Source organism: Actinomyces sp. ph3, from assembly GCF_000308055.1.
In the GTDB taxonomy this organism is placed as follows: domain Bacteria; phylum Actinomycetota; class Actinomycetes; order Actinomycetales; family Actinomycetaceae; genus Pauljensenia.
The window spans coordinates 115,343-172,555 of sequence record NZ_CAGY01000007.1 but is presented as its reverse complement, the minus strand read 5'-3'; the positions used below and the strand labels follow the sequence as shown (position 1 = coordinate 172,555).

The window sequence follows — 57,213 nt, the reverse complement described above, 5'->3', positions numbered from 1 at the left end:
TGAATAAGGGAGTGCTCTACCCGCGTGCGGGTGCACGCCATCAGAACCTGTGCGCGATCGGTCAGTACAAGACCAAAGACGGAATCCTGGGCCTGTGCTGCTACGGCGTTCCTCAGAACAAGTACCTGCTCGAGGTCATTGGTCTGGGGGATCTGTGGGGAACAGAAGAATACCCCGAGGACACCTCAGCGCTGTGGCTTGACGGCCCCAAGGCCTCGTTGATTGAGCAAAAACTGGAAGAGTACCTGCTCACCCAGAACGTCGACGATGTTGAGGCAGATTTTGTTGCCCACAAGATCGCTGCTCAGAAATGCTTGGATTTCGACGACCTCATGGCCGAAGAACACACCAAGCTGCGCGGAAACTTCATGGAGTGGGAGAACCGCGAAGGGGAGACGATCAAGGGCCTGAATACGGTTCCTCGTTTTGCGCATCGCCCCGGTGGTTTCTGGCGTCCGATGCCCGCATTGGGTGAAGACACTCGAGATGTCCTTCACCGCAGCGGTTTCTCAGACGAGGATATCGAGCGTTTCAAGGCCTCCGGTTCCATCAAGTTCGCCGAAGAGGACTGATTCGTGACCATTCGGGATGAGATTCACTCGCGCACTAATCTGCGCGACATCTGGGAGGATGCGGTTAATGCAGCCCCAGAACGCAGCTTCCTCATTTTTGAGGATGTGTGCGCTGGTGTGCGCGTTGAACGCTCCTACCGTCAGACAGATGAGCAAGTGAATCGATATGCGAATGCCCTTCTCAAACTGGGCTATCGCAGCGGTGACCGCATTGCACTTTACCTGCCCAATAGCATCGAGTTCATCGAGTGCTTCTTGGCGATCGCGAAGATCGGTGCGGTCATCGTTCCCCTGGACACGAAGGGAACTTCTTTCGAACTTGCGGGGCTGATCGATGCCAGTGGCGCTCGCGCGGTGATTTGTACCCGAGGCTGTTCGCTGACCCTTGACGAGGCCGTGCTGGCCTCGGGGGTTCAGGTGCTCTTGGTGGGAAGTGATGCCGGTGAGGAGGAGTCTTCTCTACTTGCTCTCAGCCGGACGTGCTCACCGCAGCTGGATTACGATCCGCAGCTTGAAGCGCTGAGTCTTCTGGAAATTATGTTCACCTCTGGGACGACCGCCTCTCCTAAAGGTGTCATGATCACCCATGCCAATGCCGTATTTTCAGGAAAATACGTCAACTGGGAACTGGCGATGACCAGTGATGATCGCTACGCGACTTCTATGGTTGCCAGTCACGTGAACTTCCAGCTCTCAGCCTTCATTCCGGTCATCACCGCTGGAGCGACGCTGATTCTTCTTAGCCGTTACAGCGCGCATCGTTTCTGGAAATCGGTGTGTCAGACCCGAGCGACTCTAGTCCAGGGAATGGCACTGATTGTCATGACGATGCTTGCTCAACCCGTGGATCCAGAAGAACAGAAGCACTGTGTGCGTCAGATGCACTATTTCCTGATGCTGTCCGATGAAGACAAAGAACGCTTTGAAAAGCGTTTTGCTGTTCCACTACTCAATAACTATGGCTCGACCGAGACCCTGGTTGGAGTTGTTACCGATCCGCCCGTGGGGGAGCGGCGGTGGCCTTCTGTGGGACAGGTTGGTCCGGACTATGAACTCAAGATTTGTGATGAATCTGGAGTAGAAGTAGCGCAGGGACACAACGGCGAAATCTGCATTCGTGGCGAGATGGGAATCTCGCTCATGCAAGGGTACTGGCAGCGCCCCGATGCGACTGATGAGGCTGTCATCGATGGGTGGTATCACACCGGTGACTGGGGATACGTTGACCCCGATGGATGGCTCTTCTTCGTTGATCGGCGACACGATCTCATCAAGCGCAACGGTGAGTCGGTGGCCTCGGGAGAAATTGAAAACCTTCTACGCCAAATCCCGCAAGTGAGCGATGCGGCAGTCGTCGGAGTTCGCAACCCCATTCGCGGGCAAGATATTCATGCCTTCCTTACCCTCCACCCGGGTAAGGACCTGAGCCCTGACAGTGTGTTGGAGTTTTGCCGCCAACGACTGTCCTCCTTCAAAGTTCCCAACGAGGTACGAATCATTGATGAGCTGCCTCGCGGTGAATACGGCAAAGTCAATAAAGAATTACTCAAAACCCTGTGAAAGGAACAGGCATGGCAATCAATACGGATATGGTCGGACAGACCTTCGGTCCTTTCGTCCGTGACTACACTTTCCGTGATCTTGAGCTGTTTGCTCTTGGCTGCGGTGCAGGTATCGATGGCAAGGACGGCCTCGAATACCTCAACGAGCACGATGAACGTAATCCTCAGCTCAAGGTTCTGCCCATGTTTGGTGCGATGCTCATCGTGGATTCTGAGGTCACTCGTACCATCGACTACGGCTACAACTACGCGGGCTCCCTGCACTGGGGCTTCGATATTCGCTTCCACCAGCCGATCACCAAGATGAGCGATCACCTGGAGACCATGGTTCGCCTTGAAGGCCTCTATGACCGTGGTGAGGGCCGTGGCCTGCTCGCTCAGCATATTGGCGACACCTACGATTCGGACGGCAATCTGCTTTTCACGAACGAATCTTGGGACTGCCTGATTTACGACGGTGGCTGGGGAGGCCCCAAGCCTCCCAAGGACATCGTCGAGATGCCAGAGCGTGAGGTTGACGTCGAGGTTGTTGAGCGTATTCCTGAGAACCAGGCCTTGATCTACCGCCTGTCGGGTGACTACCACCCGCAGCACATCGACTGGGATTACGCAGCTGAGAACGGTGAGCCTCGTCCCATTCTTCACGCAATCTCTTATGCGGGTGTTGTTATGCGTCATGCAATCAACGCTTTCGTTCCCGGAGAACCCGAGCGCATCAGCCGTTTCAAGACCCGCATTACTTCGCCGGTTCTGCCCGGTAGCACTCTGAAGACGAAGCTGTGGAAGGTTGGAGAAGGCGAGCTCCGTTTCCAACTGGTGGACGAAGATGCTGATGTCACCGGCGCGAAGCCGCACCTGAACTGGGGGATTATCGAATACCGCTGAAGTAACCTTGAAAGCATAGATGCGTGATCACACGATGATCCGCAGCTCTGCTACCGAGGTGTTAGAGGGGATACACGCAGTGAAAAAGGAAGTAACAGATCTCGAAGATCTGGATATGTCAGGTGTGCTCTGGCGCATCATCGCATTTTCCAGTGGCGGTCCGTTCCTTGAGGGTTATGTTCTAGGAATTATCGGCGTAGCGCTTTCACGCCTGGGTACCGATATCGAGATCAGTAATTCCATGTCGGGCTTGCTGGGAATCGCCGCATTGGTCGGTCTTTTCTTGGGAGCTGCAGTCGGAGGATGGCTGACGGACCTCATTGGTCGTCACAAGATGTTCATTCTCGACCTGATCGTCATTGTCGTTTTGTCGGCACTGTGTGCCGTCGTTACGTCTCCTCTGCAATTAGTGGCTCTGCGCTTCCTCATCGGTGTGGCAATCGGCGCCGATTATCCGATTGCCACATCGATGATCGCGGAGTTTTCACCCCGCAAACATCGTGCAATGTCGATGGGCATGATCGCTGCCGCATGGTACCTTGGCGCCAATGTCGCGGCTCTTGTGGGCTACGCTCTTTACGAGACTCCTCACGGCTGGCGCTGGATGCTGGCATCGTCTGCGATTCCGGCAGTGCTGATTCTTATCGGACGTTGGGATATCCCCGAATCTCCTAGGTGGTTGGCATCGAAGGGCCGTCAAGAAGAGGCCGATCGCGTTGTCATGAAACTCTTCGGTGAAAATGTCCGCCTTCCTGCGCAAGAGGTTGCAGAAAAAACTGAGTTTAAGAAGATCTTCAGCGGAGTTTATCTTCGTCGCGTGATCTTCGTTGGTGTGATTTGGCTCTGCCAGGCAATTCCGATGTTTGCCCTCTACACCTATGGCCCCACAATCGTTGGCTCAATTGGCCTCGGAGAGGGACGCAATTCGCTGATTGGTGAGCTTGTTATCGGCACCTTCTTCATGCTCGGTACATTCCCCGCAATGTACTTGGCTGAACGCGTGGGGCGTCGTCCGCTCATCATCTGGTGTTTCTTCGGCATGACGATTGCACTTGGCCTGATTGGTTTCTTCCCGCAGGGCGGAATCGTTCTGATTTCCATCTGCTTCATCGCCTACGCACTTCTTGCCGGCGGTCCGGGCAACCTCGAGTGGCTCTACCCCAACGAGCTCTTCCCAACCTCCATTCGCGCCTCGGCAATGGGCGTTGCTATGGCTCTGAGCCGAATTGGCACCGTCTACTCAATGTTCGTCCTTCCGGCATTTATCGCCGATTACGGGATCTCTGCGACCATGCTTGCCGGTGCCCTCATTTCAGCTCTTGGATTTGGTGTTTCCTTCGTTTGGGCCCCCGAAACCAAGGGCCTGAGCTTGGACGTTACAGGATCAGCGGACTTCAAGGGGCGCTAAACGATGTATCGCATTGATTCAGTGGTTGTGAGCGCGTACCGCACGAATTGTTACGCGCTAACGAATGAAGGCGGGACGATTATTGTCGACCCGGGCGACCAGGCGAGCTTCCTCCAGCAATGGACGCAGGACCTGGACGTCATCGGTATCGTGCTCACCCACTGTCATTGCGACCACATCGGGGCTGTCAATGAACTTGTCGCTCAACACGGGTGCTGGGTTGCCTGTGGAGCTGCAGATGTTGCTGGAACGCGGGACTTGCATCTGTCTGGATTCGATGCCGAAGGTATCGACTACGTCGTGGATCACGTTGATCGGTCTTTGAAGGAAGGCGATGTCATTGAGTGGGGTATCGATCGCCTTGAGGTGATCGATACCCCGGGACACACTCAGGGACATATCTGTTTGATCGATCGTGCCAACTCGATCCTGTTCAGCGGCGACATGCTATTTGCCGGAACGATTGGACGGACTGATTTCCCCGGGGGAGACCGGGCGCTTATGGCCTCTTCCTGCGCGAAACTCGCAGAGCTTACTCAGGATTTTCGCGTACTTCCCGGGCACGGTCCAGCCACCACTTTGGCAGCAGAAAAGTCGCAGCTCAGGCACTGGGCACGCGTTCTTTGCCCGCGGGAAGTGACTCAGGATACTGCGCGTAATGACGAATTGAGACTGCCATGAAGCTGATCGTCAATCAAAGCTTCAAGGTAGCGCGGAACCTTCAGCATGAAGCAGTCGATGTAGTCATCGGGCAGGCAGAAGGTGCGCATCAGAACCGAGCCTTCAACCGCGTCAAGCAGGCGGGTCACCGACAGGGTGTCCTTAATTTGCCCCGCGCTCTTGAACTCCCACAAGCGTGTGCGAATCGCACCCAAGGGGGTAACGAAAATCTGGTTGTGAATCAGCGCGATCGTCGGATCGTTTGTTTCACCGGCCTCGACGAACAGGCGACGAACTGCCCGGCGATTTGGGCCAAGGTACTCGCGAAGGCGGAATTCGGCCTCGTTCATCAAAACTTCCCGCGCGCTATTCCCGCGTGGGCCAGGGCAACGAACCAATCGCGCGAAGGCGTCCTTCAAGAGGTCATCGCGGGTTTCCCAGCGTGTGTAAATGCTGGATTTGCCCACTCCGGCAGCGCTGGCGACCTTGGTCAGGTTGAAAGCGGCCCAGCCGACCTCTCCGTAGAGTGTCAGGGCACTTTCGATGATTTTGGTTTCGACCACTTCATCGCGCGGTCGACCAACTTTGGGCGCGTCTTGTCGAGGATTCGGCACGACTTGCACCTTTCTTTCATAGCTGCTGGTAAGCGCCATATTACTCGCACTTTGCGGGTTAATGCGTGCGCTTTTCGGGAGCTGGGAAAACTTGGGGAGTCTTCCCTGTATCTATCCGAAAACAACACTCAAGAGAGAAGGACACGATGAGTATCGTTGTCGCGTATAAGTACGCTGCAAACCCGCAGGATACAACCGTGGGTTCTGATGGTGTCGTTGACTGGTCGCGTGCGAAGGCCGCGGTGAGTGAATACGACCCCGTTGCCATTCAGGTGGCACGCACTGTCGCAGATGCTAAGGGCGAAGAGCTCGTTGGCATTTCCGTGGGAGACGCACAGGTGTCCTCCTCAATGGCAAAAAAGGCTGCTCTTTCGCGCGGACTCGACCGTGCGTTGGTCGTCGCCGATGATGCCGTTCGTGATCTGAACGCCACTGCGGTCGCAGCCGCGCTTGCTGCTCTGGTTCGCAAGGTTGAAGGCGCGAATATCCTCCTGACGGGTGATTCTTCGATTGATGAGTCCGCCAAGATGATGTCTGCTCTGGTCGCCGGTTACCTGGGATGGCCCTGCTTCCAGGAGGTTTCCGCGGTCGAGGCCAACGGAGATGGGTGGACCATCACGCAGGCTACCGCCTCTGGCACCCGAACGATTTCTATCGAGGGCCCTGTCGTCGTTGCCGTGACGACAGATGCTGCGACCGTCAAGGTTCCCGGCATGAAGGATGTTCTGCAGGCTGGAAAGAAGCCGATGGACACCGTTGCTCTTGCAGATCTGGGTGTCGAGCCGATTTCCGTTGAGGTCACCGGCCGCCTGCGCCCGGTCGCTCAGGAACGTAAGAAGGAAATTCTCAGTGGTGACGACGCCGCTGTGAAGCTGGTTGAGGCGCTTCGTAGCGCTGGTGTGCTCTGAGAAAGGACTTGGACAATGACTAACGCATGGATCATTACGACATCGAATCAGATTGCATCCCTCGTAGAGGCCGCGCGTGCGATCGGTTCCGTTACCGTCATCGCTCTTGGCAATGAGGCCACCGGCATCGCTGGTGTTGACCGCGTTGTGACCATCGGTCGTGGAAGCGATGCGCCTCTTGAGGCTTTTGCTCCCGCGGTGAACGCCGTGTTGGAAGGCGCAGGCGCAGATATCGTCTTTGCCGCGAACCGTCCCGTTGAGCGCGTCCTTGCCGGCGCTGTTGCAGCGCGCCTGGGCCTTCCCCTCATCAACGGTGCGCTCCGCGTTTCCGCTGGCGAGGCCGAAGTTTCGCGCTTTGGTGGCCTGACTCAGGAGACCATTTCCTTCCCCGGCGGCGCTGTTGTCGTCCTCGAAGGTGGAGCCCCCGTCGAAGGTGCAGAAGTTGCGCCCGAGGCCGGTTCGGAAGAACACTACGAAGCCAGCGTGAGCGCTGTGGAGCCCGCTGGTTCAGGTCCCGCCAATCTTGCTGCAGCGCGTCGTATCGTCGCAGCCGGTCGTGGCTTCAAGGCCGAGGAAGATCTGCAGATTGCCCGCGACCTGGCCGCAGCGCTGGGCGCCGAGCTCGCATGCTCCCGTCCCCTGGCTGAAGGTACCGCTTGGCTGTCCAAGGATCGCTATGTTGGTGTTTCCGGCATGCACGTTGCTCCGGATCTGTACCTTGCTGCCGGTATTTCCGGTCAGGTTCAGCACACCTCGGGCATGTCCGATTCGAAGGTCGTCGTTGCTGTCAATAGTGATGCCAATGCCCCGATCTTTGAGGTTGCTGACTACGGAATCGTGGGCGACCTCTACGATGTCCTGCCTGCGATTACCGCAGCACTTTCCTGAGGAAGAGTATGTCTGAAGAAGTAGAGGTTGATTTCGAGGTCATCGTCATCGGTGGAGGTGTAGCCGGTTGCGTTGCCGCCTACACTCTTGCCGGACAAGGACACGAGGTCCTTCTCATCGAGCGTGCGATGGAACCCGGTTCCAAGAATCTCTCGGGTGGTGTTTTCTACTGCCGAGTAATGGAACAGGTCTTCCCGGACTTCGTCAATGAAGCTCCTGTAGAACGCCGAATCACGCGTAACATCGTCAGCCTGCTCAATGAAAAGTCAGCGGTCAACATTGACTACTGGGATCAGCGTCTTGCTGAGCCCGCCAATGCAGTCACAGTGTTGCGTGCAAAGCTTGATTTGTGGCTGAGCGAGAAGTGCGAGGAAGCCGGTGTCACCGTGATGCCGGGTGTGAAGGTTGACTCCCTCATCATCGAAAACGGACAGGTTGTTGGTGTTCGTGCCGGAGAAGATGAGCTGCGCTCCCACGTTGTGGTTGCCGCAGATGGGGTGAACTCTTTCATTGCCCAGCAGGCGGGAATCCGCGCTAAAGAGCCGAAGAAACACCTTGCAGTGGGTGTGAAGTCGGTGATCGCTCTTCCCGAGAAGGTCCTTGAAGATCGCTTCAATGTGCGCGATAACTGCGGTGCAGCCTACGCCATGGTTGGGGATGCGACGCAGGGCGTCGCAGGTGGAGCTTTCATGTACACCAATAAAGATTCCGTCTCTATTGGTGTTGTCATGCGTCTTGATGATTTGGAAGCATCGGGCTTGTCCTCTTCGGATGTCCATGATCACCTGCTCGCTCACCCGGCAATCGCTCCTCTTCTTGAAGACGGCGAATTGCTTGAGTACGGGTGCCACCTGACCATTGAAGATGGGCCTCAGATGGTGACCCACGATCTCACCCGTCCAGGGTTGGTGATTATTGGTGATGCAGCTGGATTCACTCTTAACACTGGTTTGACCATTCGAGGGATGGATCTTGCTGCGGGTTCTGCGCTCGCGGCTTCAACGGCGGTTCATGCTGCCCTTGAATCCGGCGATTTCTCTCAGGCAACGATGGATCGCTACCTCAGCGAGTTGAAATCTTCCTTCGTCGGGCAGGACATGCAGACCTACGCGAAAGCCCCCGCTTTCCTTGAGCGTCCTCGTATGTACAAGGACTATGGACGCCTTGCTGCAGAGGTTTTCTATGGAGTCTTCAACCATGATCTGCGCCCGCGTCGCCACATCATGAAGGTCGCGATGGATGCGTTCAAGGCTTCTGGCCTGCGTTTGCGGGATCTCATCAGTGACGGCTTGGCCGGTATCAAGGCACTGTGAGGCAGGAGGAACAATGAGCACATTGAAAATTGAGAGTGTTCCCGCGCGTCTTTCGCGTAACACTTACAACCTTGACGAGGAAGAATCTCATATCGAGGTCGACCAGGAGCGGGCTCGTGCCACCGGCGCTGGCAAGCTCTTGGAGCGAATCTGCCCGGCACATGTCTACTCGGTAGAAGAGGACGGGACCGTTGGAGTGGAATATGCCGCATGCCTAGAATGCGGTACCTGCTTGGCCATTGCCCCTGAAGGTGTCCTGAAGTGGCACTATCCCAGGAGCGGTTTCGGGATCATGTTCCGAGAAGGCTAAGAGCATCTCCGTTTGAAATGGTGGGTTGAAAGCGTCTGCTTTCAACCCACCATTCTTGTTGCGTCCCTTGAATCCATAACTGCCGCAATGCAGTCAGCGATATTTCCTCGGGTCAGGCAATGCCCCTCTGCAGAATCAGTTCCTACGCGGAGCGGACGCCATTCAAGTGATGCAGTCTTCCCTTCTCCATGGGGTTTTCGGGTACCAAGAGCATTTAAGCGAACCTCGAATATGGGAAGAGCCCGAGTCGCTGAGATGCTTTGAGCTATCGGAAACAGTCGGTGCTTATCCGTATCCGCCTCCGCCACGTATGCTTCAGCGTTGATAGATGTACACGAGGAAAATTCAGTGCTGAGACATATGAGGAGCGAATGCAAGTGCCATCGTTTCGCGCGCATGACAAGCTCTGTGAAATCTTCCAAGCACAAGTCTTTGACGGGAGAATGAGCGGGGGAGAGGACCAATGCTTCCATACCGTATTGGCGGAGTTCCCGGGCAAAAGGAAGAAGAAAAGCGCAAGCGGCTTGTTCCACTTCTTTGCGTGCACCTAAAAGCCCGACACCAACGATATTTTGATAGCCCAAGCGGAGTGCTTGAGCAGAAGGGTCGATAGCATATCCCAATGCCGCAGCTGCCTCGTGAACTCGCTGGCTTAAGTTCTCGCTGACTCGTACCTTTCCTCTGAGGACGTGTGAAACGGTTCCAACAGATACTCCAGCTAAACGCGCGACGTCGGAAATCGTCGGTGTCGTGGCCATAAAAGCCTCCTCTCCTGTGGCCTTTACTGTGCCGCAACCGCACTTCTTTCCAGCCCAAGAAGCAGAATCTGTGGAAACACGCCGGTTATCGTGCATCCTGTGGATCAATCACACTGCGGGTGCAAAGTTCACATATTAAGCTGTGAATACTTCGAGCGAGGAGGAATAATGCTTCGACGTTTGACAGACGCAATTGTCTGCGCAGTACTTTTGGTTTCGGATATTCTGGCGTGGCTGATCGTCAGCACATTCTCAAGTCTTGATCGTTCGGAACCAGGTCGAATTGCCTCGGTCTCTCTCAGCGCCTTGATCATCGTTGCTGCTCCAGCACTTGCGACCTGTATGGTTGCTGCGATCGCGCGAATGGTGACCCGCACTTCGGCTCGCGTTTTCTATTCGTGGAGCCTTTTCGTCAGTGCTGTGGCTGGAGCGTTCAGCTATCTGACGGCTATGGTCTCCTCGTTCCAAGGAATGGAAGTTGGCCTGCGCTGGATGGCTTGTTTCTTCGCAGTTCAAGCGATCGTCAGCCTTATTCTCCTCATCGTTGGATTGACTGGTGGAATTCCTCGAACGGCTGAGGAATCACGCGCTCTGCATCAGGCGACGCACCCAAATGCTTCGTCTTCGACTCAGAAGAAGTCTTCTTCGGCAAGCTCCACTTCTTCTCACGAGGCCGCAACTTCTGCCTCAGCAAAGACTCCAGCCTCCGCTGGTATGGCTTCCTCCGCTGCAGGCAAGACTGCCACCACCGCTGAGGGCACAGAAGGACATCAGGCAAGCGCGTCCTCGGCAACGGAAAAAGAGACACATTAATGGCAACTGAGGGTTTCCGTCAGCTTTCACTGGAAACAACGCATGGGGTTGAAGAATGGGAGGACTCGGGGGCGCTTGTTCAACGAAGCGTTCTGCCTAATGGCCTTCGGATCATTACTCAAAAGGTGCCGGCAACACGTTCACTGGCACTGAGCTGGTGGGTTGGGGCTGGTTCGCGAGACGAGGATGAGGTGAGTGCCGGATCGACCCACTTCCTTGAACACCTCCTCTTCAAAGGAACCGCGCGCAGAAGTGCCTTTGACATCGCCGAAGCATTTGATGCGGTTGGCGGTGAGTCCAATGCGGAAACCGGAAAAGAACACACAAACTATTGGGCACGCGTACTGAGCGAAGACGCGCCAATGGCCGTTGAAGTATTGGGAGACATGATTTCTGCCTCCCTGATCGATCCAGAAGAGTTTGAGATCGAACGCGGGGTCATCCTCGATGAGCTCGCAATGTCAGAAGACAATCCTCTCGAGGTTGTCCACGAGGCTTTCCAATTGGCAGTGTTTGGCGATAACTCTTTGGGACGTCCGGTTGGCGGAAGCGCCCAAACGATTCGAGCCGTTGAACGCGACCACGTCTGGGACTACTATCGCCGGGTTTACGCGCCCTCCTCGCTGATTATTGTCGCAGCAGGGGACGTCAACCACGATGAACTTGTCGAGCAAGTGCAGCGTTCCTTGTATCCTACGTGGGCAAAAGAATTAGAGGAGAAGCGAGTTCCGCATCCGAGGCGTTCGACGCAGGGATCGTGGTCGTCAGCTGGTGAACCGGTGCGTTCAACGCGCCACCGTCATATTGAACAATCACATGTCATTGTTGGTGGCCCGTCGATGCGTGCCGGTGACGATCGGCGTCCCGTGATGTCGGTTTTGCTTTCTATTCTGGGCGGCTCAATGTCTTCGCGACTCTTCCAAGAGATTCGAGAGAAGCGTGGCTTGGCCTATACGACATATGCCTTTGATTCCCCCTATTCGGATACGGGAGCCTGGGGAATGTATGCCGGGACAGCACCGGAACGCGCTTCCGAGGTTGAAAAGCTCATGCAGGCGGAGCTTGAAAAACTTGCCGCAACTGGACCGCGCGAAGACGAGCTTGCTCGCGTTCGTGGGCAGCTGCGCGGCGGTATGGCACTGGGGTTGGAAGATACGCTTTCTCGCATGTCCCGCTTGGGGCGCGCTGAGCTGAGTGGTCGTTACTTTACTGTTGATGCCGCGCTTGCTCGAATTGAAGCGGTCCAAGCTGAAGACGTTCGCGGTCTTGCGCAGGAGCTTGCAGGACGATGCGTCTTCACTGCTGAAGTGGTTCCGGAGGATCGTGCGTGACTAAACGAAGCGTTCGTCCAGCAACTTCCAGTGATGCCGCAGCCATTGCTGCAATGGCCCAAGAATTTTTCACTGAAGTCTTCAATGCTTGTGCGCTGCCTGCCGCGCATCCGCTTCGTGCTCAGGTTCTGACGCAGACACGTCAGATGTGGGAAGAAACTCTTGCTGGAAACAGGCCAACGCAGGGGCAGACCTTGGTTGCTCTTGAAGAACAGACTCCCGTTGGTTTCATCGCATATTCGCATGCCCCCGCTCTGGAACTTGAGCAGCCTTCAGGACGCGTCATTCCAGAGGGACAAGAAATCAGCAGTCTCTACGTGCACCGTAGTTTTAGGCGTATCGGACATGCATCGCGTCTGCTGGCAGCTCTTGTGGATACCCTCCACCCGGAGTCAATGCGGTTGTGGGTTGCGCCAGAAGATACGCTGACTATTCGCTTCATCCAAGGATGCGGGTTTTCTCCCGCGGGGATGCGCCGTAGCTTTGTTTTCGACTCGGAAATCCCTGCGGCTCGGGATGAACACCTGTGGTGGGCCTTGCGTTCTTAAAGCGGTCACATCAGGCCTCTCAAGGCTAGACGTGGCACACTTATTGCATGATGCCTCTTTACGACAACCTGCCTGAACCTGCGCCTCTGAAGAAGGGGAATCTCAGGATTGTCCCGCTGGGTGGCCTGGGCGAGGTCGGCCGCAATATGAATGTTTTGGAATTTGGTGACAAACTCCTGGTTGTCGACTGCGGCGTTCTTTTCCCTGAAGAATCTCAGCCTGGAGTCGACCTGATTCTGCCCGATTTTTCCTGGATTGAAGACCGTCTTGACGACATTGTCGGCATGGTTTTGACTCATGGGCATGAAGACCACATCGGCGCGGTCCCGTATCTGCTTAAACTCCGCGAAGATATTCCGATTTATGGTTCCGACCTGACTTTAGCTTTTGTTGAGCCCAAGCTCCGTGAACACCGACTTTCTGCTGAAAACCTTCATGTCGTCGAAGAAGGAGACCGCCAAGCAATTGGTCCCTTCGATTGTGAGTTCGTTGCGGTTACCCACTCGATTCCAGACGCCCTCGCTGTTTTCGTTCGCACCCCCGCGGGTAAAGTCCTGATCACTGGCGACTTCAAGATGGACCAGCTGCCTCTCGACCACCGCTTGACAGACCTTCGCTCCTTCGCGCGTTTTGGTGAAGAAGGCGTGGACTTGTTCATGGTGGACTCAACGAATGCGGAAGTGCCCGGATTCGTTACTCCAGAACGCGAAATTGGCCCGGTCTTGGATCAAGTTTTTGCCGAGGCAACAGGTCAGATCATCGTCGCTTCTTTTGCTTCGCATGTTCACCGCGTCCAGCAGGTCATCAATGCGGCTGCACATCATGGCCGCAGTGTTGCCTTGGTTGGCCGTTCCATGGAACGGAATATGCGTATCGCTCAGGAAAAGGGTTACCTCACAATTCCTGAGGGGCTCATTGTCGATTCCAATGAGATTTCCCTGCTTCCTCCCAATCAGAGGGTATACATGGCAACTGGGTCTCAAGGAGAGCCAATGGCCGCCCTTTCTCGAATTTCGCAGGGATCGCATCGCTTTGTCAGCATTGAACCCGGCGATACGGTGATTTTCGCGTCTTCCTTGATTCCGGGTAATGAGAACTCGGTGTACCGCGTCATTAACGACCTCACACGTTTGGGCGCAAAGGTTGTTCACCAAGCGAATGCTAAGGTCCACGTTTCCGGCCACGCGGCCTCGGGAGAACTGATCTACTGCTACAATATCGTTCAGCCGAAGAACGTCATGCCGATCCACGGGGAGATTCGCCACTTGGTTGCCAATGGTCAATTGGCAGTACTGACCGGCGTCAAGCCGGAAGACGTTGTTCTTGCTGAAGATGGCGTGGTCGTTGATCTCGAAGACGGACATGCCAGAGTCGTCGGTGCGGTTCCCTGTGAGTACATCTACGTTGACGGTTCCTCTATCGGAGAGATCTCCGAAGATGAATTGGCCACTCGACGCACCCTCGGATCTGAAGGCTTTGTGAGCGTTTACGCGGTTGTTGAGGGCGAGTCGGGGATGGTTCTTGCACCACCGACAATTCGCGCAATTGGGATGGCTGAAGACTCCTCAGTTTTCGACGAGATTCTTCCCGACGTCACCGCAGCACTCGAAGAGGCCGCTTCCGGAGGAAATGTGGATGCACACGTCCTTCAGCAGGCGATGCGTCGCGTGATCGGTCGCTGGGTTGGTCGTCATTTGCGTCGACGCCCCATGATTGTTCCGGTTGTCGTCCTGCAGTAGCGGGCGGGACTTGAGTACGCCGATAGAGGCATGAGCGTAAGGTACGGTAGAAGCATGACCGGGCGTTTTATCTCGACCTATTCGATTGTCCTCTCTCTTCCCATGCGTATTTATCAGCTGCCAGAACGGGGAGGCTCCGTTCACGCAGCTGCAGCAACCTCGCTTCCAGCGGGTGGTTTCACTGCTTTGTCTGCTGTGTCAAAGCTTGGTGTCTATACCGCGACCGCTTCGCCTCTGGGGACCGGTCCCAATTCGTATATGGTTCGTCAGCTTCTTCATGAAGCAGGAGTGAAGGTTCTTCTTCCCGAACTCGTTGGCGATATCGGCGTTGCGATTCAGCTGGTCGAAGCGAATGGTTCGATGACCTCGATCGTGACGACGGGGGTGGAATCAGAACCTTCGCGTGAAGCCTTGGATGCCTTGGAGATCCACGAAGGGGATCTGGTCCATGTATCGGGCTCGGATCTTGCGAATCCAGCAAGTGCGGAAATCCTCACTGGATGGGCCGAGAATCTTCCCGAAGGTGTCACCCTAGTTGTTTCCGTTTCTCCTGCCGTCGCTCAGGTCCCGGTGTCCGTGTGGCCACGTTTGCTGGGGCGTGCGGACGTTGTCTCAATGAATATTCGCGAGGCCGCGACCCTGTCTGACATTCTTGCTTCCTATGAGCACGGAACTGGAGTTCGCGGAGTCATGCGTCCTGACGCGGTCTTCGTTCGCCGCCTGGGAGTCATGGGCTGTGAACTGCAGCTTCATGCCGACGAACCCAGAATTTCGATCCCCGCGTACGAATCCACGACGGTTGATACCGCCGGGGTGGGGGATACCCACATCGCCACTATGTGTGCGGCGCTTCTTCTGGGACACGACTTTGTTGAAGCAGCGCGAATGGCGAATGCAGCTGCTGCGATCACGATTTCTCACGAATCGGCTCTTCCCGTTCCAAGTTGGGAGCAGATCCGAGAAGTTATAAAGAACGGGCGTGTGTGACGCAGTCGGAAGGGACTTTCGCGGCGTGCCTAAGCCTTTTCATGGACATGCAGCGGTAGCGTTTTTCCTACCATGGCACGAAAATCCCCATCTTCAGCATCTTCGAAATCTTCTTCACGAGCCGGGAAGTCCACTGCGACCCCGGGGCTTCTCGCGCGCGTATTTTCCGGGATCGGACGCGGCATTCTTGCGATGATTCGAGCATGGCGCGCAACCGATGCTCAGGTGAAGCGCGATGCGCTGGCTTTCATTGTTATGGCGATTGCCGTTCTGGTTGCCCTGCGTGAGTGGTTTGGTATTTCGGGACAAGCGGGGGATTTCATTCACCTGTGCGCAGCGGGCTTCGTTGGGATTTTTTCCGTCGTTTTGCCCATTATTCTGGTCGCCTTCTCTGTTGAGTTAGTTCGCGTCCGCTCAGGAAATTCAGCTTTGCCTCACCGCGTCGCAGGTAGCCTTGGTGTTGTCCTTTCTTTGACCGGTCTTGTTCATGTCAGCAAAGGTAACCCCGCTTTTGACTCTGCCGCCTCGATCGAGAATGCGGGTGGAATCCTCGGTTGGTTTATTGCTCGCCCTCTGGTTCTTATGCTGTCGTCGTGGGGCGCGGCGGCACTCTTGATTCTTCTTCTCCTCTACTCGATCCTTTTGGGGACGCGTACGCAGGTTGCGCAGGTCCCGACCTTGGTCCGTGAATGTGTCGACCGTCTTGCTAAGCGGACGAGGCCAGAGGAAAGCGACCCAGCAGCGCGAGCGCGTGAAGAGGCACGTCGCTCCCTTGCTGCTGGCGATGATCCTTTCTTGGATTCCTATGACGGCGATGAACACTTCCGCCGCGCAGTGGAATCTGAGCCCCAAGAAGACGTTCCTACCCAGGTCGATACGCAGCGTACTCGGGTGATGCCGGCCTCGGCACCGCACGTCCCCGAGGCACAGCCCGCTTCCTCGGCGATGGATGCGCCAACGGAGGCAATGCAGGTCCCTGCTCTTTCGGTCAGCGAAATTATCGAGGATCAGGTCGACCCCGAACCTCCTGCGCATACTGAAGAGCCTGCAGGCGGATTCCAAGCGGAACTGGATGAGAACCTGTCCTACACGCTTCCTTCAAGCGAACTTCTTGTGCGCGGTGCGCCCCATAAGACTCGCTCGGCAGTTAATGATCAAGTCGTGCAGGCACTGCGTCAGGTGTTTGCAGAATTCAATGTCGATGCCCAAGTGACCGGATTCTCCCGCGGCCCAACAGTGACGCGTTACGAAGTAACCTTGGGACCAGGCGTGAAGGTTGACCGCCTGACAAACCTTTCGAAGAACATCGCCTACGCTGTGGCCTCGGCAGACGTGCGAATTCTTGCGCCGATTCCCGGAAAATCGGCAATCGGTATTGAGATTCCAAACTCTGACCGAGAAACTGTCGCGCTGGGAGATGTTCTTCGCTCTGGCGCAGCTCAGCGTAACCAGCATCCCTTGGTTGTCGGTGTTGGTAAGGATGTTGAAGGTGGCTACGTCGTTACCAACCTGGCGAAGACTCCGCACCTTCTGGTTGCTGGCCAGACTGGTTCCGGTAAATCGTCATTCGTGAATTCGATGATTACCTCGATCATGATGCGCGCGACACCCTCTCAGGTTCGCATGATCCTGGTCGATCCCAAGCGAGTCGAATTGACGATCTACGAAGGTATCCCGCACCTGATTTCCCCGATCATCACCGATCCAAAGAAGGCTGCTGAAGCGCTTGAGTGGGTCGTTAAGGAAATGGATGCGCGTTACGACGATCTTGCGACATACGGATTTAAGCATGTTGATGATTTCAACAAGGCTGTGTCTGCAGGCCAAGTGAAGGCTCTTCCGGGTCTTAATCGTGAATTGCGACCCTATCCCTACTTGCTGGTCGTTGTCGATGAGCTCGCGGACCTGATGATGGTTGCCCCGCGCGATGTTGAAGCTTCGGTTCAGCGTATTACCCAGCTTGCGCGCGCAGCTGGTATTCACCTCGTCCTCGCAACCCAGCGTCCTTCGGTTGATGTTGTCACCGGCTTGATCAAAGCGAATATTCCTTCGCGTTTGGCGTTCGCGACATCATCATTGGCCGACTCCCGAGTGATCTTGGATCAGCCCGGTGCTGAGAAGCTCATTGGTCAAGGTGACGCCTTGTACCTTCCTTCTGGCGCAAGTAAGCCGATGCGCGTCCAAGGCGCATGGGTTACTGAATCCGAAATTCATTCGATCGTTTCTCACGTCAAAGAACAGATGCAGGCACAGTACCGTCCTGATGTTCTTGCCCCCGCGAAGACTGCGAAGGTTGCCGAGGATATCGGTGACGATCTTGATGATCTCTTGGCAGCAGCTGAGCTGGTTATTTCAACTCAGTTGGGTTCGACCTCGATGCTGCAGCGAAAGCTTCGCGTTGGTTTTGCGCGGGCAGGTCGCCTGATGGACCTTCTGGAATCGCGTGAGATTGTTGGTCCTTCTGAGGGTTCGAAAGCGCGCCAGGTATTGGTGACTCCCGAACAGCTCCCCGAAATTTTGGCCATGCTTAGGGGAGAGAGTGCGCCTGAACCCGCAGCTGCACCTACTCAGCAACAGGAAGTTTCTTCGCCGAATTTTGCTGACCAGTCGTCTAAGGCTCCTTCAAACGGGTACGATGGAGATACCGCTTCCTCGGATCCTTACTCCGGACATGATTTTGGTGGTCGGACCGACTGGGTCGATGAAGAGCCTGAAGAGAATGAAGACGCTTGGCAGCTGACCGGGCGCTAAGAAGCAAAGGGGCAAGGCGTGGCTACTCACGTGTCGCGTGTTGAACGCTATACGAAGGTCTCTACGATCAATGTGCCCAATGCGCTGACGGTTTTTCGCCTGCTGCTAGTCCCCGTATTCATCTACTTGAAGTTTGTGGACACCTGGAGCGCGCAGTGGTGGGCTTTGCTGGTGTTTTGTGTTGCTGCTGCAACCGATCAGCTCGATGGAAAAATTGCGCGCGCCTACGGTTTGGTCACTGATTTCGGTCGTGTCGTCGATCCTATTGCAGATAAGGCTCTCACACTCAGCGCGTTCATTATTTTGAGTATTCAGGGAGTTCTTCCGTGGTGGTTCACGATCCTTGTGGCAATCCGCGAATTGGGAATCACTGTCATGCGTGCATTCTTCCTGCGGCGGGGGATCGTGGTTTCAGCCTCGCAGTCCGGAAAAATTAAGACCGTTCTTCAGGTCTTGGCTATTTTCCTTCTCTTGATCCCCTGGGATTATTTCTACTTCCTCAATCCCGCCAATCGCGGGTGGGCGTCAGTTGCCTTAATGTCGGCTTTGTGTGTTGCGGGTACTGCGCTTGCTGCGACTCTCTGGTCGGGCATTGCGTATGTGCGTGAGGGCCTCATTCTTGCCCGCGAGGTTCGTGATCCTGAGCCTCAAAACGAGGCGTAATTACAGTTGCGCCTTGAGCGCAAAGTTGAGCGACTTAGACGCAACTTTTAAATCCCTCGTGTATTGTGGGAATAGGCAGGGTCGTTCAGACGTTAGGAAGAACATGATAAAGAAGCAGAAGAACAATATCCCGAGTTCTGTGCGTCCACTGAATGAACTGGCCATGCAGAAGGCGTTGGCGGCAGGTTATCGTCAAGCTATGAATCGCCCCGCCCATGATCGTGCAGCCGCTCCCTTGCTGCGCACTGAAATTGGCGATGTTTTGCGTGAGATTCGCCGTAAGCAGGGGCGTACTTTGCGAGAAGTTTCTTCCGAGGCTCAGGTCTCCTTGGGTTATCTTTCCGAGGTTGAGCGTGGACAGAAGGAAGCGTCGTCTGAACTTCTTGACGCGATTAGTGAGGCCCTTGGAGTGCCGCTGTGGTACATCCTGCGCGAGGTTTCTGAGCGTATGGCTGTCTTGGATGGAACTGTCGTTCCGGACACTGTTCCTGAGAATCTGGTCCCGGTGACACTGATCTCGTGACTCTTTCTGAATTTTGGGATGCCGTCGATGACGTCTTTGGGGCCACCCTTGGGCGCTCATTGACGGCTGACCTGTATTTACCTTCGCTAAGGGGAACCTGCGCGGAGGCTCTTGATAGGGGAGTTTCGCCGGATATGGTCTGGTCTGAGTTACTTCGTGAAAGTGATGCAGACGAGGCTGTGCGCTGGGTTCATCGTCTTGATGCGAAAGAGCGTGAGAAGATTCGTCGTTTGAAGCGTTCCTAATGGCGTGTCGACATGCGTCGAACATTTGTTCCATTTATTCTGTGGAAGAAGTGAAGTGTGATCAGTTTTTCCACAGATACGGAAAAGTGGTCGCAAATGCCTGTGGTCGAGCATATCTTCACTGAGTAGTCCCCGGAGAGGGGATCTGCTGCATAGACCAGATGAACAGTGGCCGGAGAGGCTTCGACGAAAGGTATCACCATGGCAGTAGCTCGTAAGGGTTCCTCTTCCTCAGCGAATGGGGACCGAAATAAGGCTTTGGAGCTCGCGCTCTCACAGATCGATAAGCAGTTCGGTAAGGGCTCTGTCATGCGACTGGGAGATGATTCGCGTCCCCCGGTGCAGGTGATCCCCACTGGTTCTCTGGCTCTTGATGTCGCTCTTGGAATTGGCGGTCTGCCTCGTGGGCGCGTCATCGAAATCTACGGCCCTGAGTCCTCCGGTAAGACGACCGTTGCGCTTCACGCAGTTGCCAGCGCGCAAAAAGCAGGCGGAAACGCCGCATTTATCGACGCTGAACACGCACTTGACCCCGTCTATGCGCGCGCTCTGGGCGTTGATACGGATAACCTCCTGGTCTCCCAACCTGATACCGGTGAGCAGGCACTGGAAATTGCCGACATGCTGATTCGTTCGGGCGGCATTGACATCATCGTCATTGACTCCGTCGCTGCGCTTGTGCCTAAGGCTGAAATCGAAGGCGAGATGGGCGACTCTCATGTCGGCCTGCAGGCCCGACTGATGAGCCAGGCCCTGCGTAAAATTACCGGCGCTCTGTCGGCGACCGGAACAACCGCAATCTTCATTAACCAGCTTCGTGAAAAGATTGGTGTTTTCTTCGGTAATCCCGAAACTACAACCGGCGGTAAGGCTCTGAAGTTCTACGCCTCCGTCCGTATTGATGTTCGCCGAATTGAAACCCTGAAGGAAGCTGGAGCTCCCGTCGGTAACCGTACCCGCGCAAAGATCGTCAAGAACAAGATGGCTCCGCCTTTCAAGCAGGCTGAGTTCGATATCGTCTACGGTAAGGGCATCTCCCGCGAAGGCTCGATTATCGACATGGGTGTGGAAACTGGCATCATCCGTAAGTCTGGCTCTTGGTTTACCTATGGTGATGATCAGCTTGGGCAAGGCAAGGAAAATGTTCGCCAGTTCCTCTCGGATAATCCCGAATTGGCTAATGAAATTGAACAGAAGATCTTGGTCTCTTTGGGAATCGGCGTGCAAGATGGCGAACTGACAGAGCCGGCTACGTCAGATATCGATGACTCACTCGAGGATGCTGGCTTCTAGTTAATGGTCCGTTATTACGACCCAGAGACCACATCAGAAGAGGATGTTCGTCCGCGCACGCGCACTAAGAGCCCGGCGGAACGCCAGGCTCTTATGCGCCAGCGCAATGCTGCTCTAGAAGGGCAAGCTGCATTCGAGGCTGCGCGTGAAGTAGCACTTCGTCAGCTCGATGTTCGTGCCCGTTCACGAAGCGAATTAGAAACCGCAATAACCAGTCGCGGCTTCTCTTCTGAAGTGGCTGCCTCTGTTATCGAACGCCTCATTCAATTGGGGTTGGTAGATGATCTTGCCTTTGCGCGTGCCTTCTCTCGGGGACGTTTCGAGGCAGGCGGGAAAACAGGTTCTGCACTTCGCGTCGATCTTCATCGGAAAGGGATCTCCCCGGAGATCATCGATACCGTGCTCTCAGAAATCGGAGTCGATGAACAGTTTGAGCGTGCTTTAAACCTTGCTCAGAAGAAGATGCGATCGATGCCAAATTGCGATGATCAAGTTGCGCGTCGACGTATTTTCTCGATGCTTGGACGCAAGGGATATTCTCCGCAGGTTTGTATACGTGTGCTTGATGCAATCGTCGAAGGCAGGGATGATGAGTACTGAAGATGCTATCTGTCAGGAACTGATTACTGATTTAAGCAATGCAGGCCTCACTGTTGCTGTTGCAGAGTCCTTAACCGGTGGTCTTTTGTGCGCGGCCTTCGTTCACGTACCGGGTGCCTCAAACGCTGTGCGTGGGGGAGTCTGTACCTACGCGACAGATACGAAGCATTCGGTTTTGAAGGTGAGCGATCAACGCCTTGCGCAGACGGGTCCCGTTGATGATGAAGTTGCTCGACAAATGGCACAGGGAGTTCGCACACTTATGGGTGCGGATTTTGGTTTGTCAACGACTGGAGTCGCGGGTCCGGGCTCTGCTGATGGACATCCTGCTGGAACGGTCTATGTGGGTTGCGCGTGGGAAGGTGGCTCGCGTGTAGAGCGACTTGATCTGAGTGGAGACCGCGACCAGGTCCGGCAGGGTGCAGTGATCGGCGCACTTTTACTATTCAGGGAAGTGCTGAAAGCGACACCAAATATCCATACGCGCTAGAATTCAACGACGATGAGTGTTGAAATGATGGACTTCCCGCGAACCTACGCGGTACGCACCCTTGGGTGCCAGATGAATGAGCATGACTCCGAACGTATTTCGGGCCTCTTAGAGAAGGCGGGCTTGGTCCCAGTCGATCGCGTTCCTGCCGCAGCAGCGCGCGCAACCGACGCCGGTGACATGGGTGCAGACGTCATTGTTATCAACACCTGCTCTGTTCGTGAGAATGCCGCAACGCGTTTATTTGGAAACCTTGGGCAGCTCGCAGCAGTGAAACGTGAACGTCCGGGAATGCAAATTGCAGTAGGCGGTTGCCTTGCTCAACAGATGCGTGACGGGATCATTGAAAAAGCTCCCTGGGTCGATGCAGTTTTCGGTACTCACAATATTGATGTCCTTCCTGCGCTTCTTCGCCGTGCAGAGCACAATCGCGAAGCGGCTGTTGAAATCGAAGAATCTCTGAAGGTTTTTCCTTCAACGCTTCCCACTCACCGTGAAAGTGCATACGCAGCGTGGGTCTCAATCTCAGTTGGCTGTAATAACACCTGCACCTTCTGCATCGTTCCCCACCTTCGCGGAAAAGAACGTGATCGCCGTCCCGGTGAAATTCTTGAAGAAGTGCAAGCTGTCGTGGATGAAGGTGCAATTGAAGTTACCCTTCTGGGACAAAACGTTAACTCTTACGGAGTAAGTTTTGGTCAGCGTGGAGCTTTCGCTGATCTTTTGCGAGCCGTAGGCAAGATTGACGGTTTGGAGCGCGTTCGTTTTACAAGCCCACACCCGGCGGCCTTCACCGATGACGTGATTGAGGCGATGGCCGAGACTCCAACTGTCATGCCCTCTTTGCACATGCCGCTTCAGTCGGGTTCGGACGCGGTCCTGCGTCAAATGCGCCGCTCCTACCGCCGTGAGCGTTTCATGGGAATTCTTTCGCGTGTTCGTGCTGCAATTCCCGACGCAGCAATTACCACGGACATCATTGTCGGATTCCCGGGAGAGACCGAAGAAGACTTCCAACAGACTCTTGAAGTTGTTGAAGAAGCGCGCTTCAGTTCTGCCTTTACTTTCCTCTACTCTCCGCGTCCCGGTACTCCGGCTGCTGACCGAGAGGATCAGGTACCACAAGACGTTGCTCTTGAACGTTACAAGCGCCTCTTGGCTCTGCAGGAACGCATTTGTGCCGAGGACAATGCCGCACTCGTCGGAAATGAAGTTGAGGTGCTTGTTGCCGCAGGAGAAGGTCGTAAAGACGGAGCGACCCACCGTATTTCTGGACGAGCACGTGATAACCGCCTGGTTCACGTTGCCCTTCCCCTGGGGATGAGCGAAGCAGATCGTCCGCGTCCCGGTGACATGCTTCGCGCCCGTGTAACGCACGGTGCGCCTCACCACCTCATTGCTGATTCAGCGTTGGAAGATGGCGGTCTCTTTGAACTTCGTCGGACCCGTGCGGGAGATGCTTGGCAAAAGCGTCAAGCGCACGAAGAAGATTCGAGGATCTCCCTTGGTATGCCTCGCATCCGTATCGGGGCCCCGAATGGAAATGCCTGATACCGCATTGCCCACTCTAGATCAGCCATCGCAACTGATCGTTGCGGTGGTGGGTCCTACGGCCTCGGGAAAAAGTGATCTTGCACTAGATCTCGCACAGCGCCTGCCCGCGGATATGGGGGCGCACGCTGGGGAGCTGGTTTCTGCAGATGCGCTTCAGCTTTACCGTGGAATGGATATCGGTACGGCGAAAACTCCGCTTGAAGAGCGTCGCGGAATTCCTCATCATCAAATAGATGTCTTGGAGATTAGCGACGAGGCCTCCGTCGCTTCCTACCAGAAGTACGCGCGCGCCGATATTGCGCAGATTCATGCTCGCTCGAATCTTGCAGTTGTCGCTGGCGGTTCGGGGCTTTACCAGCGGGCGCTTTTGGATCAGATTGACTTTCCGGGAACAGATCCTAAGCTTCGGAGAAGCCTCGAGGAAGAATCTCGCCAGCCCGGGGGAGCGGCTGTTCTTTTTCATCGGCTCGAGGAATTAGATCCAGTCTCTGCTCAGCGCATTGATGCCAACAATGCGCGCAGAATTATTCGGGCGCTTGAAGTCATTGAGCTCACGGGGAAACCCTATTCTTCATCGATGCCGCAGTATGTGTACGCTGCGCCAGCCGTCATGCTTGCGCTTCGTTGGCCGATGGATGAGCTTGACCAACGTATTGCACAGCGCACTCGCTTGATGTTTGACCAGGGGCTCATCGAAGAAACACGGGAACTAGACCGATTGGGGCTTCGACATACAAAGACTGCGGCCAAAGCAACCGGTTATGCGCAGGCCCTTGCTGTTATTGACGGTGATATGACGATCCCTGAGGCCATTGATTCTGTTGCCTTGGCAACGCGTCAGTTGGCTCGCAGGCAGGTGAAGTGGTTGCGCCGTGACCCAAGAATCATGTGGATTGATCGTAGCGGTGAGGGCACCGCCACCAGTACCGAGGCCGCGTTACAGACTGCCCGTCAAGTTGTGCTGTCAGCGCTTCAATAGAGACATTTGAGATTGCTCCGTGGACTACCGTATTCTGTTTTCTGTTCAAGAAGAAAGAGAGTCGAGATGTCTGTGAACAGGGGCTGCCGTATCGTCGCGGCACTATGTGGCCTTTTTCTTGGGGGAAGCCTTGCCGGATGTTCCTTATTGGGAACATCGAACGTGAGCAGTGATGATATTCGCGCGATGAAGAATATCCCTGAGGGGCAGAAGAATACCTTGATTTCCAGGATGGAAGCGGCATCTTCTGCCTCTGAACGCGCAGAAATCGGACAACAGGCAGTGGCCTTAAACAAGATGATCGGGACCAAACTCTTGATGAAGGAACCGCCGATCGCCTATCAGCGGACCTACGAGCTCAAAACCGACGGTACGGTCGAAGCCGATAAGAATGATTACGCCTACCTGTACATGTCAGCCGCCGACTATTGGCGCTTGGGCGAAGACGGCTACGAACTCTGCGTGGATCAGGGATGTGAATACTACTCAGAGTGGACCGTCGAGGTTGAAAAAGGTTCTGGCGGGGCAGAATACGTCTGGACCCTGACAATTGATAGCGATGCGACACAGGTGAATGGACAGCCCCTGGTTCGTCGTTTCCAGGTTGCGAAGTGAAAGGTCAAGGAGAAGCGAAATGAAATCAATGCTTTTTTCACATCGCAAGGTAGCGCGGGCACTTATCGGTACAGGAAGTGCATGTGCGTTGATTGTTGCCGGTGCGTTTGTCCCACTGCGTGACGCAGTGGCAGATGATGCCATCACCGGACAAGATTATGTTTCGTACTATCACTTGGACCAAGTGAAAGCGAAAGGTATTACCGGTAAGGGAGTCAAGATCGCTCTCATTGGAGGCCAAGTTGACACCTCTGCTCCTGAACTTGCCGGGGCGTCAATTATTGATAAAAGCCCGTGCAAGTTTGATCCGATTACTCAAACATTGACGCGTCCAACTGTTATGGCATCGGTCTTGGTATCGCAGTCGTATGGCGTTGCCCCAGGAGCGACGCTGATGACTTATAGCCTTTCGGGATCTCACTACGATGTTTCAGGTGAGTGCGTAGACGACCGAGGAATACCGAAGTTCCAGATACGAAATCTCATTCATCAGGCTGTAGACGATGGAGCACAACTCATTGTGCTTGCGGTTCCCTATGCTGATTTGGGGTTCGACGTAGGTTTTATGATGCAGGACATTAAGGACTACTACAAGTGGGCCTTCGCACACGCGATGGCACGAGGGGTTCCAGTCGTTGCAAGCGTTGGTGATGAGCCGCTTGATTTGTCGCTACGCTCGTATTCATTATTCTCCGGTGTCGTTGGGGTTACAAATATTTCGACCGATGGGCAGCTCACGGCGCGTTCTTCGTGGAGTCAACACACGGTTACCGCCTCTGTTGGTGCAAACATCAATGCGCGGGTATATCCAGACAAAAATGTCGAAAAGGTGGAGTGCCTGAGCTGTGCTCCCGCAATCACTGCGGGTTTTCTTGCCTTGGCGCGTGAGAAATGGCCGCAGGCAACCTCAAACCAGCTTCTTCAGCTTTTGATCCGATCTGGCACGAATCCTGGGAACTCCTGGAACGAACGAACAGGATTCGGTCCAACGGATCTTGAGAAAATGCTCAGCACTGACCCCTCTCAATTTCCAGACGAGAATCCTCTTGCAGATAAGGCGAAACTGCCACACCTTCTTGACGGTTCTGTTGCCTCGGGATTTGGCTCCTCAGAAGGTGGCTCAATTCCACTACCTCAAGAGGTTGCAGATTACGCTGATGGAATCAAGTTCCCATTAGAGCTGGAGCACGAAGATCCTAACTATGTCTATCGTGGCCTTGATGATTCCGCGGCTTCCCCGGGTGGCGACTATATTTCGTCTCCAGTCCACCTGGGCACAAGCCCGCGCTTCCACAAGAAAAAGAAGTAGCGGAACGCTGATCTGAAAATGAGTGGGTGGGAGGAAACACAGGGTTTCCTCCCACCCACTCATTCATGTCAAAACAATCCTGAAATTATTGGGATGCAGATTCAGGAATGCGCACGGACCTCAATAATCCGATAGCCCTTTTTGGAAGCGATCTTTTCTGCAGGAAAACCTTGCTGGCACAGCCACTGCGTTAAAGAGTCGGCGCCAAGATTTTTCTGAACAACCAAGTAGGCGACACCGTTTGCACTCAGCATGGAAAGCCACGTCTTCAGCAGCTCGTGAAGAGCATTCTTTCCAATGCGGATAGGCGGATTAGACCAGATCACATCAAAGGTGATTCCTTGAGAGCGAAGCTTCTCAGGGGCCTCTTCGGCATGCAGGGTATGGACGTTCTCGGCCTCGTTCAGGGAAGCATTGCGCGCGGTCAGGTCAAGCGCGCGCGAATTGACGTCAACGGCCCAAACGCTTGCCTCGGGGGACTCCAAACCCATGGTGACGGCCAAAGGACCCCAGCCGCAGCCCACATCAAGGAAGTTACCGCGTTCGGGGAGGGCGGGGGCCTCGGCAAGAAGCTGGCGAGTCCCCAGATCAATACGCGAACCAGAAAAGACTCTGTCGCTCACCCACATCTCCAGATCAAAACCGCGAACTCGATCGCGAATCAGGTGAAGCTCATCAGCTGACGCGGGCTCAGAATCGGTGAAGTACTGTTCATCCACGCTTCAAGGGTACTTGAGAAGTGCTACGCCCGACGAGAAACTCTCTTCTTTTTCTCCACAGGCGCGCCCATAGATAGGCCAAACATGGGAAAATAAGAAGCGGATCCCACACGAATTTTCACCATCTTGGAGATACTGAATGACCGAAGATTCCACTGAGCGGGCAAAAGGTGTTGTCGCGCGTATCCTGGCGCGCACAGGAACCGCCCTGGAATCAACTCAAGGGCAAGATCATCACGCGCAGGCGGGTGAACTTGAACGAGAGGCCCGTGCGGGGACCCGCCGTATCCAAGGACTCTCGAACGACCTTGAAGAAATTTCTGAAGTCGAGTACCGGCAGGTTCGGCTTGAAAAGGTCGTGCTTGTAGGGCTGCGTACCACTGGAACTGAAGAAGAAGCAGAGAACTCTTTGCGTGAGCTGGCAGCTCTTGCTCAAACAGCTGGTTCTCAAGTCCTCGACGGTGTCATCCAGAAACGTTCGCATCCCGATCCCGCAACCTATTTGGGGTCTGGTAAAGCGCGTGAATTGGCTGAGCTTGTTGCTGCTGATGGTGCAGACACAATCATTGTTGATGGTGACCTTGCCCCTTCCCAAAGACGCGGCTTGGAAGACGTTGTCAAGATCAAGGTTGTTGATCGAACCGCGTTGATTTTGGACATCTTCGCTCAGCACGCCAAATCGCGAGAAGGTAAAGCTCAAGTCGAATTGGCACAGTTGGAATACCTCCTTCCGCGTCTTCGCGGGTGGGGCGATTCGATGTCGCGTCAGGCTGGCGGCCGTGTTGCCTCGGGTGAAGGTATAGGTTCGCGAGGCCCGGGTGAAACGAAGATTGAGCTGGACCGACGCCGTATTCGAAACCGCATGGCAAAACTGCGTGAGCAGATTCGTCGAATGGAGCCGGCACGCCAAGCCCAGCGTGCGAATCGCTCGCGTTCAACCATTCCTTCCGTTGCCATCGCTGGCTACACAAATGCTGGAAAATCCACGCTTCTCAATGCCCTGACGGGCGCGGATGTATTGGTTGAAGACGCTCTCTTTGCAACCCTTGACCCGACGGTCCGTCGTACGCAAACAGAGGACGGGCGTGCCTATACGCTTTCAGACACCGTTGGCTTTGTGTCGCGCCTGCCCACCCAGCTTGTTGAGGCCTTCCGTTCGACCTTGGAAGAAGTTGGCGAGGCCGATGTGATCCTTCACGTTGTCGATGCTGCGCACCCCGATCCAATTGGCCAGATCCAGGCTGTTCATTCGGTTCTGGATACTATTGAAGGAGCGCGCGATATTCCCGAGCTCATCGTCTTCAATAAGGCTGATCTTGCCAGTGATGAACAACGCGCATTTGTCCGTTCTCTGAGTGAACGTGCTGTGCTTGTTAGTGCCGTGACAGGCGAAGGGATTTCTGAACTTCAAACTGTCATCGCATCAATGCTCCCGCGTCCTCGCGAGGTCATCGACTGCATCGTTCCCTATATTTACGGAGCGCTCATCCATCGTATCCACGAAGAAGGTGAAGTCCTTCTGGAAGACTACCTTGGCGAGGGAGAGCGCATTCGTGCTCGCGTAGACGGAGCATTAGCTGCGGCTGTGCGAGCAGTTGCTCTTCCATTGCAGGGAGAAACTCCAAGCGTTGGTTCTAATGGTATGTCCGAGCCAGACATGGCGGCCCCTGCTGAGGACTATGAATGAGCCTTACGACGGCGAAGCAAGCGCTGAGCGCGGCTGTTCACGAGATGGGCGGTCAGGTGCGCAGCGGACAAGAGACGATGCTCGAGGAAATCTGTAGTGCCCTTGAAGCTCCTGAGCACCTTCTTGTTCAGGCGGGAACCGGTACGGGTAAATCTCTTGGCTACTTGATTCCTCTTATGGATTTTGCCGTCAGTCGAGATGAAAGAGTCCTTGTCTCTACCGCAACACTGAACCTCCAGCACCAAATCCTCACCAAAGATGCCCCTGTCGCAGCCCGGGCAATTGAAGACGTTCACGGACGCAGGCCTCGGGTCGCGCTCCTCAAAGGGTGGAATAACTATCTGTGCACCTTCCGACTTGGCGGCGGATACCCCTTGGAAGGAACCCTTTTTGATGTTCCAAACCAGCGCGATGATGATGACGAGGCCGCGCCGGCCAGTGAGTTGGGCGCGGAGATTGTCCGTCTACGTCGCTGGGCGTCGCAAACGGAAACGGGGGATCGAGATGAACTTGATCCCGGGGTAAGCGATCGAGCGTGGTCGCAAGTTTCAGTGTCACGTCTGGAATGCCTGGGCAAGCAGTGTCCGATGATCGATGACTGTTTTCCCCAGGTGGCTCGTGAAACCGCGCAAGAAGCGGATGTTGTCGTCACCAACCATTCGTTGTTGGGGATCAGTGCTTTGAGCGATAGCGATCTATTCGGGCCGATTGGCGCGCTCGCGGTTGACGAGGCTCATGAGCTTGCAGAGCGGGTGCGTGAGCAGGCATCGGTTGCGCTCTCCTTGAAGTCTATGACGCGGATTTCACGCCGGCTTCGAAGTTTGGCCTCTGTGGACACTGATGCGCTTGATCACGTTGCCGCACAGCTTGATGCTGTCCTACAAAGCTTCCAAGTCGGGTTAATGACTGACCGAACAAGCCTCAAACCAGTCATGTCCGCCTTGGACACGGCTAAACGTGACCTTGATACGCAGATTTCCACTCTTCAACTTGAGGCTGCGACGAAAGTTCTGGTGCGAGCCTTCAGTGATGAACTTGATGAGGTGCTGCAAGCGTGGGGGCGTGACGCTGAGAAGAGCGTGACCTGGGTTGAGCGCGATGAAGACCGAGGCCTGTCATCCTTGATGATCGCGCCCTTGCAAGTTGCGCCTTCTTTGGCTGACAACGCCTTTGGTCAGCGGCCGGCAATTCTGACTTCTGCAACATTGAGTCTGGGTGGGAGTTTTGACTCGCTTGCGTATAGCACGGGGTTGAATTTGGCTCCACTGCCATGGAGGGGAGTGGATGTCGGATCGCCATTTGACGCCTCTCGCCAGGGGATCTTGTACATCGCAGCAGGACTTCCAGCACCGAGTAATGGGCAACCTAGTCCAGCAGCGATGGAGCAGATGGTCTCTTTGGTCAAGGCCAGTGGCGGTGGAGCTCTTGTTCTTTATGCCTCGTGGGCGGCGGCGCGACAGGGCGCGCAAAAGCTTCGAGCCGAGGGCGTCTCAGATGTGTTGCTCCAGGGAGAGGACTCTCTACCAGCATTGATCAAGCGCTTCCGGTCTAATCGTGATTCCGTTTTGGTTGGGACGATGTCGCTGTGGCAGGGCGTCGATGTCGTCGGTGACTCATGTCGCTTGGTCGTCATCGATAAAATTCCGTTCCCTCATCCACAGAATCCGATAGTCAAGGCCTTGACCGAGGATGCTGATCGGCAGGGAGGCAAGGGCTTTTTCCAAGTGAGCGTCACTAGGGCAGCGCTCATGATGGCGCAGGGAGCCGGACGTCTTCTGCGCTCCCATAATGACCGAGGCGTTGTTGCCGTTCTTGATTCGCGTCTTCAGTCCCGCAGCTACGGGCGTTTTATTATCCAGTCGATGCCTGAGTTTTGGCGTACCCGCGACCTTGATGTTGTGACGGGTGCTTTGGAAAGACTCAATGCTGAGCTGCATGAAGACTGAAGCAGCACACTTCGTTTGATTAGGGGATTTTGGCCTATCAGGATGAAGGGTGATCTGAGAGAATAGGGATGTTCATTTGTTTAGGAGGTTGCTTCATGCCCACCCACTCTCAAAGCCTGTATCCCAGCTCTTCTGGCCGTCCTTCAAAGATTGCGATTATTGGCGCAGGTGCTGTTGGTACTGCCGTTGCCTATGCCTGCTTGATGCGCGGAGATGCGCGTGACATCGTCTTGCACGATATCAACAAGCCGAAGGTGGAAGCCGAAGCCTTGGATATGGCGCACGGCATTCAGTTCACTCCTTCTGGCTCCATTGAAGGCTCGGACGATGTTGAGATCGTCCGTGGAGCAGACCTGGTGATTGTCACTGCCGGTGCTAAGCAGAAGCCCGGTCAGTCGCGACTGGAACTTGCTGGTTCCACCGTTGACCTCATGCGTAAGATCCTCCCTAATCTTTTGAACGTTGCCCCCGAGGCTCGCTTCATGTTCATCACGAACCCCGTCGATGTCGTGACCTATGCGGCACTGAAGATTACGGGCCTTCCGCGTAATCAGGTCTTTGGCTCGGGTACGGTTTTGGACACTTCGCGTTTGCGTTACCTCGTTTCTCGCGAAACAGGAGTTGCCACTCAGAACATTCACGCATATGTCGCTGGTGAGCACGGAGATTCTGAAGTTGCGCTGTGGTCTTCTGCCGAGATTGGTAATGTTCCTCTGCGCCACTGGGGACCGACGCTTTCGGGCCGACTCTTTGATACTGAGCTTCGTGAACAGATTGCAAAGGACGTCGTGAACTCTGCCTACAAGATCATTGAGGGCAAGGGGGCAACAAACTACGCAATCGGCTTGGCTGGATCGAATATCGCACGTGCGGTCTTGCGTGATGAGCAGCGTGTGCTCACTGTTTCGACGCTCCTTGAAGACTGGGAAGGCATCTCGGATGTCTGCATGGCGGCACCGACCCTGGTTGGCCGTGATGGAGCGGGCCGCGTGCTGAACCCGCCGCTCACTCTTGCCGAGCGTGATGGCTTGACCGAATCGGCAACTCGTCTTCGCCAAGTCGCCCGAGATTTGGGTTTCTAAATTTAGGGGATTGACTTAATGGGTGTGGCCCCGACGCGTGCGTCGGGGCCACACCCATTAAGTCTCAGTGAAAAGTCATTTACTACAGCGAACGAATGACAGTGACGACCCTGCCCATGATTGTGGCGTCATCACCCGGGATCGGAGCATAGTCCTGGTTGTGGGGGAGGAGCCAGATGTGGTCAGAAGTTCTGGAAAATTCTTTGACCGTTGCTTCTCCGTCGATCATTGCAGCAACAAATTCGCCGTTGATCGCAGTGGATTGACTGCGGATGACAACGAAATCGCCGTCAAGGATGCCGGCATCGACCATGGAATCGCCGTGGACTTCGAGCATGAAGAGTTCACCATGACCGGTCAATCGTGTCGGTAGCTGGAAGATATCTTCGATTGCCTGTTCGGCGGTAATCGGTGTACCTGCAGCGATTCGCCCGACCAGGGGAATGGCTGAGGCGTCTTCATCTACGTGGCCGGTTGGAATTTCGACCGTCACGATCTCTTGGGACGAGGCGGCTTTTGTGTCCTTTTCTCCGAGAAGAGTTCTTCCAGATTCAGACACTTCGAGTGCTCGGGGAAGCCCGGGAACCTTTTGAAGGTAGCCGAGGCGTTCGAGTGTGTCGAGGTGGTGCTTGACCGTCGAAGGTGAAGAAAGACCGACGATTTGCGCGATTTCACGTACCGAAGGAGGGAAGCCGCGTCGACGCACTTCGGTGTTGATCAGGCGCAGAATTTCGATTTGTCGACCTGTCAATTCTGTGTCGCTGCTCACGATAATCCCTTCGGAACTAAAAACTGGACGGAAATGAGCGTGCTCAATGGTCCACTCACAGTGTTAAGAATACGGGAGAAAATGAGTAAATCAAACATATGTTCGAAAGTGGCTCGACATCTCCCAAAAGAATTGCTATCGTACAAGTGTTCGACGAACATCTGTGCGACTGAAAGGGAAACATCGTGAGCACAATGACTGTTGCAGCGTCTCAAGAGGGGGCTCGTCGCCCGCACCTTCAACTCGTCTCCGAGGAATCCCTGGCCTCTGTTTATGACATTCGTCAGGCGCCATCGGCTCGACGTCGCCGTGAGCTCCTTCGCAATGATGATCCTTCGATGCGTCGTCGCCCGGTCATCGCTACACATTCGTCTTTGGGACTTCGGCGCTTGCTGAGCGGTGCTGTAGCGTTTATTGCCGCTACGGGAATTGCAGTTGGTGCGGGTCTTGCTTTGCAAACTCAGCCTTACGACGGTCCAACCCGTGTGGTTTCTGTGACAGGCGGGGATAGCGTGTGGAGTTTGGCTCAGGGAGTCTCGACTACTCGTCCGCTGAAAGATGTTGTCAACGACATCGAAGAGCTCAATGATGTTCAGGGTGCATTGCAAGTTGGTCAGGAAGTGCGTATCCCGACTCGTTGACCTGCGTTTTATTCTCCTTGTCGCCGTGGTGTCTTAGTTGCGAATCTGATCGATCAACCGTAGTTTTAGAGGGTGCACTGCCCTTTCTGTCATAACCCTGATTCGCGTGTGGTTGATACACGTATTGCGGATGATGGCGCCTCGATTCGCCGGCGCAGGGAATGCACCTCATGTAAGAAACGTTTCACAACATTGGAAACGTCTTCTTTCCAGGTTGTTAAGCGCTCTGGTGTCATTGAGCCGTTTTCGCGAAATAAGGTTGTTGCTGGGGTAAGGAAAGCGTGCCAAGGGCGTCCTGTTTCCGATGATGAGCTGGCGCTTTTAGCCCAACAGGTTGAAGAGCATCTTCGTACCTCCGGTGTCTCTTCTGTATCCAGCGATGAGGTTGGGAAGGCGATTCTGCCCTTCCTTCAAGATCTTGATGAGATCGCATACCTACGTTTTGCCTCTGTCTATCATGCGTTTAATTCGCTAGACGACTTTGCAGATGCGATTGATTCACTGCGGGAACGCTCTCAGACTAAAAAGGCTACACAGGCTGCGAAAAACAAATAGGTCAGGGCTGCAGCTGAGGGACTAACCGGCCTGCCTTTTCCAAGAAAATTCTCGTAGAAGCAGCTCTAAAAGAGCTTAGATATCGCGCCTTTAGGCGTCCCACTCTTCCATGCCACGTGGCAGCTGTGTAGTTGTGACGGCATGCAGATCGTGAGTTGCGCGGGTGAGAGCAACGAAAAGGTCGCCGCTACCTTGATCAAGAATGGCGCCCGGTTCGACAACAACGACGGAATCAAATTCCAAACCCTTAGATCCAGCCGCAGTCAGATAACTCACTCGCTGATCCAAAGCGCTTGCCCCTGATTCATCCGCATGCCACAGCTGCGCCTGAGCATCAGGAACGATCACGCAAATACGTCCTTTTCCCTCGCCCTCTTCGCGGTCAAGGCGTTCTTCCATTGTGGAGACGACTTGAGAGACGCATTCCTTGAGCGTGTCCTTGTGCGTATGTGAAACCTGATAGCAGTCGGGAACATCCCGAACAGCTTCCATGGGGTAGAGAACCGGCGTACCGTGCTGTGCCATAACGGCCTGCGCGATTCGGGTTAATGCCCGAGGAGTCCTATATGAAATTGAAAGAACGAACTCTTCGCTGAAGGCGCGAGCCGCTGGGCCAAGAGCTTGCTTCCACGAATTTGGACGTCGATGGCCTCGTTTTTGGTCAAGATCGCCAACAACCGTCATTGAACGACTTGGGCAGCGTCGCAAAAGGCAACGCCACGCCATAGGGGAAAGATCTTGGGCCTCGTCAATGACAATATGCCCATAAGTCCAGGAACGGTCTGCCCGTGCGCGTTCAGCAAGCGGCCGGAGCGAGGGTGCCTCCTGAGTCTGGCGCATCAGCATATCTGCGGTGACAATTCCGCCGCCCAGGCCCGTCGCTTTCAATGCCTCGTTCGCGCGCTCCCGTTCCTCTTTTTCTCGCTGTTCTTCGGCTCGGCGCTTCTGGGCTGAAGCGAGATCAAGCGTGCCCAAGAGCTCTTCGAGTTCGTCGATCAGCGGAATATCTGAAATGGTGAGCGGCTCATCTTGAGCTCGGTACAAGAGGCTCAAGTCTTCGAGCGACAGGGGAGTGCCTGCCTTACGGTTCGCTTGGGCTAGGAGATCAGGGCGCGACCACAGCTTGCGAAGGAAGGCAGGTGCCTGTGTGGGCATCCATGCCAAGTTAATTGCCCGACGGGCATCGACCGAGTCGCGGATCTCAGACATCCAGGTCCTCAAATCATCAGGATCGATATCTGCCGTGCTGGATGCATCCCCAGCTTCCACGATCAGGCGTCCAGCAAGTAGCTCCATAAGGCCCATCGCGAAAGACTCTCGCGCGACATTGTGTGGTCGGCCGCTTCGGCGCGCGCGCGAAAGAGCTTCCTGCACATCCTTCACTCGCAAAGTAACGCGGCGATTCCAGACTTGAAGAACCTGATCGCGATCGGGAAGACGTGGGATTAGACGAACTGCTTCGCGCAGAATACGACTGAAAGCCGCGCGTCCCTTAATTGCAGCGATATCGACGGGATCATCGTCGTGCGCGCTTAAGCCGGGGACGATGTCACCGATGGTCATCTGTACGACACCGGATTCGCCGAGGGATGGAAGAACCTGCTCGATATAGCGCAGGAAGGTACGAGAGGGACCAATGATAAGTACTCCCGAACGCTCGAGTCTCTCGCGCTGCGTGTAGAGAAGATAGGCGGCTCGGTGTAGGGCAACGGCAGTCTTGCCTGTGCCTGGGCCGCCTTGAACCACAAGGATTCCTCGATCGCTGGCACGGATCACTCGGTCCTGTTCGCCCTGGATCGTTGCAACGATATCTCCCATTCGGCCACTTCGCGCCGAAGAGAGTGCGGACATCAAAGCGCCTTCACCTTGGAGGGTGAGTCCTTGATGCTGTGCTTGATCGACATCAAGAAGTTCATCTTCAACCGAAGTAACTGTTCGCGCGCGAGTCGCAATATGTCGGCGGCGAACGACTCCCAGAGGCTCTTGGGCTGTCGCTTGATAGAAGGGGGCAGAAATTGGAGCTCGCCAGTCGACAAGAAGGGGAGAGGAATGCTCATCGAGAAGAGAGATTCGACCGATGTAGTGGGTCGCATGGTCCTTCATGTCGAGGCGCCCGAATACTAAGCGCTCTTCGACGTTATCCAATCGGGAAGACAATTCGGCAAAGTGAGTGGCCAGAGCATCGCGCTCAGTCCATCCCTGAGCATTACCGACCCCGTGATTAGCATCGATCTTCTGACGCTGCTCGCGGTATTGAGAACGCAGTTGATCCAATCGCGAGTACGCGCGGTCAACGAATTCTTGTTCTTCAGCTACTGGGGTAGTAGCGCGAGCGGAGTCAGACATTGGGACCTTCCGGTAGAAAAAGTCTGGCGTTCTATTTTGCCCTAATTTCCAGCGATTTTCACTCTCTAAGCCGATGGCGCAAATGTGGGATTAGCCGCGCCTAGGGCGGCTCAACAATGTAGCTTTAGAATGAGTGATACCAGTTGAGACGGTTGGAAACCGAAGGAGGGGAACATGACCGAAACCCAGGCTCATGGGGATAACCACCAAGCTCCCCCGACCCGCGCGCGAATTCTGGTCATCTACTTCGATGGTGCAATGGATGCGGGGGCATCCGGTCGCATGGCCGTTGAGCAGATGCTGCGCGCTCTTCCAACCACGCATATTGCTGACTTTGAAGCAGAAGACTTCATAAACTATCGTTCGCATCGTCCGGTGATCACAGTAAAAAACTGGGTAACGCAGGAAGTTGAGATTCCGAAGATTACTTTGGATCTTCTGCGTGATGATCGGGGAGAATCTTTCCTTTTGCTCCACGGTCCTGAACCGGACTATCGCTGGGAAGAGTTCGCTGAGCGTGTTCGCAAGATCGTCAGCGATGCCGGCGTTGAGGTCGTGTTTGGGATGACCGGCGTTCCTTCGGGTGTACCGCATACGCGCCCAACTCCGGTTCATGTCCACACGACCGATGCCTCCCTTGTTCCTGCGCAGCCGCATATGGCTGCGACGATGCAATTCCCCGGGTCGATTGTGTCCTTCCTACAGTGGAAGCTGAAACAAGCGGGGATCGATGGGATGACTCTCTTGGCGATCGTTCCTTACTACATGTCAGAGTCGGCCTATCCTGCAGCCTCCTCAGCGATTTTGCGTAAGCTTACTGAGTTCTCGGGCCTTTCCCTACCCGTTGGTGATCTGGAGCAGGGAGCAGCAGAGGATTTGGATACCTTCGCAGCCCTTGTCGATGCCAACCCGGAGGTGCAGCACACCGTTCGTGCATTGGAAGAGCACTACGACTCTTTCTCGGGAGATGGCTTGGGAATTCCCCTCAATGCTGTTCCCTCAGCTTTTAATGTCCCAAATCCTCAAGATAAAGAGAGCGATGCGAGCGGCATTACCGACGCGATCGAGGCCTACCTGGCCTCGGTGACCGATGGGGCTGCCGGCGTAGACCCCAGTGAAGAGCCAGCGGAGACGCCCGTTCAAGCGCCCTCAACCGAGGAGCTATTAGCTCAGGCACTTGAGCGCATCGCGCAGCGTGAAAAGAAAGGCGAAGGCAGCACCGTTCCTCATGCTCCTCGTCATCGCGGTGATGCAACCTCAGCAGAGGTCTCTGGGGAATCGGCTACCGGGGAGGAACAGACGACCCAGTCGCCGGCTGAAGCCGAGGCTGATTCTGAGGACGACACCAAGCCGCAGGACTAGAGCGCGCTCTGCGTCCAGCCGACGGCCTCGTCAGTCAGAGGACGGGTCCCAGCGCGCCACTTACTTAGTTCCTTCCCGCGCAGTGGGCGGGCGGGAAGGGGAAGCTTGCGCAAAAGGCGGTCAAGCTCAACCTCATCAGTGTGACCGGGAGTAGTTTGTGCAAGGAAGACGATGTTTCCTCGGCGAGCTCCGCGACCAACTTTGGGATCGCACAGTGCTTGTACGTCTGCGAAGGATTCACTCATCCCAGCTAAATCCAGACGCGCGTTGTCGCCACCGCCGTGCGCACTATTTTCAAGGAGGATCCCGTCCATTCGGAGGACCCTTTGGCACTGAGCTGCGAACTCGATGGTCCTCAATTGCGGGGGGACAGATTCTCCGGCAAAAGCATCGCGGACAATAACGTCGAAGGAAGAATCTCGCAGGGAATCGATCACTTGACGTGCTTCACCAATGCGGATTTTTAGAATTGGAGAACGCGGTAAATCAAAGTGATCTCGAGCGAATTGCGCAATAGTTTGGTCAATTTCAACAACGGTGTGGCGTGAGGCGGGGAAGAGAATGGACCAGGCCCAGGGGAGCGCACACGCCGCGCCACCCAGATGTAATACGCGAATCGGGTCATTAGGTGCGTAAGTTGCTTGCAGCGCGCAGGTCGCGTGCTGCATGTATTCGAAGTCTAGGTAACTGGGATCAGAAGTATCGATACACGACGACTCCGCTCCGTTAATGAGAAGGGTCGCTCGTGGGCCGTCCCAGCGGATCTCGATTGACGGGGAGTCTAGAGTAGTCATAGGGCTACTGTACGTGGGAAGGAGGATGCGATGTCGAATGCTCCGCGCGACCGCCGTGGAAAACGCTATTGGGGCGATGACGATTCCCAGACGAACATTTTGCACATCGATATGGATTCCTTCTTCGCGCAGGTGGAGATTCGTGAAGACCCATCGTTGCTAGGCAAAGCCGTGATCGTCGGCGGGAGTAGCAATCGTGGTGTCGTGACCTCTGCGACCTACGAGGCTCGTGCTTTGGGCGTGCGCGCAGGAATGCCTACTGCACGAGCACGTGCGCTGTGCCCCACTGCTGTATTCGTTCCGGGGCATTTCGAGCTCTACCGTGAGTATTCGAAGCGTGTGATGTCAGTTATTGGTCGCTTCAGCCCGCTCGTTGAGCAGGTGAGCGTTGACGAGGCTTTTGTCGACGTTCGTGGTTCGCGCTTGCGTTTCGGTAAACCCATGCATATTGCTGGCGAGATTCGCCGCCAGATTCGAGAAGAAATTGGTCTTCCTGCTTCCGTTGGGATTGCGTCGACAAAATCGGTGGCAAAAATTGCTTCCTCGAATGCGAAACCAGATGGTGTGCTTTTAGTTCCAGCCCAGGCCACGATTGAGTTCCTTCATGGCCTTCCTGTCGGTGCACTTTGGGGTGTTGGCGCTAAGAGCGCGCAGGTGCTTGAGCGTGAAGGAATTGAAACGATCGGGCAATTGGCTGAGCACCCCTTGCCTCGGCTGTCACGATTGCTCGGTGCTGCGGCGGCTCACAGTCTTCATGATTTGGCTTGGGGGATTGACCCGAGGCCGGTGACTGTCTCGCGTGAAGAAAAATCGGTGGGGATGGAACGCACTTTCGAAACCGATATTCGCGATCGGGTGCTTCTCGATCAGTTCATTACGAAGGCCTCTCACGAATGTGCGAGGAGGCTTCGTGCGGGAAATTGGCTCTGTAAGCAGGTCGCAATCAAAATGCGCGGAGCGGATTTTTCGACCATTACGCGTCAGCAACGTCTGAGAGTTCCCACGGATTTAGGACGAGAAATCGCTTTGGCTGCTCACCAGCTGTTTGAACGGGAAACTCTTCCAAGTGGGGGAGTACGCCTATTTGGCGTTCGCGCTGAGGGCTTAATTGCGCGCGATGAGGGATTCGAAGTTGCCCTTGATCAGGATGAACGCCCTCAAGCGGCCGAGCGCGCTATGGATAAAATCCGGGGAAAATATGGTGCAGGCGCGATATCACTTGCATCGCTGCTTGAAGAAAACAAGTAGGATAGGGCTATGGCACTTTCGGATTATGAGAAGCAAGTTCTCGAAGAGATGGAGGCGCAGTTTGGCTCTCGGCCTGCCTCCTTCGATGATCATTCACGTCCGAATGTCAATGGGGAGCAGCAAACGGGTCGTTTATCGCCGCGTAGAGTCGCCGCTGGCGCGCTGATGATCATTGCTGGGCTTCTGGTCTTGATTGCTGCTGTATCTCTTGGCTATTCGGTGATTTCTCTGATTGTCGGTGTAGCAGGCTTCCTCTTGATGGTCGGTGGCGCTTGGTATGCGCTCACTGCGAAGGGGAGTTCCTCGAGTTCGGCCCCAAAGCGTAGTTCCTTTATGGAGCGCCAACAAGAACAGTGGGATCGGCGTTCTGGCGACCGCTAAAACTTACCGCTTTGATTCCTGGTGACATCGTCACCGGGAATTTTTTTATCCCTCCCGAAGGCGTGGGTTAAACCTTCATTCCTGCTTTCCAAAGAGTCTCCACTTTTCACCATCGGTGCTTGTGGAGAGTCATTTTCTGCAGAAAATCGCCATTTCTGAGATTTCTGACGAGAAACACTGAAAATTTCCCCCACTTTCCTCCACCTACAATTTTCGTTGGAATTAAGCGAATTTAGTCCTAAGTGTGTATGGATTGTCTGTTGAAATCGTACCAAATTGGCAATTTGTGGAGTAAAGTGGGGGAAGATGTCACATAGGGGAAGGTGGTGAACGATGTTCCTTGGTACCTACGAGCCGAAGCTCGACGACAAGGGGCGTGTGATCCTCCCTGCCCGATTCCGAGAGGATATGGAAGGTGGGATTGTCCTCACGCGAGGGCAAGAACACTGCATCTATGCCTTTCCTGCCCAAGAGTTTGAACAGATGACAGTTGAGCTTCGCCGGGCTCCGCTGTCCTCCAAACAGGCACGCGACTATATCCGCGTGTTGCTCTCGGGTGCGTATAAGGAAGTTCCGGATAAACAGGGAAGAATTACCCTTCCGCCGGATCTGCGTAAATACGCCGGTCTTGATCGCGAACTCACCGTCATTGGTGCGGGTTCGCGCGCTGAGATCTGGAATTCACAGGCATGGAATGACTACCTATCCGTCCAGGAAGACGTCTTCTCGCAAACTGAAAACGAAATTATCCCAGGAATGTTCTAGTCCGCCCTTTCAGGTCTCCTCCCGTTGTTCTGACGTCACTTCCCCGATGGCAGAGCGCGGTGGGGGACCTGGAAGGACGGGCACCCATCACACAGAAGGAGGGCAGAAGTGTCTGTCGACCGCGATCCCGCGCAGCTGCATGTTCCTGTTCTCCTCAACGAGTGCTTGGACATGTTGGCGCCTGCAATTGATGCTCCAGGTGCTGTTCTCATCGATGCGACTCTCGGAATGGGTGGGCACACGGAAGCGGCACTCAAACGTTTCCCCCAGCTCACAGTTTTCGGTATCGATCGAGATCCTTCGGCGATTGCCCTCGCATCAAAGCGCCTTGAAGCTTTTGGCCAGCGTTTCCGCGCCTTCCACACCACTTACGACAAGATGGATGAGGTCGCTGCGCAAGCCCCCTCTGGAATGGTCGATGGGATCCTCATGGATCTGGGCGTCTCTTCCCTCCAGTTGGACCAAGAAGACCGAGGCTTCTCTTACTCGCATGATGCCCCGCTTGATATGCGAATGAACCCCCAGACGGGCATCAGTGCAGCGCAACTTTTGGCCTCGGCCTCGAAAGAGGAAATAACGCGGATTCTTCGTGTTTACGGGGAAGAAAAGTTCGCCTCGAAGATCGCTGGACGTATCGTCGCCACTCGAGAGAGTGAGCCTCTAACGCGCACTTCGCAGCTGGCTCAGATCGTTCGCGATTGCATCCCCGCACCGGCACGTCGTACGGGAGGGAACCCCGCAAAGCGCACCTTCCAAGCGTTGCGTATTGCGGTCAACGACGAACTGACCATTCTCGAGGCCGCGCTTCCCGCCGCTCTTGCGCACCTGCGCGTTGGCGGTCGAATCGTCATCGAGTCATACCAGTCCCTTGAAGATCGTCTGGTGAAGGACATCTTCCGTCGCGGTGCCACGGATCAGGCCCCCGCTGGTGTGCCCATGATCCCCGAAGAACTTCAAGCTCGCTTGCGTCTACTGACACGTGGCGCACAGCTGGCTGATGACACAGAAAAATCCCATAATCCGCGCTCCGCTTCCGTGCGGCTGCGCGGCGCACAGATGATACGCCCCTGGAAGGAACGACCATGAGCGGAGCCACCGCGCGCGCACGCGCGACCTCTCGTCCGGCATACGTACGTGAAGATGTACGCCCACTGCTCACAGTGGTGAAGGCTAACCAGCCTCGCCGCTCGGTCATCCCGATGACCTTTGTTGCTCTGGTGATGATTGCTATCGCCATTGTTGTGCCGATGCTGATCAACACGCACATGGCTCAGACCTCCTACCAGATTCGCGAATACCAGATCCAGCTCAATGAGTTGGAGGCGCAATCGTGGACCCTGCAGACGCAGCTTCAGGAGAAGGCTTCTCCCGTCGAGCTCGAGAAGGCAGCGAAGGCACAGGGAATGGTGCACGCAGGAAAGCTCGGAACAATCCGTTTGGCCGATGGCCAAGTTGAGGGTGGTGTAGCCGCGCGATGAGCAGGTTGCAACGCATTTTCAAGGCGCCTGACACTTCGCCTCATCGCGCGAATTGGATGTCCGGGCTTCTGTTCTTGGGATTTGCGTTCTGCGTCATCCAGCTCATCGTTATTCAGGTATTCCAAAGCTCGACCCTTGCCTCCGAGGGGGAACGAGTACGTACAGCCGTCAGTGAAATTGGCGCAAAACGTGGGGAAATTCTTGACGTTAACGGTGTTGTTCTGGCCGATTCGGTTCAGGCCTACCACATTGCAGTGAATCAGAAGGCAATTACGACCTACGAGCATAAAGATGACAACGGCAATGTTGTCGGCCGTGGTCCTGCCGAGGCCGCAAAACAGCTCTCGTCTCTCCTTGGCATCAGCCAAGCGGAACTGGGCGGCATGATGCTTGGGGATTCGACCTACGTCTATCTGAAAAAGAATGTCGATGCGGTCACCTATCGTGAAATCCGCAAGCTCGACATTACCGGTATCGAATGGGAAGCGGTCTTTGATCGAACCTATCCCAATGGCAATACAGCCGGTCCGATCGTGGGCGCCGTCAATGCCGAAGGAGACGGTGTCTCTGGCTTGGAGGCCTATTTCAATAATTTCTTGCAGGGAACCTCTGGAGAAGAGGCCTACGAGATCTCTCCCAACGGTGCGGTGATGCCCGGGGGAAAGAAGGTCACAAAGGAACCTCAAGACGGTGGATCGGTCCGTACGACCCTCCATGCAGATCTTCAACACTTGGTTCAAGATGCTTTGGATGCTCGTGTTCGTAAGCACAATGCGGACTGGGGCGTCGTTGTGATTTCTGATGTCTCGACTGGTCGAATCTTGGTACTTGCAGACTCTGGGTCGACGACGCCGAACCCCTCTAAGCCTCAATCTGTAATGGGAGTCCAAGCGCCCTACGAACCCGGCTCGGTCGGTAAGGTTCTCACGATGGCCTCGGCCTTGGAAAAGGGGACGACCACTCCGACGACCGCCTACTCAGTTCCCTACAGCATTAGCCCTGCAGACGCGGGAGGCCCAATTTCGGATTACCACGAACACGGGACCGAAATGATGACGACCACGGGAATCCTCACCCAGTCATCGAACGTTGGAACCATTGAAGTGGGCGAGCAAGTGGGGGACCGCGATCGCTACGACTTCATGACGAAGATGGGTCTGAACCAGGTCACTGGAATCGAATTGGCCGGTGAGTCCCAGGGCATCATGCGCGATTTTGATGCCATTCGAGGGCGTGACCGCTACACCATGATGTTCGGACAGTCCTACGCGATTACGGCTATCCAGCAGAATCAGTTCATTCAAGCGATCGGAAACCGCGGGGTCATGATTGCGCCGCGAATTATCGATTCGACAACTGATTCAAAGGGGCGGACCGAGAAGACTGTCTCGCCGCAACCTAAGCAAGTCATGTCCGCGGATCGTTCAAAAGAACTCATTACCATGATGGAATCCGTTGTCATGGATAAGCAAGGTACCGGTCAGCTCGCAAAGGTTGAAGGCTACCGCGTGGCAGTCAAGACAGGTACTGCTGATATTAAAGTCAATGGTGCGGATGCGGTCGTTTCGAACACTGCTGGTCTGGTCCCCGCAGAATCTCCGCGCTTGGCTATTTCGGTTGTCCTTTACAACCCGCGTGTTGCTGGTTTGTCCTCTGATGCTGCTGCACCGCTGTGGAGTGAAGTCACGACCGAGGCCGTTCGCAACCTGGGGATCCCCGCGTCTACAGAAAGTGCCCAGCTGTATCCCACGACACCCTAGTAGGCTAGTGTCCAGATCGTTGGGTAGACCCTAAGGAGAAGAATGCATAGGTCCAGTCGCTGGATCGCTCAGGCATTGGGCGCACAGCTCCACGGAAACGACGTCGAGGTCACCGGGACAGTTGAAACGGATTCACGCGAAATTCGTCAAGGCTCTCTTTTTGTGGCTCGGCGTGGGGAAAATAGCGATGGCCACAACTATCTGGACGCAGCTGAGCGTAATGGCGCGGTGGCGGCGATTGTTGAGCACCTGTGTGATTCGCCTTTGACGCAGATCATTGTCGAGGATTCGACCATCGCGCTGGGTGAATTGGCCCGGGCCTACCTTTCAGATTTGCGTTCGCACCAGAAACTCGACGTGATCGCAATGACCGGTTCGGTGGGCAAAACAACGACCAAGGACCTTCTTGCAGCGATTATGGGCGCCGATGCCCCGACTGTTGCTCCTCAGCTGTCGTTTAATAATGAGGTCGGGCTTCCTTTGACGGTTCTGAGGGCTGATGAATTGACGCGCCACCTTGTTTTGGAAATGGGGGCCTCTGGGCCTGGCCATATCGCATATCTGACGCGGATTGCTCCACCTGACGCCGGAATTGAACTGATGGTCGGGCATGCACACCTCGGGGGCTTTGGCTCTGTTGAAGGTGTACGCGATGCCAAGGCCGAGCTGATTCAGGGCCTTGTGCCATCGGGAATCTCGATCTTGAATTTCGATGATCCGCACGTCATGGAGATGGCCGCTCACGCACCCGGGCGAGTGGTCACCTTCTCGGCCTCGGGAAATAGCCAGGCCGATAGTAGCGCCCACGCGATTTCCTTGGATGAACAGGGCAAGGCCTCCTTCGAACTCCACCTCGATGGACGAGTGTTCCCCGTGCACCTGGGACTTGTCGGTATTCACCATGTCGCCAATGCGCTCGCTGCAATTACCGGTGCGTGGACGCTGGGAATTGATCTTGATCAGGCCTGCGCCGCTGTTGAGGGACGCCAGCCAGCCAGCCCACACCGAATGAGCATCCATGAACTTACCCTCAAGGGTAAGAAAGTGACTCTCATCGATGATTCGTACAATGCGAACCTTGATTCTTTCCGCGCGGGATGCAAAGCCGCTGGAGATTTGGCGGCGGGGCGGCAGCTGGTCGTTGTCGCCGGCGGAATGCTTGAACTTGGTGAAGCCTCGCAAAGTACCCATGAACAGGTTGCACGCTTCTTCGATCAAGCGGGTGCTGATTGCGTTCTTGCGCTGGGGGAGGACTCGCAGTACTACTTCTCTGAGCGAGGCGAGGACCACACTCACCGTCACCTGCGGAATGTTGACGAGGTACTTAGTGCATTAGACGGCATACTGGAAGATAATTCTGTTGTGTTCATCAAGGGCTCGAACGGCTCTGGTGCCTGGAAAGTCGCCGATCACCTAGTGGAGGAGGGCACTTTATGATTGGACTCATTATTGCCTTTGCAGTTGGTCTAGTCCTCTCAATTTCGCTCACCCCGCTGTTCATCCGCTACTTGGTGCACAACCATTACGGACAGTTCATTCGTCAAGATGGCCCGACCTCGCATATGACGAAGCGTGGTACCCCGACAATGGGCGGCGTTGTCATCATTTTTGCCACTGTCGTTGCATGGTTTATTGGAACCCTGATTAACGGCGGACTTCCCTCGTGGTCGGGAATCCTTTTGGTATTCCTTTTCGTGGGAATCGGCTTTATTGGACTGCTTGATGACGCACTAAAAATCATGCATCAGCGTTCGCTTGGTCTGCACGCATGGGCAAAGATCGTCGGCCAAGTTGCTATTGCCTCGCTGTTCACGTGGGGTATCTTGACGATTCCGAATGTTCACGGACGCACCCCGGGCATTTTTGATATTTCTCTTGCTCGCCCCCTCGGATTGACCTTTACCCAGTGGGGGATTGTTGCGGCTGTCATCCTCATTGTCTTGTGGGTGAACTTCATCGTTGCCGCCTGGTCCAACGCAGTGAACTTGACCGACGGCCTGGATGGCTTGGCCGCCGGCGCAGGTATTTTTGTTTTCGTCGCCTACACCTTCATTTCGTACTTCCAGCTGCTTCAGTCCTGCTGGGGCGACACGGTCAATGTTGCCGCCTGCTACGAGACCCGAGATCCTCTTTCCATCGCAATTTTCTGCTCCTCTTTGGTTGGTGCCCTAGCAGGTTTCCTGTGGTGGAATGCTTCGCCCGCTCAGATCTTCATGGGCGACACTGGCTCTCAGGCCATTGGTGCGGCAGTTGCCGGTGTTTCAATCCTGACCGACACTGAGTTCCTTGCAATCTTGATTGGCGGGCTCTACGTCATTACGACTCTTTCGGATGTCATCCAGATCGGCGTCTTCAAACTTACGCACAAGCGTGTTTTCAGAATGGCTCCTTTGCACCACCACTTTGAGCTCAAGGGCTGGAAAGAAATCACCATCGTCATTCGCTTCTGGCTCATCGCAGCGCTTTTCGCAGTGATGGGAGCCGGTCTCTTCTACGCGGAATGGGTGTCGCAACTGTGAATTGGCAGGGCCGCTTTGCAATCCTCGGTTGGGGAGTGTCTGGGAAGGCATCAGCACACGCACTTGTAAAACGCGGTGCGCAGCTATGTGCCTTCGACGGGAGAGCCCGCGAGGATGGCCAGTCTGAAAACGACGCGAATGTTGAGTTTGTCAGCGAAGCTGATTCTGATGCGCTCGCTCAGGCGGTCATCGATTGGAAGTCGGATTGCATTGTTGTCTCTCCGGGAATCCCCGCTCATCATCCCATTTTTTCTGCGGCTGAAACTGCTGGTATTGAACTGATCGGCGAGGTCGAACTGGCTTGGCGTCTTCAAGAAGATTCCGAGCACGCTGGCCGTCCTTGGCTATGCGTTACTGGAACCAACGGCAAGACGACGACGGTTGGAATGCTGGGAGCGATGCTGCGAGCAGCAGGTGAGAACGCCGTCGAAGTAGGCAATATTGGCCTTCCCATTTGCGAAGCCGTTGATACCGATGCAACGGTCTTCGCTGTCGAGCTCTCATCCTTCCAGCTGCATACCGTTTCGACTGTTTCTCCGCTGGCTTCTGTGTGTTTGAATGTCGACGCCGATCACCTTGATTGGCACGGCAGTGCACAGGCCTATGCAGCAGATAAGGCGAAGGTTTATCACCTGACTCAAAAAGCGTGTTTCTATCCCGCATCCGATATCACCGTGGAGAACATGGTCGCCGAGGCCGATGTCGTTGATGGAGCCCGGGCAATTGGATTGACCCTGGGGATCCCCTCAATCTCTCAGGTTGGTTGGGTTGAGGACGCGCTCGTTGAGCGTGCCTTTGTCGAGAAACGTCATATGCAGGCCCAATTCTTAGCTGAAGTCGATGACCTTCGCGTTGCCTACCATGACGGTGTTACGGATGCTGCGCGTATGGATGCAACCGCTGCAGCCGGTCTTGCGCGCGCCTTTGGCGTTCCACCAGAAGCAGTTGCGGAAGGTCTTCGAAGCTTTACCCCCGCTCATCACCGACGTGCAGTGATTTCACATGCAGCCGATGTCACCTGGATTGATGACTCTAAGGCGACAAATGCCCATGCGGCCGTGGCTTCGCTGTCTGGAATTACTCCCGGCACTGCGGTTTGGATCGCAGGAGGAGATACGAAGGGCCAAGAGTTTGGCGACTTGGTTGCTCGCGTTGCTCCGCTTTTACGAGGTGTGGTTGTCATTGGCAAGGATCGCAGTGCGATTGTGAACGCGTTGCGCCAGCGCGCGCCTCAAGTTCCATTCGTTGAGGTCGACGGGCATGAGGACTGGATGTTCTCTGTCGTTAACGAGGCCGTGGCTCTGTCCCGCCCGGGCGATACTGTTGTGCTCGCACCCGCGTGTGCATCCTGGGATCAGTTCCGTTCCTATGCGCAACGTGGGGATGTTTTCCGCGATGCGGTTAAACGTCTTGAAGCGAATTGGGCGGCGCAATGAGCTCCCTACTGGAGCGCCTGCATATCCCGCGTTTCGAATTTGCGTCGAAAGAACGTGGAGATCGGGTGTATTCGCCTGTCGCCACCTACTATCTGATCGTTATCCCCGCACTCATTTTGACCGTTTTCGGTTTGGTGATGGGGTTTTCAGCCTCTGCCGTTACAACTATCGCCAGTGGTGGCAGTCCCTACGCGGCATTCTTGCGTCAGCTGCTCATTATTGGCGTCTCTTTCCTGCTTGCGGCGATTTTTATCCAAAGAATTCCCTCGGCAGTGTGGTACCGCCTCGCACCGGCTATTTATCTTGCGGCGCTGTTTTTTCAGGCACTAGTCATGACGCCACTGGCGGCATCACAGGGTGGAAACACTAACTGGGTTTCGCTTCCCGGACTTGGAACATTCCAGCCCTCGGAGTTTCTCAAACTGGCGTTGATCGTTGCCTTGGGACGCTCACTGTCGCGGGAAGGCGCTCGCAGAAATGACTGGCGACAGATGGCAGTCACGGTAGGGCTTCCCATTCTTGGCGCTCTTGTTGACGTTATGCTCGGTAAGGACATGGGCACCGCGATGGTCATGGCTGCAGGAGCATTTGGCGCAATCTGGGTTGCGCGTCTTCCGCGCAAGTGGTTTGCAGTTATTTTTCTTTCTGCGATTCCTATTGCTGTCTTCTTAGTTTTCCAAAATCCCACGCGAATGAAGCGAATTCTTGCAGTTCTTCCATGGAATCGTCCCGCGCGTAACCTTTCGGCCCCCGAACAGATTGACCACGCGCTGTGGGCACTTGGCTCTGGCGGGCTAACGGGTCTTGGTCCCGGCGCGTCGCGAGAAAAATGGAACTATCTCCAGGCCGCGCACACCGACTTCATCTTGGCAATTATTGGTGAAGAATTCGGCCTCTTAGGGACGCTGACCATCGTTGCGTGTATCTGTTTGATGATTTGGGGGATGGTTCGCCTCATCCATTCGACGAACTCCTTCTTCGCAACAATTGTGAGCGGTGGCGTCGCTGCATGGATCGGCATTCAGGCAATTATTAATATTGCGTCTGTGACTGGGCTTGGTCCGGTTATTGGTGTGCCTCTGCCGTTGGTGTCTTATGGCGGTTCGTCCTACCTCTTCACGATTTCGGCCATTGCATTGGTTGCTGCTTGCGCGCGTGAGAATGCAGGTATGACTATGGGACTGAAATTTTCGGCGGGATCCTCGCGCGACCCGCGGCTTTCGCGTCGACGCCGCCGCGCAGGAAAGGCTAGCGCTGGATCTACGGAAGGAACACGATGACAAAGAAAATTGTTCTTGCAGGTGGTGGCACCGCCGGGCACGTGAACCCCTTGCTGTCGACCGCATTGGAACTTCGTTCACGCGGGTATGACGTCGTTGCTCTTGGTACCTCTCAAGGGCTGGAAACAACGCTGGTTCCCGCTGCGGGTGTCGAGTTGGTGACTATTGAGCGCGTTCCGCTGCCACGTAAACCTTCTCTGCAGTTCTTCTCTCTTCCGGGGCGTATGAAGCGTGCGATCGCACAGTGTCGCTCAGCCCTGAGCGGAGCAGATGCGCTCGTTGGTTTTGGCGGATATGTTTCTACTCCCGCATACCTTGCCGCGCGAAAGATGGATTTTCCGATCATCATCCATGAGCAGAACGCCCGTCCTGGACTCGCTAACCGAGTCGGTGCACGCTGGGCATCAGCCTTGGGATTGACTTTCCCCTCGACTCCTTTGAAGGCAAAGCACGGAGTAACTGTGGTGACTGGTCTTCCTCTGCGTCCCGCCATCCAGGCCCTTGCCGCTGCTCGTACCACCGAAGAAGGACGTGAATCTGCGCGACGCTCTGCGGCCTCGAAGTTGGGGGTCGACCCCAATATGCAGACCCTGCTCATCACCGGCGGCTCTTTGGGGGCTCTCAATGTGAACCGTGCGATGGTGAAAGTCGCCGCTGAGCTGCCCGAAGGGGTGCAGGTTGTCCACCTCACCGGCAAGGGGAAGGACCAAGAGGTTCGCGATGCGGTGAAGGCAGCTGGTGTTGCTGATCGTTGGCACATCATTGACTACCTCTCCACAATGGAAGATGCGCTTGCCGTTGCTGATTTGGTTGTGTGTCGCTCGGGTGCGGGTACGGTTGCCGAAATGACCGCACTCGGACTGCCCTGCGTGTATGTTCCACTGCCCATTGGCAATGGCGAGCAGAAGCTGAACGCTGCGGATCACGTTGCGCAGGGTGGGGCACTTCTTGTTGCGGACCACGACCTGACTTCCGACTACGTTCGAGGCACGATCTTCCCCTTGCTGGGAAGCGAAAAACTTTCTGAAATGGCCATCGCCTCTCGCGCGCTTGCGCACCCCGATGGTGCTCAACAACTTGCTGACCTTATTGAATCGACTCTTCAGAAGAAGGACCAGAAGTGAGTACTTCCCATCGCTTCCATCTCATCGGTATCGGCGGCGCTGGAATGTCAGTGGTTGCTGAGCTTCTCAAGGATCGCGGTCTTGAGGTTTCGGGCTCTGACCAGAAGGAATCTCCTATTCTTGATCACCTCCGTGATGCAGGAATTGAGGTTTTTGTTGGTCATGATGCTGCCCATGTTCCTGCTGATGCGGTAGTTGTTGTGTCCACCGCAGTGCGTGAGAGTAACCCGGAGCTGGCCGAGGCCCGTCGACGTGGGCAAAGCGTTATTCACCGTTCCCAGGCTCTGGCTTTGGCTGCAAGCGGTATGCGTTTTGTGGCAGTTGCGGGAGCACACGGGAAGACGACGACTTCAGCAATGCTCTCGATGGCCCTTCGTGATGCCGGTGAAGATCCCTCGATCGCAGTCGGTGCAGTGATTCCTCAGCTGGGTTCGGGTGCCTACTTGGGCAGCGGAGATGTTTTCGTTGCCGAAGCCGATGAATCCGATGGCTCCTTCCTCAACTACACTCCGTGGATCGAGATTGTCACCAACGTCGAACCTGATCACTTGGATCGCTATGGTTCGCGCGAAGCTTTTGAGCAGGTCTTCGTTGATTTTGTTGGCTGCCTGCGCCCGGGTGGAACCTTGGTGTGCTGCGGTGAAGACGGTGGAAGTGCCCGTTTGGCCCGATATGCCCGAACTCAGGGCATCGATACCGTGACCTACGCGCGCTCCGGTCATGAGAGCTCAGACTTGGGCGGAAGCACAGATGTCATCATCGAAGAGGCTCTTACTGATGGCCATACCGCTTCGGCGCTGCTGGCCTGGGGTGATGTGAAGGCCGAAATTCATTTGGCAGTTCCCGGAATTCACAATCTTCTCAATGCCTGTGCGGCGTGGATTGCAGGAGTTCGCTTGGGAACCGACGCGCAGACCATGGCTCACTCTCTGGCCGCATTTGCTGGAACTTCTCGGCGCTTCGAGTTCAAGGGACAGGTTGGAACTCGTCGTCTGTTTGATGACTATGCACACCATCCCACCGAGGTCGCTGCGGCATTGCAGCAGGCTCGTACTGCAGCCGGTGATGGGGAAGTAAGCGTGGTTTTCCAACCGCACCTGTATTCGCGTACTCAGGCTTTCGCCGAGCGCTTTGCCCAGGCACTTTCACATGCGGATCACGTCTACGTCTGCGATATTTACGGCGCGCGTGAGGATCCCATGCCCGGCGTGACTTCTCAGCTCATTACTTCACATCTGTCTCGAGCACACTACGTTCCGGATATGCATGAGGCCGCACGTATGGCTGCCCGCGAGCTCGGCGAGGACGGAATCTTAGTCACTATGGGTGCTGGCTCAATTACTCAGACCGGTAGCGATGTTTTGGATGAATGGGAGCATGGGGAGCAGGGGAGCGGCCAGTGAAGCAGCCCCCGCGCCCCCGTCGTTCCCGATTTTCTTCCGCGCCCGAGGCCTCTTCTACGCCAGAGGTTTCTTCTGAGTCCTCGCAGGGCTTTGCCGCGCCCGAGGAAGCATCCGGGGAAGGTGCCTCTTCCGCTACCGTCACTTCTTTTCCCGAGGCCTCGGTTTCGGATCACCCTGCGCCCTCTTTGGCTCAGGCCTCGTCGGCCGAGGAGAAGAAAGAGGCAGAACGCGCTGCGCGTAGGAAGCGAAATCGCGAATTGCGTCGGGCGAGGCGTGAGGCAAGCGCACAGTCACCCAGTAGTGGAGAACTACTCAACCGCCCACTGGGGCAATCGGATGCGGCTGCGATTTTGGGGTCAAGCGATGAAAGTGCAACGGCTGATTTGAATGAGAGGCGTCGTGAACGCACGCATGCGCATCGACGCCTACTCCTTACTCGAGTCGCCTCCGCCTGTGGCGGAGTCATTGTGGTGTGTGCTTTGGTGTGGGGAGTCTTTTTCTCGCCTCTTTTTGCTCTCGATATGTCGAGGGTGTCGATCGAGGGGCTCGGTGATGATACGACTACTCAAAACGAGGTGCGTGCCGCGATCGAGCCTTTTGCCTCGGTTCCACTTCCACGCCTGAAGACTTCTGCGATCGACGAGCAAATAGCGAAGGTGCGTCTGGTTCGTGAGGTAAATGTCCAGCGTTCCTGGCCGCGCGGATTAAGCGTTCAGGTCCGTCCGCGGCAAGCGATTCTGGCAGTGAAAGACGGTTCTTCTTGGGCTTTGGTCGACGACCAAGGCGTAACGGTTTCTTCTGCCTCGACGGCTCCCGAGGGAATGGCCCCAACGACGCTTCCTGATGGCGATCAGCGTGCACAAGCTGCAGCTGATGTCGCGGCGATTTGGACAGCGATGGGGGATGATCTGCGCTCGAATATCACGATGATCACTCACGATGGCCAAACCATTTCCATGACCTTGACGAATTCTCGAACGCTCAATTGGGGAGTAGCGAAGGACAACGAGCTCAAGGCAAAAGTTGCGGCTGTTTTGATTTCACAGCGTCAGGCACGGAACTATGACGTGTCCTCGCCCGTGCATCCTGTCACTTCTTAAATTGGAGAAGCGACACGCCCACGAATTGTCTTGAAGAATTGGGGTCTTACCCCTACCTTCTTCCCGTCTACACGCAGGTCAAACATCAACCTTCTACTTGAGGTTTAAGGTTGGTGCGCAGAAAGAGGGCAAGGTTATGGTCGCACCGCAGAATCATCTGGCGGTTATCAAAGTCGTCGGAGTTGGTGGCGGCGGTGTTAACGCCGTCAATCGAATGATTGAAGTTGGCTTGAAAGGCGTTGAGTTCATTGCTGTGAACACTGACGCACAAGCTTTGCTGATGTCCGATGCAGAGACGAAGCTGGACATCGGTCGTGACCTTACCCATGGCCTCGGCGCCGGTGCAGACCCCGCAGTGGGGCGACAGGCAGCTGAAGACCACATTGACGAAATTACCGAGGCCCTTGAAGGCGCGGATATGGTCTTCGTGACCGCAGGTGAAGGTGGCGGAACCGGAACCGGTGCTGCCCCCGTTGTCGCGAAGATTGCGCGCACCGCAGGCGCCCTGACCGTCGGTGTTGTCACCCGCCCCTTCTCCTTTGAAGGAAACCGCCGCGCATCCCAGGCTGATGCCGGTGTTGAGAAGCTCCGTGAAGAGGTCGACACCCTGATCGTCATTCCGAACGATCGTCTGCTTCAGATCTCAGATGCCAATATCTCAGTACTCGAAGCTTTCCGTGCCGCCGATCAGGTTCTGCTTTCCGGCGTTCAAGGTATCACCGAACTGATCACCACCCCCGGTCTGATCAACGTGGACTTCAACGATGTGAAGTCCGTAATGAAGGATGCCGGTTCCGCCCTTATGGGTATTGGCTCGGCAACCGGCGAAGATCGTGCTCTTCGTGCAGTCGAGTCCGCTATCTCCTCGCCGCTCCTTGAAGCCTCGATCGATGGCGCACACGGCGTCCTCATGTTCTTCCAGGGCGGTTCCGACCTTGGCTTGCAGGAGATCTACCAGTCCTCGCTCCTGGTTCGCGAGGCCGCGCACCCCGAGGCCAACATCATCTTCGGTTCTGTTATCGATGACTCCCTCGGTGATGAAATTCGCGTGACCGTCATCGCGGCGGGCTTTGACGAGGTCGCATCCCAATCTTCTCCGGCAAATGAGCCCGTCGTGGCTCCTCGACCGGTCCATACTCGTCAGGAAAAGACCGAAGCTCCTGCAGCTCCTCAGCGTCGCATCGGGGAGGTGGCCTCGGCTCACACCGCAGCTCACCGCGCAGATCCCGAATTGCCAACGCGCACCAACCAGATTCCGATTGCCCGCCAGAGCGAAGAAGAGTCGTCGAAGGAAGTTCCTTCCCTCGAAGTGCCTCGTGTCTTCGAAGAGGAGCAGCCTTCGGATGTCTTGGATATTCCTGATTTCTTGCGCTGATGAAGCACACTGACCTGCACGGTGCCCGCGTTTACTTCACTGAAGTCGGCGCGGGCGCCGACCCATATCGGGACAACTTTGGGACGCATGTCGGCGATGACGCGGAGCATGTTCATGAGCGCCGCCGTGAGCTTTCCGCGCTGATTGATCATCCCATTGTTTGGATGAATCAGACGCATTCGGTGAAGGTTGAGGCGCTCACTCCTGCGAATGCCTTTCTTTCAACACAGGAGTATCAAGGGGAAATAGGCCCCCTTGACTGCGATGGTGTCGTGATCGATTCGCGTCAGTGGGAACAACCCCCAGCCTTGGCTGTGATGACGGCAGACTGTATGCCGATCTTGCTGAGTAGCGGAAATGGAGTCATCGGCGCAGTTCACGCCGGACGCGTGGGATTCCTCGGAGGGATTCTTGACCGAACATGTGAGGTCTTTGCTTCTTTTGGTGTGGACACCGCTGATATTCAGATGCTCATTGGACCGTCTATCTGCGGCCAATGCTATGAAGTCCCGGCTTCAATGAAAGAACAGAGTGCTCTTATTGCCCCCGCGATAGCCTCGCGCACATCATGGGGGAGTGATGCTCTAGATCTTCCCGGTGCGGCATTGGCATGGGCCGCGGAGCGAGGGATTGAGGCCTCGTGGATCAATGAATGCACACTGGAAAATCCCTTATATCATTCCTATCGTCGAGACCCAGGTTGTGGGCGTTTCGCATCGGTAATTGCGACATGCCGACAGGCTTAAGCGTGTGAATCGCTCCGGCGCATTACCTTGTGCTCAGGTCCCGTTACATAGAGGAGAGCATGATGTCAGGCTTCGGAGCAAAAGCACGCCAATTCATGGGTTGGTACACCCCGGAAGAGGTCGATGAGAGCACCTTGGACTTCCTTCCCGAAGAAGTTGAGGAGACAGAAGTGGCTCACATTACTCCCGCATCGAATGTCACGCCGATTCACCGCGAAGAGCGCCGCAGCGTTCAGCAGGCGGATCTTTCGCGTATCGTCACTGTGCGTCCATTGAACTACAACGATGCGCCGGCAATCGCCGAGCCCTACCGTGATGGTGTTCCCGTCATCATGAATCTTTCTGAGGTCTCAGATAAGGACGCGCAGCGTTTCATCGACTTCGCTGTTGGCTTGACCTATGGCCTTCAGGGCGTATTCGAACGCGTTACCGATCGTGTTTTCCTCCTTTCTCCTCACAGCGTTGAGGTAACCGGCGACGTGACCGGGTCGAACCGTTCGGCGACTTCGCTCTTCGGACGCTGATCATGATCTCCCAGTGGTTGGGAGGAGCGATTGCTCTTCTTGCGGGTCTGTACATGCTCGTGTTGATCGCGCGCATGATTTTTGATTGGATTCGCTTCTTCTCTCCACTGTGGAGGCCGTCAGGGATCATTCTGCCCATCGCGAATCTGGTCTATGCGTTGACTGATCCCCCTCTTTCTTTCCTGCGCAGGATAATTCCACCGCTGCGTCTTGGAGGGAACGTTGCCATCGATCTGGGATTTATGATCCTGTTTTTGGCGACGATCATTGTTGAAAACCTCGGGGTTTTCGTTCGCAGCTTGGGCTTTTAGCTCTGGCGTTTGGCAGTAACCTCGGTTCTATCGCGGTTGCATGTCACCTGAGTAATAAGTGAAATATGGGGAAATTGGTGTTATTGTGACGCTAGTTCCGCTATTATTCCAGTGTGTAGTTCGGGTCATCCTCATCGGTGATCCGGTGACGCAAGCATGCGAGCGTCACACAACAAGTACCGAGAGGTAAACAAATGGCTCTGCTCACAACCGAAGATGTGTTGGAAAAAACCTTCAACATTGTGAAGTTCCGTGAAGGATATGACCAGGTCGAGGTTGACGACTTCCTCGATGAGGTCGTTTCCACGATCTATACTCTCCAGGCTGAGAACCAGAACCTGCGCGAACAGCTTGAGGCTGCTGAGCGTCGTGTCGCTGAGCTGTCCGGTGGCGAAGCCCCCAGCTACAAGCCTGCAGAAGAGGCCGCTGCTCCCGTCGTTGAAGAGCCCGTTGCCCCCGAGCCTTCCGTCACCGAGACCGCCGTTGCAGCCCCCGCAGTTGCTGTTGCTCCCGAGAGCGCAGAATCTGCAACCTCGATGCTTGCACTGGCGCAGCGCGTCCACGACGAGTACGTTCGCGATGGCCGCGAAGAAGCCGATCGCATCATCTCCGACGCAAACGCGAAGCGCGACGAAATTATTGCTGACGCACAGAACCAGCACCAGAACATTCTTTCTCAGCTGGATCAGGAGCGTGCACTGCTCGAGGGCAAGATCAACGAACTGCGTTCCTTCGAGTCCGAGTACCGTGCAAACCTGCGCGAGCACCTGGAAGGTTTGCTCCAGGAAGTGAACGCCGGAACTCAGAACTGATTTCGGATCAAGATCTCTATGACGGTGGCGCCTTTGCGGCGCCACCGTCATAATTCTTTATGTGAAGAAAAATAATCGCAGCATGCTCGTCTGGGCGTACATCATTGCCTTAATCGCATTGGTAACGGATCAGGCTTCAAAGTTTTGGGCACTGAAGAATCTGAGTGATGGACAGCAACGCCCGCTCCTTGGGTCCTTCCTTCGACTGGAGCTCACTGCGAATCCCGGTGCAGCCTTTTCCTTGGGCTCACATACGACAATCATCTTCACCTGTATCGCCTGCGTTGTTGTTACTGCGATTGTCATGTATCTTCCGCGCGTTGACTCGCGCCTGCTTGCGTTCGGATGTGCTCTGCTCCTTGGCGGTGCGGCTGGTAACTTGATTGATCGTTTTATTCAGGAACCTCGATGGGGAAGTGGCCACGTTGTCGACTTCATCGGATACGGTAACTGGTTCATTGGTAACGTTGCCGATATTTGGATTGTCTGCGCGGTCGTGATCCTGCTGATTGCAAGCTTTACCGGTAACAAACACTCGGTGCGCTGAATATGTCCGATACTCGTTTGATGCCCGTGCCCGATGCCTTGATTGGAGAGCGCGTCGACGCAGCGCTTTCGCGCATTCTCGGTCTGTCGCGTTCACGATGTAGTGAGCTCATCCTTGACCAGAATGTGACAATTAACGGTACTCCAGCCTCTAAATCGGACAGGCTTGGAGAGAACGATCTCTTA

At 55.3% G+C, this 57,213-nt stretch carries 57 protein-coding genes (2 of these 57 only partly in view); 51 read left to right on the top strand and 6 right to left on the bottom strand.

Annotated elements, in window-relative coordinates:
* The 5 genes in view from caiB to HGAS_RS07480 are tightly spaced (at most 19 nt apart) and all read left to right on the top strand, a layout consistent with a single transcriptional unit that may run on beyond the window.
* Positions 1-572, top strand: partial view of an L-carnitine CoA-transferase gene (gene caiB / locus HGAS_RS07500; RefSeq protein ID WP_009407922.1) — the 3' portion only. The gene continues 649 nt to the left of window position 1, outside the view; the window shows 572 of its 1,221 coding nt (coding positions 650-1,221); its start codon lies off the left edge, out of view; the stop codon is at positions 570-572.
* 3 nt (positions 573-575) lie between these two features.
* The gene (locus tag HGAS_RS07495) at positions 576-2,132 is read left to right on the top strand and encodes an AMP-binding protein (protein WP_019127194.1); all 1,557 of its coding nucleotides are present in this window, start codon (positions 576-578) and stop codon (positions 2,130-2,132) included.
* An 11-nt stretch (positions 2,133-2,143) separates the two neighbouring features.
* Positions 2,144-3,019, top strand: a complete 876-nt coding sequence (locus HGAS_RS07490) for a MaoC/PaaZ C-terminal domain-containing protein (protein WP_019127193.1) — start codon at positions 2,144-2,146, stop codon at positions 3,017-3,019.
* A gap of 19 nt (positions 3,020-3,038) precedes the next feature.
* Complete coding sequence (locus HGAS_RS07485) at positions 3,039-4,427, top strand: MFS transporter (protein WP_019127192.1); 1,389 nt, start codon at positions 3,039-3,041, stop codon at positions 4,425-4,427.
* A 3-nt stretch (positions 4,428-4,430) separates the two neighbouring features.
* Positions 4,431-5,108, top strand: a complete 678-nt coding sequence (locus HGAS_RS07480; protein ID WP_019127191.1) for an MBL fold metallo-hydrolase — start codon at positions 4,431-4,433, stop codon at positions 5,106-5,108.
* On the opposite strand, the gene HGAS_RS07475 is transcribed toward HGAS_RS07480, so the two are convergent.
* Positions 5,069-5,701 carry a TetR/AcrR family transcriptional regulator gene (locus HGAS_RS07475; RefSeq protein ID WP_019127190.1) on the bottom strand — a complete coding sequence of 211 codons (633 nt, stop codon included), beginning with the start codon at positions 5,699-5,701 and terminating at the stop codon, positions 5,069-5,071. The two genes, HGAS_RS07480 and HGAS_RS07475, sit on opposite strands and share 40 nt — an antisense overlap.
* Before the next feature lie 146 nt (positions 5,702-5,847).
* Between HGAS_RS07475 and HGAS_RS07470 the strand changes: the two genes are divergently transcribed.
* Genes HGAS_RS07470 through HGAS_RS07455 form a run of 4 tightly spaced genes read left to right on the top strand, consistent with a single transcriptional unit; the run spans position 5,848 to position 9,120 of the window.
* Complete coding sequence (locus HGAS_RS07470) at positions 5,848-6,609, top strand: electron transfer flavoprotein subunit beta/FixA family protein (protein ID WP_009407928.1); 762 nt, start codon at positions 5,848-5,850, stop codon at positions 6,607-6,609.
* 15 nt (positions 6,610-6,624) lie between these two features.
* On the top strand, positions 6,625-7,497 hold the full coding sequence (locus tag HGAS_RS07465) for an electron transfer flavoprotein subunit alpha/FixB family protein (protein ID WP_019127189.1): 873 nt from the start codon (positions 6,625-6,627) through the stop codon (positions 7,495-7,497).
* An 8-nt stretch (positions 7,498-7,505) separates the two neighbouring features.
* Positions 7,506-8,810, top strand: coding sequence for an FAD-dependent oxidoreductase (locus tag HGAS_RS07460; protein WP_019127188.1), 1,305 nt, complete (start codon positions 7,506-7,508; stop codon positions 8,808-8,810).
* Between the two features lie 13 nt (positions 8,811-8,823).
* On the top strand, positions 8,824-9,120 hold the full coding sequence (locus HGAS_RS07455; RefSeq protein WP_019127187.1) for a ferredoxin family protein: 297 nt from the start codon (positions 8,824-8,826) through the stop codon (positions 9,118-9,120).
* 41 nt (positions 9,121-9,161) lie between these two features.
* On the opposite strand, the gene HGAS_RS07450 is transcribed toward HGAS_RS07455, so the two are convergent.
* Positions 9,162-9,878 carry a LacI family DNA-binding transcriptional regulator gene (locus HGAS_RS07450; protein ID WP_019127186.1) on the bottom strand — a complete coding sequence of 239 codons (717 nt, stop codon included), beginning with the start codon at positions 9,876-9,878 and terminating at the stop codon, positions 9,162-9,164.
* A gap of 168 nt (positions 9,879-10,046) precedes the next feature.
* On the opposite strand from HGAS_RS07450, the gene HGAS_RS07445 reads away from it, so the two are divergent.
* The 16 genes from HGAS_RS07445 to HGAS_RS07370 all read left to right on the top strand — a co-directional run bounded on the left by HGAS_RS07445 (position 10,047) and on the right by HGAS_RS07370 (position 26,318).
* Positions 10,047-10,691 (top strand): hypothetical protein, encoded by a 645-nt coding sequence (locus tag HGAS_RS07445; RefSeq protein ID WP_019127185.1) that lies wholly within the window; start codon positions 10,047-10,049, stop codon positions 10,689-10,691.
* Positions 10,691-12,022 carry a M16 family metallopeptidase gene (locus HGAS_RS07440; RefSeq protein WP_019127184.1) on the top strand — a complete coding sequence of 444 codons (1,332 nt, stop codon included), beginning with the start codon at positions 10,691-10,693 and terminating at the stop codon, positions 12,020-12,022. The genes HGAS_RS07445 and HGAS_RS07440 overlap by 1 nt, the downstream gene beginning before the upstream one ends.
* The gene (locus HGAS_RS07435) at positions 12,019-12,570 is read left to right on the top strand and encodes a GNAT family N-acetyltransferase (RefSeq protein ID WP_019127183.1); all 552 of its coding nucleotides are present in this window, start codon (positions 12,019-12,021) and stop codon (positions 12,568-12,570) included. The genes HGAS_RS07440 and HGAS_RS07435 overlap by 4 nt, the downstream gene beginning before the upstream one ends.
* Positions 12,571-12,617: 47 nt before the next feature.
* Positions 12,618-14,309, top strand: coding sequence for a ribonuclease J (locus HGAS_RS07430; protein WP_019127182.1), 1,692 nt, complete (start codon positions 12,618-12,620; stop codon positions 14,307-14,309).
* A gap of 54 nt (positions 14,310-14,363) precedes the next feature.
* Complete coding sequence (locus HGAS_RS07425) at positions 14,364-15,296, top strand: PfkB family carbohydrate kinase (protein ID WP_019127181.1); 933 nt, start codon at positions 14,364-14,366, stop codon at positions 15,294-15,296.
* Positions 15,297-15,368: 72 nt separating this feature from the next.
* Positions 15,369-18,047: a DNA translocase FtsK gene (locus tag HGAS_RS07420; protein ID WP_019127180.1), complete on the top strand. Its 2,679-nt coding sequence runs from the start codon at positions 15,369-15,371 to the stop codon at positions 18,045-18,047.
* Positions 18,048-18,065: 18 nt separating this feature from the next.
* A complete protein-coding gene (gene pgsA / locus HGAS_RS07415) occupies positions 18,066-18,710 on the top strand; it encodes a CDP-diacylglycerol--glycerol-3-phosphate 3-phosphatidyltransferase (protein WP_233993741.1) in 645 nt (214 codons plus the stop codon).
* Between the two features lie 199 nt (positions 18,711-18,909).
* A complete protein-coding gene (locus HGAS_RS07410) occupies positions 18,910-19,233 on the top strand; it encodes a helix-turn-helix domain-containing protein (RefSeq protein WP_026066718.1) in 324 nt (107 codons plus the stop codon).
* Positions 19,230-19,478 (top strand): DUF3046 domain-containing protein, encoded by a 249-nt coding sequence (locus tag HGAS_RS07405; RefSeq protein WP_019127177.1) that lies wholly within the window; start codon positions 19,230-19,232, stop codon positions 19,476-19,478. Before HGAS_RS07410 ends, HGAS_RS07405 begins: the two co-directional genes overlap by 4 nt.
* A gap of 201 nt (positions 19,479-19,679) precedes the next feature.
* Positions 19,680-20,771, top strand: coding sequence for a recombinase RecA (gene recA, locus HGAS_RS07400; protein WP_034234135.1), 1,092 nt, complete (start codon positions 19,680-19,682; stop codon positions 20,769-20,771).
* Positions 20,772-20,774: 3 nt separating this feature from the next.
* Positions 20,775-21,371, top strand: a complete 597-nt coding sequence (locus HGAS_RS07395; protein ID WP_019127175.1) for a regulatory protein RecX — start codon at positions 20,775-20,777, stop codon at positions 21,369-21,371.
* Positions 21,361-21,861, top strand: a complete 501-nt coding sequence (locus tag HGAS_RS07390) for a CinA family protein (RefSeq protein ID WP_019127174.1) — start codon at positions 21,361-21,363, stop codon at positions 21,859-21,861. Before HGAS_RS07395 ends, HGAS_RS07390 begins: the two co-directional genes overlap by 11 nt.
* 12 nt (positions 21,862-21,873) lie before the next feature.
* Positions 21,874-23,412, top strand: coding sequence for a tRNA (N6-isopentenyl adenosine(37)-C2)-methylthiotransferase MiaB (gene miaB, locus HGAS_RS07385; protein ID WP_026066717.1), 1,539 nt, complete (start codon positions 21,874-21,876; stop codon positions 23,410-23,412).
* Positions 23,399-24,394 (top strand): tRNA (adenosine(37)-N6)-dimethylallyltransferase MiaA, encoded by a 996-nt coding sequence (gene miaA, locus HGAS_RS07380; RefSeq protein ID WP_034234116.1) that lies wholly within the window; start codon positions 23,399-23,401, stop codon positions 24,392-24,394. Before miaB ends, miaA begins: the two co-directional genes overlap by 14 nt.
* A 162-nt stretch (positions 24,395-24,556) precedes the next feature.
* Positions 24,557-25,009, top strand: coding sequence for a hypothetical protein (locus tag HGAS_RS07375; RefSeq protein ID WP_233993739.1), 453 nt, complete (start codon positions 24,557-24,559; stop codon positions 25,007-25,009).
* 19 nt (positions 25,010-25,028) lie between these two features.
* The gene (locus HGAS_RS07370) at positions 25,029-26,318 is read left to right on the top strand and encodes a S8/S53 family peptidase (RefSeq protein WP_019127170.1); all 1,290 of its coding nucleotides are present in this window, start codon (positions 25,029-25,031) and stop codon (positions 26,316-26,318) included.
* Between the two features lie 101 nt (positions 26,319-26,419).
* On the opposite strand, the gene HGAS_RS07365 is transcribed toward HGAS_RS07370, so the two are convergent.
* Positions 26,420-27,037: a class I SAM-dependent methyltransferase gene (locus HGAS_RS07365; RefSeq protein ID WP_019127169.1), complete on the bottom strand. Its 618-nt coding sequence runs from the start codon at positions 27,035-27,037 to the stop codon at positions 26,420-26,422.
* 139 nt (positions 27,038-27,176) lie between these two features.
* Between HGAS_RS07365 and hflX the strand changes: the two genes are divergently transcribed.
* The 3 genes from hflX to HGAS_RS07350 all read left to right on the top strand — a co-directional run bounded on the left by hflX (position 27,177) and on the right by HGAS_RS07350 (position 31,752).
* Positions 27,177-28,724, top strand: a complete 1,548-nt coding sequence (gene hflX / locus HGAS_RS07360; RefSeq protein WP_019127168.1) for a GTPase HflX — start codon at positions 27,177-27,179, stop codon at positions 28,722-28,724.
* Complete coding sequence (locus HGAS_RS07355; RefSeq protein WP_019127167.1) at positions 28,721-30,670, top strand: ATP-dependent DNA helicase; 1,950 nt, start codon at positions 28,721-28,723, stop codon at positions 30,668-30,670. Before hflX ends, HGAS_RS07355 begins: the two co-directional genes overlap by 4 nt.
* A gap of 95 nt (positions 30,671-30,765) precedes the next feature.
* Positions 30,766-31,752 carry an L-lactate dehydrogenase gene (locus HGAS_RS07350; protein ID WP_019127166.1) on the top strand — a complete coding sequence of 329 codons (987 nt, stop codon included), beginning with the start codon at positions 30,766-30,768 and terminating at the stop codon, positions 31,750-31,752.
* Positions 31,753-31,834: 82 nt separating this feature from the next.
* Here the strand turns inward: HGAS_RS07350 and lexA are convergent, their stop codons facing one another.
* On the bottom strand, positions 31,835-32,521 hold the full coding sequence (gene lexA / locus HGAS_RS07345) for a transcriptional repressor LexA (RefSeq protein WP_019127165.1): 687 nt from the start codon (positions 32,519-32,521) through the stop codon (positions 31,835-31,837).
* 194 nt (positions 32,522-32,715) lie between these two features.
* On the opposite strand from lexA, the gene HGAS_RS07340 reads away from it, so the two are divergent.
* Both HGAS_RS07340 and nrdR read left to right on the top strand, forming a co-directional pair.
* Positions 32,716-33,162, top strand: coding sequence for a LysM peptidoglycan-binding domain-containing protein (locus HGAS_RS07340; protein ID WP_026066716.1), 447 nt, complete (start codon positions 32,716-32,718; stop codon positions 33,160-33,162).
* Between the two features lie 72 nt (positions 33,163-33,234).
* Complete coding sequence (gene nrdR / locus HGAS_RS07335) at positions 33,235-33,717, top strand: transcriptional regulator NrdR (RefSeq protein WP_026066715.1); 483 nt, start codon at positions 33,235-33,237, stop codon at positions 33,715-33,717.
* A 90-nt stretch (positions 33,718-33,807) separates the two neighbouring features.
* On the opposite strand, the gene HGAS_RS07330 is transcribed toward nrdR, so the two are convergent.
* The gene (locus HGAS_RS07330) at positions 33,808-36,063 is read right to left on the bottom strand and encodes a HelD family protein (protein WP_019127162.1); all 2,256 of its coding nucleotides are present in this window, start codon (positions 36,061-36,063) and stop codon (positions 33,808-33,810) included.
* 174 nt (positions 36,064-36,237) lie between these two features.
* Here HGAS_RS07330 and HGAS_RS07325 point away from each other — a divergent pair, with 174 nt between their 5' ends.
* Entirely contained in the window at positions 36,238-37,425 is a 1,188-nt protein-coding gene (locus HGAS_RS07325) for a PAC2 family protein (protein WP_019127161.1), read from the top strand.
* Here HGAS_RS07325 and HGAS_RS07320 read toward each other — a convergent pair.
* Positions 37,422-38,219 carry a spermidine synthase gene (locus HGAS_RS07320; RefSeq protein WP_026066714.1) on the bottom strand — a complete coding sequence of 266 codons (798 nt, stop codon included), beginning with the start codon at positions 38,217-38,219 and terminating at the stop codon, positions 37,422-37,424. The genes HGAS_RS07325 and HGAS_RS07320 overlap by 4 nt on opposite strands.
* Positions 38,220-38,249: 30 nt before the next feature.
* On the opposite strand from HGAS_RS07320, the gene dinB reads away from it, so the two are divergent.
* From dinB to HGAS_RS07220, 20 genes are all read left to right on the top strand, one after another.
* Positions 38,250-39,467 (top strand): DNA polymerase IV, encoded by a 1,218-nt coding sequence (dinB, locus tag HGAS_RS07315; RefSeq protein WP_019127159.1) that lies wholly within the window; start codon positions 38,250-38,252, stop codon positions 39,465-39,467.
* 9 nt (positions 39,468-39,476) lie between these two features.
* Positions 39,477-39,848 (top strand): DUF3040 domain-containing protein, encoded by a 372-nt coding sequence (locus tag HGAS_RS07310; protein ID WP_019127158.1) that lies wholly within the window; start codon positions 39,477-39,479, stop codon positions 39,846-39,848.
* A 333-nt stretch (positions 39,849-40,181) separates the two neighbouring features.
* A complete protein-coding gene (gene mraZ / locus HGAS_RS07305; RefSeq protein ID WP_019127157.1) occupies positions 40,182-40,613 on the top strand; it encodes a division/cell wall cluster transcriptional repressor MraZ in 432 nt (143 codons plus the stop codon).
* 108 nt (positions 40,614-40,721) lie between these two features.
* A complete protein-coding gene (gene rsmH, locus HGAS_RS07300; protein WP_019127156.1) occupies positions 40,722-41,699 on the top strand; it encodes a 16S rRNA (cytosine(1402)-N(4))-methyltransferase RsmH in 978 nt (325 codons plus the stop codon).
* A complete protein-coding gene (locus HGAS_RS07295; protein WP_009747962.1) occupies positions 41,696-42,091 on the top strand; it encodes a hypothetical protein in 396 nt (131 codons plus the stop codon). The genes rsmH and HGAS_RS07295 overlap by 4 nt, the downstream gene beginning before the upstream one ends.
* The gene (locus HGAS_RS07290; protein WP_034234111.1) at positions 42,088-43,851 is read left to right on the top strand and encodes a peptidoglycan D,D-transpeptidase FtsI family protein; all 1,764 of its coding nucleotides are present in this window, start codon (positions 42,088-42,090) and stop codon (positions 43,849-43,851) included. Before HGAS_RS07295 ends, HGAS_RS07290 begins: the two co-directional genes overlap by 4 nt.
* A gap of 42 nt (positions 43,852-43,893) precedes the next feature.
* Positions 43,894-45,288, top strand: coding sequence for a UDP-N-acetylmuramoyl-tripeptide--D-alanyl-D-alanine ligase (locus HGAS_RS07285; RefSeq protein WP_019127154.1), 1,395 nt, complete (start codon positions 43,894-43,896; stop codon positions 45,286-45,288).
* Positions 45,285-46,370 (top strand): phospho-N-acetylmuramoyl-pentapeptide-transferase, encoded by a 1,086-nt coding sequence (mraY, locus tag HGAS_RS07280; RefSeq protein WP_019127153.1) that lies wholly within the window; start codon positions 45,285-45,287, stop codon positions 46,368-46,370. Before HGAS_RS07285 ends, mraY begins: the two co-directional genes overlap by 4 nt.
* Complete coding sequence (gene murD / locus HGAS_RS07275) at positions 46,352-47,806, top strand: UDP-N-acetylmuramoyl-L-alanine--D-glutamate ligase (RefSeq protein WP_019127152.1); 1,455 nt, start codon at positions 46,352-46,354, stop codon at positions 47,804-47,806. Before mraY ends, murD begins: the two co-directional genes overlap by 19 nt.
* Positions 47,803-49,086 carry an FtsW/RodA/SpoVE family cell cycle protein gene (locus tag HGAS_RS07270; RefSeq protein WP_019127151.1) on the top strand — a complete coding sequence of 428 codons (1,284 nt, stop codon included), beginning with the start codon at positions 47,803-47,805 and terminating at the stop codon, positions 49,084-49,086. The genes murD and HGAS_RS07270 overlap by 4 nt, the downstream gene beginning before the upstream one ends.
* The gene (murG, locus tag HGAS_RS07265) at positions 49,083-50,210 is read left to right on the top strand and encodes an undecaprenyldiphospho-muramoylpentapeptide beta-N-acetylglucosaminyltransferase (protein ID WP_019127150.1); all 1,128 of its coding nucleotides are present in this window, start codon (positions 49,083-49,085) and stop codon (positions 50,208-50,210) included. The genes HGAS_RS07270 and murG overlap by 4 nt, the downstream gene beginning before the upstream one ends.
* A gap of 44 nt (positions 50,211-50,254) precedes the next feature.
* The gene (murC, locus tag HGAS_RS07260) at positions 50,255-51,613 is read left to right on the top strand and encodes a UDP-N-acetylmuramate--L-alanine ligase (protein WP_051007871.1); all 1,359 of its coding nucleotides are present in this window, start codon (positions 50,255-50,257) and stop codon (positions 51,611-51,613) included.
* The gene (locus tag HGAS_RS07255) at positions 51,610-52,713 is read left to right on the top strand and encodes a cell division protein FtsQ/DivIB (protein WP_019127148.1); all 1,104 of its coding nucleotides are present in this window, start codon (positions 51,610-51,612) and stop codon (positions 52,711-52,713) included. Before murC ends, HGAS_RS07255 begins: the two co-directional genes overlap by 4 nt.
* 136 nt (positions 52,714-52,849) lie before the next feature.
* Positions 52,850-54,088: a cell division protein FtsZ gene (ftsZ, locus tag HGAS_RS07250; RefSeq protein WP_019127147.1), complete on the top strand. Its 1,239-nt coding sequence runs from the start codon at positions 52,850-52,852 to the stop codon at positions 54,086-54,088.
* A complete protein-coding gene (locus HGAS_RS07245) occupies positions 54,088-54,834 on the top strand; it encodes a polyphenol oxidase family protein (RefSeq protein ID WP_019127146.1) in 747 nt (248 codons plus the stop codon). Before ftsZ ends, HGAS_RS07245 begins: the two co-directional genes overlap by 1 nt.
* Positions 54,835-54,893: 59 nt before the next feature.
* The gene (locus HGAS_RS07240; RefSeq protein WP_009747973.1) at positions 54,894-55,358 is read left to right on the top strand and encodes a cell division protein SepF; all 465 of its coding nucleotides are present in this window, start codon (positions 54,894-54,896) and stop codon (positions 55,356-55,358) included.
* Positions 55,359-55,360: 2 nt separating this feature from the next.
* Positions 55,361-55,669: a YggT family protein gene (locus HGAS_RS07235; protein WP_009747974.1), complete on the top strand. Its 309-nt coding sequence runs from the start codon at positions 55,361-55,363 to the stop codon at positions 55,667-55,669.
* Positions 55,670-55,863: 194 nt separating this feature from the next.
* Positions 55,864-56,481 carry a DivIVA domain-containing protein gene (locus tag HGAS_RS07230; RefSeq protein ID WP_009747975.1) on the top strand — a complete coding sequence of 206 codons (618 nt, stop codon included), beginning with the start codon at positions 55,864-55,866 and terminating at the stop codon, positions 56,479-56,481.
* Positions 56,482-56,563: 82 nt separating this feature from the next.
* The gene (gene lspA, locus HGAS_RS07225) at positions 56,564-57,028 is read left to right on the top strand and encodes a signal peptidase II (RefSeq protein ID WP_019127144.1); all 465 of its coding nucleotides are present in this window, start codon (positions 56,564-56,566) and stop codon (positions 57,026-57,028) included.
* Between the two features lie 2 nt (positions 57,029-57,030).
* Positions 57,031-57,213, top strand: partial view of an RluA family pseudouridine synthase gene (locus HGAS_RS07220; protein WP_019127143.1) — the beginning only. The gene runs 732 nt beyond the window's last position; 183 of the gene's 915 nt are visible here — the first part of the coding sequence; the start codon lies at positions 57,031-57,033; its stop codon lies beyond the right edge, outside the window.

Coding starts and splice junctions, on each gene's coding strand:
- HGAS_RS07490 (WP_019127193.1), top strand. CDS start 2,144: ATGGCAATCAATACGGATATGGTCGGACAGACCTTCGGTCCTTTCGTC.
- HGAS_RS07485 (WP_019127192.1), top strand. CDS start 3,039: ATGCGTGATCACACGATGATCCGCAGCTCTGCTACCGAGGTGTTAGAG.
- HGAS_RS07480 (WP_019127191.1), top strand. CDS start 4,431: ATGTATCGCATTGATTCAGTGGTTGTGAGCGCGTACCGCACGAATTGT.
- HGAS_RS07470 (WP_009407928.1), top strand. CDS start 5,848: ATGAGTATCGTTGTCGCGTATAAGTACGCTGCAAACCCGCAGGATACA.
- HGAS_RS07465 (WP_019127189.1), top strand. CDS start 6,625: ATGACTAACGCATGGATCATTACGACATCGAATCAGATTGCATCCCTC.
- HGAS_RS07460 (WP_019127188.1), top strand. CDS start 7,506: ATGTCTGAAGAAGTAGAGGTTGATTTCGAGGTCATCGTCATCGGTGGA.
- HGAS_RS07455 (WP_019127187.1), top strand. CDS start 8,824: ATGAGCACATTGAAAATTGAGAGTGTTCCCGCGCGTCTTTCGCGTAAC.
- HGAS_RS07450 (WP_019127186.1), bottom strand. CDS start 9,878: ATGGCCACGACACCGACGATTTCCGACGTCGCGCGTTTAGCTGGAGTA.
- HGAS_RS07445 (WP_019127185.1), top strand. CDS start 10,047: ATGCTTCGACGTTTGACAGACGCAATTGTCTGCGCAGTACTTTTGGTT.
- HGAS_RS07440 (WP_019127184.1), top strand. CDS start 10,691: ATGGCAACTGAGGGTTTCCGTCAGCTTTCACTGGAAACAACGCATGGG.
- HGAS_RS07430 (WP_019127182.1), top strand. CDS start 12,618: ATGATGCCTCTTTACGACAACCTGCCTGAACCTGCGCCTCTGAAGAAG.
- HGAS_RS07425 (WP_019127181.1), top strand. CDS start 14,364: ATGACCGGGCGTTTTATCTCGACCTATTCGATTGTCCTCTCTCTTCCC.
- HGAS_RS07420 (WP_019127180.1), top strand. CDS start 15,369: ATGGCACGAAAATCCCCATCTTCAGCATCTTCGAAATCTTCTTCACGA.
- HGAS_RS07410 (WP_026066718.1), top strand. CDS start 18,910: ATGAATCGCCCCGCCCATGATCGTGCAGCCGCTCCCTTGCTGCGCACT.
- recA (WP_034234135.1), top strand. CDS start 19,680: ATGGCAGTAGCTCGTAAGGGTTCCTCTTCCTCAGCGAATGGGGACCGA.
- HGAS_RS07395 (WP_019127175.1), top strand. CDS start 20,775: ATGGTCCGTTATTACGACCCAGAGACCACATCAGAAGAGGATGTTCGT.
- HGAS_RS07390 (WP_019127174.1), top strand. CDS start 21,361: ATGAGTACTGAAGATGCTATCTGTCAGGAACTGATTACTGATTTAAGC.
- miaB (WP_026066717.1), top strand. CDS start 21,874: ATGAGTGTTGAAATGATGGACTTCCCGCGAACCTACGCGGTACGCACC.
- miaA (WP_034234116.1), top strand. CDS start 23,399: ATGGAAATGCCTGATACCGCATTGCCCACTCTAGATCAGCCATCGCAA.
- HGAS_RS07370 (WP_019127170.1), top strand. CDS start 25,029: ATGAAATCAATGCTTTTTTCACATCGCAAGGTAGCGCGGGCACTTATC.
- hflX (WP_019127168.1), top strand. CDS start 27,177: ATGACCGAAGATTCCACTGAGCGGGCAAAAGGTGTTGTCGCGCGTATC.
- HGAS_RS07355 (WP_019127167.1), top strand. CDS start 28,721: ATGAGCCTTACGACGGCGAAGCAAGCGCTGAGCGCGGCTGTTCACGAG.
- HGAS_RS07350 (WP_019127166.1), top strand. CDS start 30,766: ATGCCCACCCACTCTCAAAGCCTGTATCCCAGCTCTTCTGGCCGTCCT.
- HGAS_RS07340 (WP_026066716.1), top strand. CDS start 32,716: ATGACTGTTGCAGCGTCTCAAGAGGGGGCTCGTCGCCCGCACCTTCAA.
- HGAS_RS07330 (WP_019127162.1), bottom strand. CDS start 36,063: ATGTCTGACTCCGCTCGCGCTACTACCCCAGTAGCTGAAGAACAAGAA.
- HGAS_RS07325 (WP_019127161.1), top strand. CDS start 36,238: ATGACCGAAACCCAGGCTCATGGGGATAACCACCAAGCTCCCCCGACC.
- HGAS_RS07320 (WP_026066714.1), bottom strand. CDS start 38,219: ATGACTACTCTAGACTCCCCGTCAATCGAGATCCGCTGGGACGGCCCA.
- dinB (WP_019127159.1), top strand. CDS start 38,250: ATGTCGAATGCTCCGCGCGACCGCCGTGGAAAACGCTATTGGGGCGAT.
- HGAS_RS07310 (WP_019127158.1), top strand. CDS start 39,477: ATGGCACTTTCGGATTATGAGAAGCAAGTTCTCGAAGAGATGGAGGCG.
- mraZ (WP_019127157.1), top strand. CDS start 40,182: ATGTTCCTTGGTACCTACGAGCCGAAGCTCGACGACAAGGGGCGTGTG.
- HGAS_RS07295 (WP_009747962.1), top strand. CDS start 41,696: ATGAGCGGAGCCACCGCGCGCGCACGCGCGACCTCTCGTCCGGCATAC.
- HGAS_RS07290 (WP_034234111.1), top strand. CDS start 42,088: ATGAGCAGGTTGCAACGCATTTTCAAGGCGCCTGACACTTCGCCTCAT.
- HGAS_RS07285 (WP_019127154.1), top strand. CDS start 43,894: ATGCATAGGTCCAGTCGCTGGATCGCTCAGGCATTGGGCGCACAGCTC.
- mraY (WP_019127153.1), top strand. CDS start 45,285: ATGATTGGACTCATTATTGCCTTTGCAGTTGGTCTAGTCCTCTCAATT.
- murD (WP_019127152.1), top strand. CDS start 46,352: ATGGGTGTCGCAACTGTGAATTGGCAGGGCCGCTTTGCAATCCTCGGT.
- HGAS_RS07270 (WP_019127151.1), top strand. CDS start 47,803: ATGAGCTCCCTACTGGAGCGCCTGCATATCCCGCGTTTCGAATTTGCG.
- murG (WP_019127150.1), top strand. CDS start 49,083: ATGACAAAGAAAATTGTTCTTGCAGGTGGTGGCACCGCCGGGCACGTG.
- murC (WP_051007871.1), top strand. CDS start 50,255: ATGTCAGTGGTTGCTGAGCTTCTCAAGGATCGCGGTCTTGAGGTTTCG.
- ftsZ (WP_019127147.1), top strand. CDS start 52,850: ATGGTCGCACCGCAGAATCATCTGGCGGTTATCAAAGTCGTCGGAGTT.
- HGAS_RS07245 (WP_019127146.1), top strand. CDS start 54,088: ATGAAGCACACTGACCTGCACGGTGCCCGCGTTTACTTCACTGAAGTC.
- HGAS_RS07240 (WP_009747973.1), top strand. CDS start 54,894: ATGATGTCAGGCTTCGGAGCAAAAGCACGCCAATTCATGGGTTGGTAC.
- HGAS_RS07235 (WP_009747974.1), top strand. CDS start 55,361: ATGATCTCCCAGTGGTTGGGAGGAGCGATTGCTCTTCTTGCGGGTCTG.
- HGAS_RS07230 (WP_009747975.1), top strand. CDS start 55,864: ATGGCTCTGCTCACAACCGAAGATGTGTTGGAAAAAACCTTCAACATT.
- lspA (WP_019127144.1), top strand. CDS start 56,564: ATGCTCGTCTGGGCGTACATCATTGCCTTAATCGCATTGGTAACGGAT.